The 54,160-nt window shown below is 72.2% G+C and carries 48 protein-coding genes; 20 read left to right on the forward strand and 28 right to left on the reverse strand.

The window, feature by feature from the left end:
• The first annotated feature begins 88 nt into the window (after window positions 1-88).
• Window positions 89-760 carry an acetate uptake transporter gene (locus AB0O21_RS34215; protein WP_365177796.1) on the forward strand — a complete coding sequence of 224 codons (672 nt, stop codon included), beginning with the start codon at window positions 89-91 and terminating at the stop codon, window positions 758-760.
• A gap of 122 nt (window positions 761-882) precedes the next feature.
• Here AB0O21_RS34215 and AB0O21_RS34220 read toward each other — a convergent pair whose 3' ends face one another.
• From AB0O21_RS34220 to AB0O21_RS34230, 3 genes are all read right to left on the reverse strand, one after another.
• The gene (locus AB0O21_RS34220; RefSeq protein ID WP_365177799.1) at window positions 883-1,314 is read right to left on the reverse strand and encodes a hypothetical protein; all 432 of its coding nucleotides are present in this window, start codon (window positions 1,312-1,314) and stop codon (window positions 883-885) included.
• Window positions 1,315-1,347: 33 nt separating this feature from the next.
• The gene (locus AB0O21_RS34225) at window positions 1,348-3,000 is read right to left on the reverse strand and encodes an amidohydrolase (RefSeq protein WP_365177802.1); all 1,653 of its coding nucleotides are present in this window, start codon (window positions 2,998-3,000) and stop codon (window positions 1,348-1,350) included.
• A 67-nt stretch (window positions 3,001-3,067) separates the two neighbouring features.
• Window positions 3,068-4,438, reverse strand: coding sequence for a cytosine permease (locus tag AB0O21_RS34230; RefSeq protein WP_365177805.1), 1,371 nt, complete (start codon window positions 4,436-4,438; stop codon window positions 3,068-3,070).
• Window positions 4,439-4,571: 133 nt separating this feature from the next.
• On the opposite strand from AB0O21_RS34230, the gene AB0O21_RS34235 reads away from it, so the two are divergent.
• Window positions 4,572-5,174, forward strand: a complete 603-nt coding sequence (locus AB0O21_RS34235) for a TetR/AcrR family transcriptional regulator (RefSeq protein ID WP_365177807.1) — start codon at window positions 4,572-4,574, stop codon at window positions 5,172-5,174.
• A gap of 70 nt (window positions 5,175-5,244) precedes the next feature.
• Here the strand turns inward: AB0O21_RS34235 and adhE are convergent, their stop codons facing one another.
• Complete coding sequence (adhE, locus tag AB0O21_RS34240; protein WP_365177810.1) at window positions 5,245-7,881, reverse strand: bifunctional acetaldehyde-CoA/alcohol dehydrogenase; 2,637 nt, start codon at window positions 7,879-7,881, stop codon at window positions 5,245-5,247.
• Between the two features lie 318 nt (window positions 7,882-8,199).
• Here adhE and AB0O21_RS34245 point away from each other — a divergent pair, with 318 nt between their 5' ends.
• The 7 genes from AB0O21_RS34245 to AB0O21_RS34275 all read left to right on the forward strand — a co-directional run bounded on the left by AB0O21_RS34245 (window position 8,200) and on the right by AB0O21_RS34275 (window position 19,237).
• A complete protein-coding gene (locus AB0O21_RS34245; protein WP_365177813.1) occupies window positions 8,200-9,102 on the forward strand; it encodes an alpha/beta hydrolase in 903 nt (300 codons plus the stop codon).
• A gap of 358 nt (window positions 9,103-9,460) precedes the next feature.
• Complete coding sequence (fxsA, locus tag AB0O21_RS34250) at window positions 9,461-9,625, forward strand: FxSxx-COOH cyclophane-containing RiPP peptide (protein ID WP_329387335.1); 165 nt, start codon at window positions 9,461-9,463, stop codon at window positions 9,623-9,625.
• A 29-nt stretch (window positions 9,626-9,654) separates the two neighbouring features.
• On the forward strand, window positions 9,655-11,946 hold the full coding sequence (fxsB, locus tag AB0O21_RS34255; protein WP_365177816.1) for a radical SAM/SPASM protein FxsB, inactivated metallohydrolase extension form: 2,292 nt from the start codon (window positions 9,655-9,657) through the stop codon (window positions 11,944-11,946).
• Window positions 11,947-12,080: 134 nt separating this feature from the next.
• On the forward strand, window positions 12,081-12,818 hold the full coding sequence (locus AB0O21_RS34260; RefSeq protein WP_365177926.1) for an AAC(3) family N-acetyltransferase: 738 nt from the start codon (window positions 12,081-12,083) through the stop codon (window positions 12,816-12,818).
• Window positions 12,819-12,898: 80 nt separating this feature from the next.
• Complete coding sequence (locus AB0O21_RS34265; RefSeq protein WP_365177819.1) at window positions 12,899-14,287, forward strand: TIR-like protein FxsC; 1,389 nt, start codon at window positions 12,899-12,901, stop codon at window positions 14,285-14,287.
• Window positions 14,271-18,260: an FxSxx-COOH system tetratricopeptide repeat protein gene (fxsT, locus tag AB0O21_RS34270; RefSeq protein WP_365177822.1), complete on the forward strand. Its 3,990-nt coding sequence runs from the start codon at window positions 14,271-14,273 to the stop codon at window positions 18,258-18,260. The genes AB0O21_RS34265 and fxsT overlap by 17 nt, the downstream gene beginning before the upstream one ends.
• Before the next feature lie 80 nt (window positions 18,261-18,340).
• Entirely contained in the window at window positions 18,341-19,237 is an 897-nt protein-coding gene (locus tag AB0O21_RS34275; RefSeq protein ID WP_365177825.1) for a DUF4231 domain-containing protein, read from the forward strand.
• 23 nt (window positions 19,238-19,260) lie between these two features.
• Here AB0O21_RS34275 and AB0O21_RS34280 read toward each other — a convergent pair whose 3' ends face one another.
• The 4 genes from AB0O21_RS34280 to AB0O21_RS34295 all read right to left on the reverse strand — a co-directional run bounded on the left by AB0O21_RS34280 (window position 19,261) and on the right by AB0O21_RS34295 (window position 23,069).
• The gene (locus AB0O21_RS34280; RefSeq protein ID WP_365177828.1) at window positions 19,261-19,740 is read right to left on the reverse strand and encodes a hypothetical protein; all 480 of its coding nucleotides are present in this window, start codon (window positions 19,738-19,740) and stop codon (window positions 19,261-19,263) included.
• Between the two features lie 97 nt (window positions 19,741-19,837).
• Window positions 19,838-20,722 (reverse strand): S1 family peptidase, encoded by an 885-nt coding sequence (locus AB0O21_RS34285; RefSeq protein WP_365177831.1) that lies wholly within the window; start codon window positions 20,720-20,722, stop codon window positions 19,838-19,840.
• Window positions 20,723-20,858: 136 nt separating this feature from the next.
• Complete coding sequence (locus tag AB0O21_RS34290; RefSeq protein WP_365177833.1) at window positions 20,859-21,674, reverse strand: DUF1684 domain-containing protein; 816 nt, start codon at window positions 21,672-21,674, stop codon at window positions 20,859-20,861.
• A gap of 87 nt (window positions 21,675-21,761) precedes the next feature.
• A complete protein-coding gene (locus AB0O21_RS34295) occupies window positions 21,762-23,069 on the reverse strand; it encodes a DUF5685 family protein (protein ID WP_365177836.1) in 1,308 nt (435 codons plus the stop codon).
• Window positions 23,070-23,354: 285 nt separating this feature from the next.
• Between AB0O21_RS34295 and sepF the strand changes: the two genes are divergently transcribed.
• Window positions 23,355-23,813, forward strand: coding sequence for a cell division protein SepF (gene sepF / locus AB0O21_RS34300; protein ID WP_365177839.1), 459 nt, complete (start codon window positions 23,355-23,357; stop codon window positions 23,811-23,813).
• A 20-nt stretch (window positions 23,814-23,833) separates the two neighbouring features.
• On the opposite strand, the gene AB0O21_RS34305 is transcribed toward sepF, so the two are convergent.
• Window positions 23,834-25,003 (reverse strand): acyl-CoA dehydrogenase family protein, encoded by a 1,170-nt coding sequence (locus AB0O21_RS34305; RefSeq protein ID WP_365177842.1) that lies wholly within the window; start codon window positions 25,001-25,003, stop codon window positions 23,834-23,836.
• A 235-nt stretch (window positions 25,004-25,238) separates the two neighbouring features.
• Window positions 25,239-26,879 (reverse strand): MFS transporter, encoded by a 1,641-nt coding sequence (locus tag AB0O21_RS34310; protein WP_365177844.1) that lies wholly within the window; start codon window positions 26,877-26,879, stop codon window positions 25,239-25,241.
• Window positions 26,880-27,175: 296 nt separating this feature from the next.
• Between AB0O21_RS34310 and AB0O21_RS34315 the strand changes: the two genes are divergently transcribed.
• Both AB0O21_RS34315 and AB0O21_RS34320 read left to right on the forward strand, forming a co-directional pair.
• Window positions 27,176-28,300: a hypothetical protein gene (locus tag AB0O21_RS34315; protein ID WP_365177847.1), complete on the forward strand. Its 1,125-nt coding sequence runs from the start codon at window positions 27,176-27,178 to the stop codon at window positions 28,298-28,300.
• Between the two features lie 213 nt (window positions 28,301-28,513).
• Entirely contained in the window at window positions 28,514-29,602 is a 1,089-nt protein-coding gene (locus AB0O21_RS34320) for a phosphatase PAP2 family protein (protein WP_365177850.1), read from the forward strand.
• Window positions 29,603-29,900: 298 nt separating this feature from the next.
• Here AB0O21_RS34320 and AB0O21_RS34325 read toward each other — a convergent pair whose 3' ends face one another.
• The 3 genes from AB0O21_RS34325 to AB0O21_RS34335 are packed head-to-tail and all read right to left on the reverse strand — an operon-like array spanning window position 29,901 to window position 32,686.
• On the reverse strand, window positions 29,901-30,869 hold the full coding sequence (locus AB0O21_RS34325; protein WP_365177852.1) for a YafY family protein: 969 nt from the start codon (window positions 30,867-30,869) through the stop codon (window positions 29,901-29,903).
• Between the two features lie 34 nt (window positions 30,870-30,903).
• Window positions 30,904-32,175 carry an ABC transporter substrate-binding protein gene (locus AB0O21_RS34330; protein WP_365177855.1) on the reverse strand — a complete coding sequence of 424 codons (1,272 nt, stop codon included), beginning with the start codon at window positions 32,173-32,175 and terminating at the stop codon, window positions 30,904-30,906.
• Window positions 32,153-32,686 (reverse strand): hypothetical protein, encoded by a 534-nt coding sequence (locus AB0O21_RS34335; RefSeq protein WP_365177857.1) that lies wholly within the window; start codon window positions 32,684-32,686, stop codon window positions 32,153-32,155. The genes AB0O21_RS34330 and AB0O21_RS34335 overlap by 23 nt, the downstream gene beginning before the upstream one ends.
• A 105-nt stretch (window positions 32,687-32,791) precedes the next feature.
• Between AB0O21_RS34335 and AB0O21_RS34340 the strand changes: the two genes are divergently transcribed.
• From AB0O21_RS34340 to AB0O21_RS34350, 3 genes are read left to right on the forward strand one after another with little or no spacing between them, the layout of a single operon-like run.
• Entirely contained in the window at window positions 32,792-33,190 is a 399-nt protein-coding gene (locus tag AB0O21_RS34340; protein WP_365177861.1) for a hypothetical protein, read from the forward strand.
• Window positions 33,178-35,697 (forward strand): ATP-binding cassette domain-containing protein, encoded by a 2,520-nt coding sequence (locus AB0O21_RS34345; RefSeq protein ID WP_365177869.1) that lies wholly within the window; start codon window positions 33,178-33,180, stop codon window positions 35,695-35,697. The genes AB0O21_RS34340 and AB0O21_RS34345 overlap by 13 nt, the downstream gene beginning before the upstream one ends.
• On the forward strand, window positions 35,687-36,400 hold the full coding sequence (locus AB0O21_RS34350) for an ATP-binding cassette domain-containing protein (RefSeq protein ID WP_365177872.1): 714 nt from the start codon (window positions 35,687-35,689) through the stop codon (window positions 36,398-36,400). The genes AB0O21_RS34345 and AB0O21_RS34350 overlap by 11 nt, the downstream gene beginning before the upstream one ends.
• On the opposite strand, the gene AB0O21_RS34355 is transcribed toward AB0O21_RS34350, so the two are convergent.
• Complete coding sequence (locus AB0O21_RS34355) at window positions 36,312-36,989, reverse strand: transglycosylase family protein (RefSeq protein ID WP_365177875.1); 678 nt, start codon at window positions 36,987-36,989, stop codon at window positions 36,312-36,314. The genes AB0O21_RS34350 and AB0O21_RS34355 overlap by 89 nt on opposite strands.
• A 295-nt stretch (window positions 36,990-37,284) precedes the next feature.
• On the opposite strand from AB0O21_RS34355, the gene AB0O21_RS34360 reads away from it, so the two are divergent.
• Both AB0O21_RS34360 and AB0O21_RS34365 read left to right on the forward strand, forming a co-directional pair.
• A complete protein-coding gene (locus AB0O21_RS34360) occupies window positions 37,285-38,103 on the forward strand; it encodes a hypothetical protein (RefSeq protein WP_365177878.1) in 819 nt (272 codons plus the stop codon).
• A gap of 66 nt (window positions 38,104-38,169) precedes the next feature.
• Window positions 38,170-38,667, forward strand: a complete 498-nt coding sequence (locus tag AB0O21_RS34365; protein ID WP_365177881.1) for a hypothetical protein — start codon at window positions 38,170-38,172, stop codon at window positions 38,665-38,667.
• A gap of 27 nt (window positions 38,668-38,694) precedes the next feature.
• Here AB0O21_RS34365 and der read toward each other — a convergent pair whose 3' ends face one another.
• The 10 genes from der to clpS all read right to left on the reverse strand — a co-directional run bounded on the left by der (window position 38,695) and on the right by clpS (window position 46,480).
• On the reverse strand, window positions 38,695-40,158 hold the full coding sequence (gene der / locus AB0O21_RS34370) for a ribosome biogenesis GTPase Der (protein ID WP_365177884.1): 1,464 nt from the start codon (window positions 40,156-40,158) through the stop codon (window positions 38,695-38,697).
• A 75-nt stretch (window positions 40,159-40,233) separates the two neighbouring features.
• Window positions 40,234-40,881 carry a lysophospholipid acyltransferase family protein gene (locus tag AB0O21_RS34375; protein WP_365177887.1) on the reverse strand — a complete coding sequence of 216 codons (648 nt, stop codon included), beginning with the start codon at window positions 40,879-40,881 and terminating at the stop codon, window positions 40,234-40,236.
• Window positions 40,878-41,585 (reverse strand): (d)CMP kinase, encoded by a 708-nt coding sequence (gene cmk / locus AB0O21_RS34380; protein ID WP_365177889.1) that lies wholly within the window; start codon window positions 41,583-41,585, stop codon window positions 40,878-40,880. Before cmk ends, AB0O21_RS34375 begins: the two co-directional genes overlap by 4 nt.
• A gap of 178 nt (window positions 41,586-41,763) precedes the next feature.
• Window positions 41,764-42,714, reverse strand: a complete 951-nt coding sequence (locus tag AB0O21_RS34385) for a cysteine synthase (RefSeq protein WP_365177892.1) — start codon at window positions 42,712-42,714, stop codon at window positions 41,764-41,766.
• Window positions 42,714-42,992 carry a MoaD/ThiS family protein gene (locus AB0O21_RS34390; protein ID WP_365177895.1) on the reverse strand — a complete coding sequence of 93 codons (279 nt, stop codon included), beginning with the start codon at window positions 42,990-42,992 and terminating at the stop codon, window positions 42,714-42,716. Before AB0O21_RS34390 ends, AB0O21_RS34385 begins: the two co-directional genes overlap by 1 nt.
• Before the next feature lie 105 nt (window positions 42,993-43,097).
• Window positions 43,098-43,205, reverse strand: coding sequence for a putative leader peptide (locus AB0O21_RS34395; protein WP_311736929.1), 108 nt, complete (start codon window positions 43,203-43,205; stop codon window positions 43,098-43,100).
• A 77-nt stretch (window positions 43,206-43,282) separates the two neighbouring features.
• The gene (locus AB0O21_RS34400; RefSeq protein ID WP_365177898.1) at window positions 43,283-43,705 is read right to left on the reverse strand and encodes a M67 family metallopeptidase; all 423 of its coding nucleotides are present in this window, start codon (window positions 43,703-43,705) and stop codon (window positions 43,283-43,285) included.
• Between the two features lie 88 nt (window positions 43,706-43,793).
• A complete protein-coding gene (locus AB0O21_RS34405) occupies window positions 43,794-45,233 on the reverse strand; it encodes an amino acid permease (RefSeq protein ID WP_365177901.1) in 1,440 nt (479 codons plus the stop codon).
• A 327-nt stretch (window positions 45,234-45,560) separates the two neighbouring features.
• The gene (locus tag AB0O21_RS34410) at window positions 45,561-46,166 is read right to left on the reverse strand and encodes a DUF2017 domain-containing protein (RefSeq protein ID WP_365177904.1); all 606 of its coding nucleotides are present in this window, start codon (window positions 46,164-46,166) and stop codon (window positions 45,561-45,563) included.
• Window positions 46,166-46,480 carry an ATP-dependent Clp protease adapter ClpS gene (gene clpS / locus AB0O21_RS34415; RefSeq protein WP_365177907.1) on the reverse strand — a complete coding sequence of 105 codons (315 nt, stop codon included), beginning with the start codon at window positions 46,478-46,480 and terminating at the stop codon, window positions 46,166-46,168. Before clpS ends, AB0O21_RS34410 begins: the two co-directional genes overlap by 1 nt.
• An 80-nt stretch (window positions 46,481-46,560) precedes the next feature.
• Between clpS and AB0O21_RS34420 the strand changes: the two genes are divergently transcribed.
• Complete coding sequence (locus tag AB0O21_RS34420; protein ID WP_365177910.1) at window positions 46,561-47,889, forward strand: nicotinate phosphoribosyltransferase; 1,329 nt, start codon at window positions 46,561-46,563, stop codon at window positions 47,887-47,889.
• 115 nt (window positions 47,890-48,004) lie between these two features.
• Entirely contained in the window at window positions 48,005-48,598 is a 594-nt protein-coding gene (locus AB0O21_RS34425; RefSeq protein WP_365177912.1) for an isochorismatase family protein, read from the forward strand.
• A gap of 236 nt (window positions 48,599-48,834) precedes the next feature.
• Here the strand turns inward: AB0O21_RS34425 and AB0O21_RS34430 are convergent, their stop codons facing one another.
• Together AB0O21_RS34430 and AB0O21_RS34435 are read right to left on the reverse strand one after the other, a co-directional pair.
• Window positions 48,835-49,149: a hypothetical protein gene (locus AB0O21_RS34430; protein WP_365177915.1), complete on the reverse strand. Its 315-nt coding sequence runs from the start codon at window positions 49,147-49,149 to the stop codon at window positions 48,835-48,837.
• A gap of 112 nt (window positions 49,150-49,261) precedes the next feature.
• Window positions 49,262-51,616, reverse strand: a complete 2,355-nt coding sequence (locus tag AB0O21_RS34435) for an immune inhibitor A domain-containing protein (RefSeq protein WP_365177929.1) — start codon at window positions 51,614-51,616, stop codon at window positions 49,262-49,264.
• Between the two features lie 483 nt (window positions 51,617-52,099).
• On the opposite strand from AB0O21_RS34435, the gene AB0O21_RS34440 reads away from it, so the two are divergent.
• Window positions 52,100-52,396 (forward strand): hypothetical protein, encoded by a 297-nt coding sequence (locus AB0O21_RS34440; RefSeq protein ID WP_365177918.1) that lies wholly within the window; start codon window positions 52,100-52,102, stop codon window positions 52,394-52,396.
• A gap of 73 nt (window positions 52,397-52,469) precedes the next feature.
• On the opposite strand, the gene AB0O21_RS34445 is transcribed toward AB0O21_RS34440, so the two are convergent.
• The gene (locus AB0O21_RS34445; protein ID WP_365177920.1) at window positions 52,470-53,225 is read right to left on the reverse strand and encodes an RDD family protein; all 756 of its coding nucleotides are present in this window, start codon (window positions 53,223-53,225) and stop codon (window positions 52,470-52,472) included.
• 66 nt (window positions 53,226-53,291) lie between these two features.
• Window positions 53,292-54,160: RDD family protein (locus AB0O21_RS34450; protein WP_365177923.1), on the reverse strand; the 869-nt coding region annotated here is incomplete at its 5' end.

Here is a 54,160-nt window from a genome sequence, read left to right on the forward strand (position 1 = left end):
CGCGAAGAGAACTCCGCCGCTCCGCGGCTCCGCGCCGAGGACCCATTCCTCCCCGCCCTAAAGGACGGGGCCTCCTGGGAGAAACCAGGTGAACACCCCGAACCTGCCCGGGTTCCGCAACCGGCAGGGCCCCGCCGAGCAGGCGGTCTCCGTCAAACGGATGGAGCCGAGCGCCCAGGCCCAGCTGGGCCCGCTCGGCCTCACCGGCTTCATCGTGGTCACCGTCATCGCCACCGGCATCGACGCGGGCGTCTTCCCGGAGAAGCTCGGCCACTCGGTGCTGCCGCTGGTCGGCTTCTTCATCGGCGGGCTCGCCCAGCTGCTGGCCGGGCTCTTCCAGGCCCAGCGCGGCGACACCTGGCACGCCACGGTCTTCGGCGGCTTCGGGCTGTTCTGGATGGCCAAGGCCTGCCTGCTCCAGTGGGTGCTGCCGGCCACCGATCCCGCCCTGCGCGGGGACGTCAGCGGGCTGTTCACCCTTCCCTGGGTCTTCGTCGTGTTCGTCCTGTGGATCGGCAGCTTCCGCATCCACCTGGTGCTGCTGTCCACCTTCACGTGCGTGCTCATGGCCTTCGTCGGCATGACCGTCAGCGGCTTCACCGGCTCGGAGATCTGGAACCGGATCACCGGCTGGAGCGGCCTGCTGGCCGCCCTCGGGGCCACGTACCTCCTGGCCGGCCAGATCATGGCGAGCACCTGGGGCCGCCAGGTCCTCCCGATGGGCCGCTTCCTCGCCCCCGAGGAACACCCGGAGACCTGACCGGCACCGCTGCGCGGAGCCGCTCCCCCACCCCACCCCTTCCCGGAACCGTGAGCGCCGCCCCCGGCCCCCCGCGCCTCAATCGCCGGCGCGGCTCAAGATTTCGGGGCTCCGCCGGGGGCTCAGGCGAAGTCCGCCGGGTCCGGGATCCGGAGCAGACTCGCGGCGAGGTCGGCCTCGGCGTCGTGGACCTTGAGCCGCAGTTCCTCGCCGCCCGGCCCGCGGTACTCGAACAGCTGCATCCCCGGGCGCCAGCCGTCGGGCCGCCGGGACGCCCTGCCGCCCACCGGCAGCGCCACCGGCCGGCGGCCCGGCCGGTCGAAAACGGCGCCGTCCTCGGCCCGCCGGAGCTGCCCGTACACGAAGCTCCCGCCGCCCAGCCCCTGTTTCCATGCCATTCGGCAAGGGATCGCCACGTCCTCCCCCACCGCGCCGGCCCGCCGGGCGGCCCGGCGGGCGACGCCCGACTTCGCCAGCTTGACCCCCAACAGTGCGCCGAGCGCGACGACGCCCAACATGACCAGCTCGAACATCACCTCGATGAGCGTCTCCATCCGGCCCACCCTACGAGGAACTCCGGGCGCGCGTCAGGCGGTCCGATGGACCACCTCGCCCGCCACCACCACCGTTTCCGCGACCGTGCCCAGGATCCGCTCCGTCGGTACGGTGAGGATGTCCCTCGACAGCACCACGAAGTCCGCCGCCTTGCCCACCGTCAGGGAACCCCGCTCCGCCTCCAGGAAGTTGGCGTAGGCCGAGCCCATCGTGTAGCCGTGCACGGCCGTGGCCACGTCCACCGTCTCCCCCGGCTGCCACGCCGGGCCCCCGTCGAGGGAGCGGCGCGTCACGGCCGTGTAGATGCCGACCATCGGGTCCATCTCCGCCACGTTCCAGTCACTGGAGAACGCCAGCACCGCCCCCGCCCCGTGCAGGCTCCGCATCGGCCAGGCCTTGTGCCAGCGGTCCTCGCCCACGTTCTCGGCCCAGTCCTGGCCCGGCCCCGCGATCTCCGGCGCGCAGTGCCTCGGCTGCATGCAGGCCACCACGCCCAGTTCCCGGAAGCGCGGTACGTCCGCCGGGTCCAGGCACTCCACGTGCACCACCTGGTGGCGGGCGTCGCGCGGGCCGTTGACCGCACGCGCGTGTTCCACCGCGTCCAGGACGGTCCGGATGCCCCGGTCCCCCGTCGCGTGCACGAAGCACTGGAAGCCCCGCGCGTCCAGCTTCGCCAGCAGCTCCGCGAACTCCTCGGCCGGGTAGAAGGTCTCGCCCCGGTGGGAGCCGCAGCCCGCGTACGGCTCCAGCAGCGCGGCCGTGCGCGGCTCCACGACGTCGTCGATGTACAGCTTCAGCGGGCCGACCCGCAGCCGGTCGCCGGAGAACCGGCGGGCCGCGTCCTCGAAGTCGGCCAGGTCCGCGTCGCCCGTCCCCCGGGGGTGGAAGAGTGCGGCCACGATCCGCGAGCGCAACCGCCCCTCCGCCCGGGCCCGTTCGTAGAGTTCCAGGTCGTCCAGGGAGTTCTGCGGCTCGACCACCGTGGTGATGCCGAAGCCGATCGCGTCGTCGAGGCTCTTGGCGAGCCGCCCGTACTGCCGGTCCGGCGAGGCCCACGGCACGCCCAGCTCGCGCAGCGCCCGGTGGCCATCGCGCGAGAGGCCCTTGACCGCGAAGTCCTTGACGAATCCGGTGGGTTCGCCCGTGGCCGGGTCCACGGCCGCCGTCCCGAAGGGCAGGTCCGTGCGGTCCCGGGTGACGCCGAGGCGCCGCATCGCCGCCGTGTTCAGCCAGGCCGTGTGGACGTCGTACGAGAGCACGAGCGCCGGGGTGTCCGTGGTGACCGGGTCCAGGTCGGCGGCGGTCGGCATCCGGCCGTCCGGGATCGCGGAGTAGTCGAAGGCCTCGGCCTCGATCCACCCGGCGTCCGGGTTGGCCTCCCGCCACGCCAGGATCCGCTCGTGGATGCCCTCCAGCGTGCGCACCCCGGCGAGCTGCACGCAGGCGTCGTCGGAGCCGAGCCGGACGTGGTTGTGCGCGTCGACGAAGCCGGGCAGCACCAGCTTTCCGGCCGCGTCGATCCGCTCGGTGTCCGGGCCGGCCCAGGCGGCGGCGTCGGCGTCGGGGCCGACCCAGACGATCACCCCGTCGCGGACGGCGAGGGCTTCGGCCTCGGGGAGGTCCGGGTCCACGGTGTGGATGCGGGCTCCGGTGAGGAGGAGGTCGGCGGGGAGGGGGTGGGACATCTGGGAGTGCTCCATTGCGTGCGGCGTGTGGCGTGTGGCGGGCGGTGCGGGACGGGCGGCCGGCGGCTCAGGCGGCCGGTGCGTAGGCCGGCACCCGGCGCCGGGCCAGCGCCCAGTAGGTGAGCCCGGAGACCACCGAGCCGAGCACCGTGAGGTCGGCGCCGCCGAGCGGGGCCACGAGCGGCCCGGTCCACAGCGCGGAGTCGCAGGTCAGGGCGGCGAAGGCCATGCCCGCGAGGAGGGCGGCCATGCCGGCCGGGTGGTAGCCGGCGCGGTACCAGTAGGCGCCCGCGCTCCCGGCGTGCAGCGCGTCGGCGTCGTACCGGCAGCGGCGCAGCAGCATGTCGGCGAGGAAGACCCCGCCCCAGGGGGCGAAGACGATGATCAGGAGGGAGAGGAAGGAGAGCAGGGAGGTGGTGAAGTCGGTGAGGAAGAGCGCGGCGAGCGATCCGGCGGCGGTGACGGCGGCGCTGATGCCGAGGGCGCGGGCGCGGCTCCACGGGATGCCGAGGACCTGGAGGTTCAGGCTGGAGGAGTAGAGGGTGATGATCGAGTTGGTGACGGAGCCGCCGAGGACGAGGGCCAGGAACAGCGGCTGGAACCAGCCCGGGAGCAGTCCCTGCGCGCCCGCGACCGCGTCGGTCATGTCGGTCTGGGTGGCGGCGGCCACGCCCGCGATGCCGAGGGCGACGGAGGAGACGAAGCCGCCGAGGGCGCCGGTCCAGGTGATGGACTTCAGCGAGGTGGTGCGGGGCAGGTAGCGGGTGTAGTCGGCGGGCATCGGCAGGTACGAGAACGGCCCGGCGAGCATGATCACGAAGGCCAGGCTCCAGCCGGAGAGCCCGGGCGCCGCGGCCGGGGCGGAGGTGTCGGCCCCGGGCAGGACGAGGACGAGGAGCACGCCGAAGCCGGCGGCCAGTACGTACGCGGCCCAGCGCTCGGCGAACTGCACGGTGGCGTGGCCCCACATGGTGACGGCGAAGGTCAGCGCGAGGGTGATCGCGAGGGCGAGGGCGCGGGCCGGCGTGCCGTCCGCCAGGCCGGTCTGGGCGAGGACCAGCTCCAGCGCCAGGGTGCCCACGACGGTGTTGACGATGGTGTAGCCGATGCTCACCACCCAGTTGAGGACGCCGGCGGGGAAGTTGCCCCGGACGCCGAAGGCGGCGCGGGAGATGACCAGGGTGGCGGTGCCGGTGCGGATGCCGCTGAGTCCGGCGGCGCTGACGGCGAAGAAGGACAGTCCGCTGAGCACGACCACGGCGGTGGCCTGCCAGAAGCTGAGCCCGAAGGCCACGGCGAGGGCCCCGTTGATCACGTAGGTGAAGGTCAGGTTGGAGCCGAACCAGAGCCAGAAGAGGTCCTTGGCGCTGCCGTGCCGTTCCTCGTCCGGGATCGTGTCGATGCCGTGCGTTTCGACTCTGAAGACCTCGTCGCTCATCGCGTACACCCCTGACTGATCTTGAACGGCGTTCTAAGTTCTTGAATGGCATTCAAGATGAGGGGTGTACCGCCCGGCCGTCAAGACCCTGTCCGGGATAAGGTCGGGCCAGGGAAGACGGAGGGCGGGAGCGGTGGCAGGAGCGGCACGGCGGCGGGACGGGCAGATCGCCCAGGAGCGGATGCTCGAAGAGGCCATGGCGGCGATCGCCGAGGACGGGCTCGCCGCGCTGACCATGTCCAAGCTGGCCGAGCGGCTCGGCACCAGCGGCGGGCACATCCTGTACTACTTCGGCAGCAAGGACCGGCTGCTGCTGGAGGCGCTGCGCTGGAGCGAGGAACTGCTCACCGGGGAGCGCCGGGCCCTGCTCGGCCGCCGCGTGACGGCCTCCCGCAAGCTCGACCAGTACCTGGAGCTCTACCTCCCCGAAGGGCCGCGGGACCCGCGCTGGACCCTGTGGATCGAGCTGTGGGCCCGTACGGCCTCCAACGAACCCCTGAAGGCGGCCCAGGAGGAGATCGACGACAGCTGGCAGCGGGACCTGGAGGCGCTGCTGGCCAAGGGCGTGGACCAGGGCCGCTTCGCCCCCATGGACGTGCCCGCCCGGGCCTCGGAGCTCCTCGCCCTGCTCGACGGCCTGAGCACCCGGGTCGTACTGGGCCAGCGCGGCGCGGACCGCGCCCGGGCCCTGGAGCAGGCCCGCTCGGCGGCCGCCCTGCTGATCCCCCGCACGTAGCGGAAAGCCCGCCCGGGCCTTGGCGCCCGGGTGGGCCGTTTCCTGTCCTCAGCGGACGCTCACGGGTGGACTACTTCTTCTTGGCGCCCGCCTTCTTCGCCGGGGCACCCTCGACGTTTCCGTAGTACGCCTGGCGCATCAGCTGCTTCATGTCGTCGATCATCGGCATCCGCGGGTTGGCGGGGGCGCACTGGTCGGCGTAGGCGTTCATGGCCTGGGTCGGCAGGGCCTCGATGAAGGCCTGCTCCTCGACGCCCTCCTCGGCGAAGGAGGCGGGGATCCCGCACTTGGTGCGGAGTTCCTCGACGGCCCTGGCGTAGGACTCGACGCCCTCGGCCGCGGTCGCGGCCGGCAGGCCCAGCATCTTCGCGATCTCCTGGAACCGCTCCGGGGCCCGGTAGACCTCGGCCTTCGGCCACGGGGTGGCCTTGTGCGAGACGGTGCCGTTGTGGCGGATCACGTGCGGCAGCAGGATCGCGTTGGTGCGGCCGTGGGCGACGTGGAAGGTGTTGCCCAGGGTGTGGGCCATGGCGTGCACCAGGCCGAGGAAGGCGTTGGCGAAGGCCATGCCCGCGACGGTCGAGGCGTTGTGCATCTTCTCGCGGGCCTCGGGGTCGTTCGGCCCGTCGACCACGCAGCGCTGCAGGTTCTCGAAGATCAGCTTGATCGCCTGGAGGCAGAGGCCGTCCGTGTAGTCGTTGGAGTACGCGGAGACGTAGGCCTCGGTGGCGTGCGTCAGGGCGTCGAAGCCGGAGTCCGCGGTCACGGTGGCCGGCAGGCCCATGGGCAGGACCGGGTCGACGATGGCGACGTTCGGGGTCAGCGCGTAGTCCGCGAGGGGGTACTTCTGGGCCGCGGCCGGGTCGGAGATGACGGCGAACGGGGTGACTTCGGAGCCGGTGCCCGAGGTGGTCGGGATGGCGACCATCTTTGCCTTCTCGCCGAGCGAGGGGAACGTGTAGGCGCGCTTGCGGACGTCGAAGAACTTCTCCTTGGTGTCCGCGAACTCCACCTCCGGGCGCTCGTACATCAGCCACATGATCTTCGCGGCGTCCATCGGGGAGCCGCCGCCGAGGCCGATGATCGTGTCGGGCTTGAAGTCGCGCATCATCGCGGCGCCGGCCTGCACGGTCGACAGCTCCGGGTTGGGCTCGACGCTGTCGATGACCTGGATGGCGACGGAGCCCTCGCGGGCCTGGAGGATGTCGGTGACCTTCTGCACGAAGCCGAGGGCGACCATCGTCTTGTCGGTGACGATCGAGACGCGGCTGATGCCGTCCATCTCGCCGAGGTAGCGGATGGAGTTGCGCTCGAAGTAGATCTTCGGCGGGACCTTGAACCACTGCATGTTGTTGCCCCGCCGTCCGATCCGCTTGACGTTGATCAGGTTCACCGCGGTGACGTTGTCGGACACCGAGTTGTGGCCGTAGGAGCCGCAGCCGAGGGTCAGGGAGGGCAGGAAGGCGTTGTAGACGTCGCCGATGCCGCCGAAGGTGGAGGGCGAGTTGGCGATGACGCGGATCGCCTTGACCTTCCTGCCGAACTCCTCGACGAGCCGCTCGTCCTCGGCGTGGATGGCGGCGCTGTGGCCCAGTCCGTGGAACTCGACCATCGCAGCGGCCAGTTCGAGGCCGTGCTCGGTGTCGGAGGCCTTCAGGGCGGCCAGCACCGGGGAGAGCTTCTCGCGGGTCAGCGGCTCGTTGTCGCCGACCTCGTTGCACTCGGCGAGGAGGATGGAGGTGCCCTCGGGGACGGTGAAGCCGGCCTGTTCGGCTATCCACTGCGGGGACTTGCCGACGACCGCCGGGTTCAGCTTGGCGCCGGAGGCGTCGGCGGCGTAGGCGGTGGTGCCGAAGATGAACTGCTCCAGCTTGGTCTTCTCGGCCGCGGAGACCACGTGGGCGCCGAGCCGCTTGAACTCGGCCAGGCCCTGCTCGTAGACCTCCTGGTCCAGGATGACCGCCTGCTCGGAGGCGCAGATCATGCCGTTGTCGAAGGCCTTGGAGAGCACGATGTCGTGGATCGCGCGGCCGAGCTTGGCGCTCTTGTGGACGTACGCCGGGACGTTGCCGGCGCCGACGCCGAGGGCCGGCTTCCCGCAGGAGTAGGCGGCCTTGACCATGGCGTTGCCGCCGGTCGCGAGGATGGTGGAGACGCCCGGGTGGTTCATCAGGGCGCCGGTGGCCTCCATGGAGGGGGTGGTCACCCACTGCACGCAGTCCTCCGGGGCGCCGGCGGCGACGGCGGCGTCGCGCACGATGCGGGCGGCCTCGGCGGAGCAGTTCTGCGCGGAGGGGTGGAAGGCGAAGATGATCGGGTTGCGGGTCTTCAGGGCGATCAGCGCCTTGAAGATCGTGGTCGAGGTCGGGTTGGTGACGGGGGTCATCGCGCAGACGACGCCGACGGGTTCGGCGATCTCGGTGATGCCGTTCAGTTCGTCGCGGCGGATCACGCCGGCGGTCTTCAGACCGCGCATCGAGTTGACCACGTGCTCGCAGGCGAACAGGTTCTTGACGGCCTTGTCCTCGAAGAGGCCGCGGCCGGTCTCCTCGACGGCGAGCTTCGCGAGTTCGCCGTGTGCGCTCAGGGCGGCCAGGGAAGCCTTCTTGACGATGTGGTCGACCTGCTCCTGGTTGAACGACTCGAACCGGTCGAGCGCGCCCAGCGCACCCTGGACCAGTCCGTCCACCATCTCGTTGGCCTGCATGGCAGGAACTCCTTCATTTCGAACCGACCCGACCCGAAGGTCTGCACGGACCTGTTTTCCTGATGCCTCAATTCGACACCCGAAAGCGGAAGCAGTGGCGCCGAAAAAGCCCTTTCCGGGCAGGTCGAAGGGCTGTTCACGCCTGTTCACGCCCCCCTCACCACCGCCTTGACCTGGGCATATGCAGGAGGACTAAAGACCCCTGCGCGCTTGTGAAAACTTTCACAAGAATTTCGCGCGAAGTGCGCCCTACCGCGCTCCTCCCCCAGCGAGCACAATCACCGTGACCAGTCGCGTCGACCGTGAAGGAGGAAGTGCGTGCGCAATCAGGTGCGCGCCACGGACGGACGGGCGCTCACGGTGGAGCGCTGGGGCGATCCGGACGGCAAACCGGTGTTCCTGCTCCACGGCATGCCCGGCAGCAGACTCGGCCCGGCCCCCCGGGGCATGGTCCTCTACCAGCGCCGCATGCAGCTCATCGCCTACGACCGGCCCGGCTACGGCGGCTCCGACCGCCACCCGGGCCGCACCGTCGCCGACGTCGCCCGGGACGTGGCCGACATCGCCGACTCCCTCGGCATCGACACCTTCGCCGTCGCCGGCCGCTCCGGCGGCGCCCCCGGCGCCCTGGCCTGCGCGGCCCTGCTCCCGGACCGGGTCACCCGTACGGCGGCCCTGGTCCCCCTCGCCCCCCGGGACGCGGAGGACCTGGACTGGTTCGCCGGAATGGGCCCCTCGAACGTGCAGGAGTACACGACCGCCTCCGCCGACCCCGAGGAGCTGGCGGCCCGGCTGATCCCGCGCGCCGCCGGCATCCGCAAGGACCCCCGACAGCTGCTGGAAGAGCTGCGCCGGGAGCTGACCGCCAGCGACCGCATGGTCGTCGCGGACGTCGGGCTGCGGGAGATGCTGCTGCGCAACTACCGCGAGGGCCTGCGCCACTCGGCGTACGGCTGGATCGACGACATGCTGGCCAACAGCCGCCCCTGGGGCTTCGACCCGGCGGACATCCGCTGCCCGGTGCTGATCTGGCACGGGGAGCTCGACGTGTTCTCCCCCGTGGGGCACTCCCGCTGGCTGGCACGCCGCATCCCGGGCGCCACCGCCACCATCGACCCGGCCGCCGCGCACTTCGCGGCCTTCCGCGCGCTGCCGGACGTCCTGACCTGGCTCCTTCGCGACCTGCCCACGCCCCCGCTCAGCGAACAGCAGCCGGCCTAGGGGGTGCGCCCCCGGGCGTGTTCACCGGCTCAGGGGGTGCGCCCCGGGCGCGTTCACCGGCCCAGGGGTGTGCCCCGGGCATGCTCATCCGGCCAACCTGCCGACCGGGTCCGCCGCAGGTCAGACCCGTCCCGCGCAGCGGGCGGGGCCGCACGAAAGAAAAATGGATCTTGCCTTCCGGCGAACGGCCGAATACCCGACCTCGGGAAATACGCCACGCTTTCTATAGAACGGTTGATCAGGCGTCATGTCTCGGTCGCTCAATGGGGTGTGGCCGAGTAAAGTCCACGCTTGACAGCAGCGCGTCGCTGCTGCCATTCACATGCCCATTCAACATGGCTTCCCCAAGGACGGTGTCGTGAACACTTCCGCAACCCCCCCGACCAGCACGGTCAAGGCCGACCGGGTCCCCCTCGACCGGATCGACGTCCGCAGCGCGTCCGCGGCCGCCGCACTCGGCCGCGTGCTGAAGACGGAATCCGGCCGCTCCGTCCAGGCCCCCATCTTCAACTCCGCACTCTGACAGCGGAGTAAGCGCTCTAGACTGGTGGAATGACCGGCCTGATCGCATTTCGCGAGATCGTCCTGAAAGTTCACAGCAGATGCGATCTTGCTTGTGATCATTGCTATGTCTACGAACACGCAGATCAGAGCTGGCGAGCCCGGCCGAAAGTGATCTCCCCCGAGGTCATTTCGCACACCGCGTCGCGGCTCGCCGAACATGCCCGTGACCATGCACTCCCCTCCGTCACGGTGATCCTCCATGGAGGGGAACCCCTGTTGGCGGGCACGGCCCGACTCCGGCTCGTGTGCGAGGAGTTCACCCGGGCACTCGCCGGGATCGCCGACCTCGACCTGCGGATCCACACCAACGGGCTCCAACTCAGCACCCGTTACCTCGACCTCTTCGACGAGTTCGACCTGCGGGTCGGCATCTCCCTCGACGGGGACCGCGCCGCCAACGACCGGCACCGCCGCTTCGCGGACGGCCGTACGAGCCACCCGCTGGTCCTGGCCGCCGTCGCACTGCTCCGCTCCGCGCCGTACCGCCACCTCTACCAGGGTCTGCTCTGCACCGTGGACGTGGCCAACGACCCCGTCGCCGTGCTCGACGCGCTCGTCGAACTGGAGCCGCCGCGCGTCGACTTCCTCCTCCCCCACGCCACCTGGGAGGCCCCTCCGGTCCGCCCCGACGGCGCGTCCGACGCCTACGCCCGCTGGCTCCTGCGGATCTTCGACCACTGGGAGAGCCGCGAACGCCCGGTCCCCGTACGACTCTTCGAGTCCCTGCTGTCCACCCTGCGCGGCGGGCCCAGCCTGACGGAGTCCCTCGGGCTCGCGCCCACCGACCTCGTCGTCGTCGAGACCGACGGGACCCTGGAGCAGGTGGACTCCCTCAAGAGCGCCTTCGAGGGGGCCGCCGCCACCGGTTTCAACGTCTTCGACCACGCATTTGACCAGGTCGCGGCCCATCCCGGGGTCCGAGCCCGACAGCTGGGCCTCGCGGGCGTCAGCGACGCGTGCCGCCGGTGCCCCGTCGTACGTTCGTGCGGCGGCGGGCTCTACACGCACCGCTACCGGGACGCGAACGGCTTCGACAACCCCTCCGTGTACTGCACCGATCTGCGCGAGCTCGTGGACGGCGTCGAGGGCCGCACCGCCGCCCGGGAAACCGCGCCGCAGCTGACCGATCCCGCCCGGCTGGCCCGCTCCCACGAGGAGCTCACCCGGGTCCTGCTGGCGCGGCTGCACGCCGACCTCGCCGCCGAGCCCGGCTGGGCGCGGGCCTGGGAGCTGCTCGGCGCGGTGGAGCGGGCCGGGGAGGCGGGCGCGCGGGCGCTGGACGCCGTACTGGACCACCCGTTCACCCGGACCTGGGTGCTGGCGGCCGTGGACGGCGGCGGCTCCCCGCACGGCCCGGACCACCCCGGCGGCCCCGACGGCCCCGACGGCCCCGACGGCCCGGAGGCCGCACGCAGGCTGACCGCGCTCGCGGCGGCGGCCGTGCTGCGGGGCGGGCTGGACCTGCCGGCCGAGGTCGCCTTCCGGGACGGCGAGGTGTACCTGCCGACGCTGGGGCTGCTGCGGCTCGGGGAGCCCGGCACGGAGGGCCGGGCCGTACTGCGCGTCACGGACGAGGGGTACGCCGTGCGCGACGGCCGCACCGAGCACCGCTTCGGCCCGGCGGCGGGGGACGCGCGCTGGCAGCCCGTACGCACCTGGCGGCCCGGGCCGGACGCGGCCCCGGTGGCGCTGGAGGACCTCGACCCGTACCGCAACTGCTTCGCCCGGCCGCCCCGGCTGCGGCTCGGCGCCGGGGAGGCCGAGGAGTGGCGGGGCCGCCTGGACGCGGCGTGGGCGCTGCTGCGCTCCGCCGTACCGGAGTTCGCGTCGGCCGCCGCCGGGGGGCTGACCACGCTGACCCCGCTCGCGGGCGGCCCCCGGGCCGGCGACTGGGGCGAGGCGGGCCGGCACGGGCCGGGAGCGCTCGGGGTGCCGTATGCGGCGGGGGTCGCGGAGACGGCGCTGGCGCTGCTCACCGGGCGGCGCCGGGCCCGGCTGCGGGCGCTGACCGAGGTCACCGACCTGTACGCGCTGGACGGCCAGTGGCAGCACCCCTCACCGTGGCGATCCCGCCCGGTCCCGGTGTCCCGGCTGCTGGCGGACGTGCACGAGCGGGTGGCGGTGGAGGCCTACCGGCGGGCCACGGCCTCCCCCGATCCCGGTGGCGCGGACCGCATCCACCAGGCCCTGGACCGCCTCTCGGAGGCGGCTGAGCTGACCGTCACCGGCAAGCGCCTGGTCGAGGAACTCCGCTGGGAGCTGAAGGCGGTCGACGCGTGACGCCCCCCGGCCGGGGCGCCCCCACCCCGCCTCCCCGCGCCGCCGCACCCGGCCCGCGGCGCCGACCGGACGGCCCGCCGCGAGGCGCCCTCGCCCTCGCGGTGCACCTGCGGCTGCTCGGAGTGCGGCCGGGGATGCGGCTGCTGGTGCACGCCTCGCTCGGGGGGACCGGGCTGGCCCCGGAGCCGCTGCGGGACGCCCTCCTCGGCGTGCTCGGGCCGCACGGGACCCTGGTGGTGCCCGCCTTCACCCCGCAGAACTCCACCACCTCCAGCGCGCACCTGGCGCTGATCTCGGGCCTGGCCGAGGACGAGGTGCGGGCCTTCCGGGACCGGATGCCCCCGTTCGACCCCGCGAGCACCCCCAGCCAGGGCATGGGCGCCCTCGCCGAGGCCGTCCGTACCGCGCCCGGCGCCGCGCGCAGCGCCCACCCGCAGACCTCCTTCGCCGCCGTCGGCGGGGACGCGCGGCGGCTGTGCTCCGGGCACCGGCTGGAAAGCCACATGGGCGAGGACTCCCCCCTGGGGAAGATGTGCTGGGAGGGGGCCCAGGTACTCATGATCAATGTGGGATTTTCGGTCTGCTCCGCTTTCCACCTCGCGGAGTATCGAATTCCGAAGCCCCCCTTGCGCATGTACGAGTGTGTGGTGAAGGTGAACCTTCCAGGGGGCCGGCAGGGGTACCTGCAAGAGGGGGAGTGGACCGCGTACGAGGACGTCGCGCTGGACGACAGCGATTTCGCCGAGATCGGCGGCGCGTTCCCGGATTCCCGGGTGCGCAGGGGACGGGTGGGAGGGGCGTCGGCCATGCTCTTCTCCCTCCCGGATGCCGTTGATCACGCGCTCGACTGGATGACCGAAAACAGACGCTGATTGACTGAACGATGAGGGGAAGCGGCGAAGCAGCTCCGGAATGATGTTTCTTCGCTCGCAATCTTCGGGACGGGGGTCGTGTGCCCGCAAAAAAAGGGGAGCCGTACTTTTTTCTCAGCTACGCGCATACACCCAGGTTCGGGGCGGGGGGACCCGACCCCGACATGTGGGTGGAGCGCCTCTTCCGCGATCTCTGCGGTCACGTCATGGCGATGACGGACCTGCCCGCCGGTTTCCCGGTCGGCTTCATGGACCGGGACATACGCAGCGGTGAGGGCTGGTCGGAACGGCTCGCCGAGGCGCTCGCCAACTGCCGGGTCTTCGTTCCCCTGTTCTCGCCGCGGTACTTCAAGAGCCAGATGTGCGGGAAGGAGTGGTTCGCGTTCGCGCAGCGCGCCGTCCAGCACAGCGCGGCGAACAACCAGCCGGCCGAGGCCATCGTGCCGGCGTTATGGGTGCCGGTGCCCGCGAACCAACTGCCGGGCCCCGCAGAGCGGTTGCAGTTCAACCACAACACCTTCGGCGAGCGGTACGTCACCGACGGGCTGTACGGGCTGATCAAGCTGCGCGGTTACGCCGAGCAGTACGAGAAGGCCGTGTACGAGCTCGCCCGGCGCATCGTCCACGTCGGCAAGAACATCGAGCTCGCCCCGGTCCGGCCGGTGGACTACCGGGTGGTCCCGAGCGCCTTCGGCGCCACCGGGAGCCCGGCCGGAAGCCCTTCCCGCACCCTCCACGTCACGGTGGCGGCCGCTTCCCGGCACGATCTGCCGGAGGGCCGCAGCCCCGAGTACTACGGGGACAGCGCGCTGGAGTGGAATCCGTACCATCCGGTCGCCCAGCGGCCCATCGCGCTCGTCGCCGAGGACCTGGTCAAGAACCTCAACTACCAGACGACCGTGGGCTCCTTCGACGACGAGGCCGGGCACTTCGACAGCAAGCAGCCGCCGACCCGGCCGGAGATCCTCATCGTCGACCGGTGGGCGGTGGAGGACGAGCACCGGCGCCAGCGGCTGGCCGCCTTCGACCAGGAGCACCGCCCCTGGATCAACGTGGTGGTGCCGTGGAACCGGTACGACAGCCAGAGCCGCGCGAAGGAGGCCGAGTTGACGCGGCTGCTGGAGGAGACCCTGCCCGTCAAGATGAGACAGGGCCGGGCCGCCTGCCGGGCCGCCGCCAACGGCGTGGCCAGCATGGAGACCCTCGGCCAGATCCTCCCGCAGGTGGTCGAGGCGGCCGCCCAGCAGTTCCTCAGACACGCCCAGGTGTACCTGCCGGCCGGCAACACCCAGATCGAACGGCCGCGGCTGCTGGGGCCCATGGGCATGGGCGGGCCGCCCGCCCCGCCGCGGGTCCCCTTCCCGACGGACGCGCACGGCACCGAAGACAGTGAAGACAGCGACACCAGATACGCCGAGGGCAGCACCAACGACACGGACCGGGGGGACGCGGATGACAGCGAGTCGTGACAGCGAAGACAGCCGTGACGGACGCATCGTCACCTTCTACTCGTACAAGGGCGGCACGGGCCGCACCATGGCGCTGGCCAACACCGCCTGGATCCTCGCGGCCAACGGCAAGCGGGTCCTCGCCGTGGACTGGGACCTGGAGGCCCCTGGCCTGCACCGTTTCTTCCACCCCTTCCTGGACCCCTCCACGCTGGGGGCCACCACCGGGGTCATCGACCTGATCAGCGAGTACGCGTGGGCCGCCACCAGCCCGGTGCCGCGCGCCGACGACTGGCACAGGGACTACGCGCGGATCCAGCCGCACGCCGTCTCCCTCACCCCCGAGACCCTCGGCTGGGAGTTCCCGGACGGCGGCACCCTCGACTTCGTGTCGGCGGGCCGGCAGAACCGCGAGTACTCCGCGACCGTCTCCACCTTCGACTGGGACAACTTCTACGACCGGCTCGGCGGCGGGCTCTTCTTCGACGCCTTACGGGAGGACATGAAGAGCAACTACGACTACGTCCTGATCGACAGCCGCACCGGCCTCTCCGACATCGCAGACATCTGCACGGTCCACCTCCCCGACATCCTGGTGGACTGCTTCACCCTCTCCGACCAGTCCATCGACGGCGCCGCCTCGGTGGCCCGGCAGATCGACGAGCGGTTCAACGACCGGGGCATCAAGATCTACCCGGTTCCGATGCGCATCGACGAGGGCGAGAAGGAGAAGGCGGACGCGGGCCGGGCGCTGGCCCGGATCAAGTTCGACCGCTTCCCCAACGGGCTCGTCGGCGACGAGCTCACCTCCTACTGGGGCGCGGTGGAGATCCCCTACCGCCCCTACTACGCCTACGAGGAGACCCTGGCCACCTTCGGCGACGAGGCCGGCCTCACCAACTCCCTGCTCTCCGCCTTCGAACGGCTCACCACGGTGGTCACCGAGGGCGCCATCACCTCCATGCCGGTCATCGGCGAGGAGGTGCGCCTGCGCATCCGGGACGCCTTCACCCGGCGCCGCCCGGCGCTCCCGGCCGACCTGTTCCTGTCCTACGTCGCCGAGAACCGGATGTGGGCCGACTGGATCGAGTCGGTGCTCACCCGGGCCGGTTTCCGCGTGGTCCCCCGGGACGTGTCCGCCGAGCGGACGACGGCCGGATCCGACTCCGGGGACACCATCGGCGGGGCGGGCATCAGCGTCGACAACGCCGCCCGGACCGTGGTGCTGCTCTCCAGCGCGTACCTCAAGTCCGCCCGGGCCGTGGACGTGTGGGAGCGGGCCGCCGCCGAGGACCCGACCGGGGGCCGGCGCCACCTGGTGGCTCTGCGCGTGGGCGACGTACGCCTCGCGACCCCCTACATCGACCGCAATCCGGTGGACCTGTTCCGCCTCGACGAGGTGCACGCGACCACCGCGCTGCTGCGCGCGGTGGAGCGGCCGATGGCCCTGACCGACAGCGTGGCCAGTGCCTCCCAGCCCGGCCCGCGCTTCCCGGGGACCGTCCCGAAGATCTGGAACGCGCCGCCCCGCAACCCCGGTTTCACGGGGCGTTCCATGGTGCTGGAGCGGATGCGCGACCAGCTCGGCGGCGGCATCTCCGTCGTGCTGCCGCAGCCGCAGACCCTGTTCGGTCTCGGCGGTGTCGGCAAGACGCAGGTGGCGCTGGAGTACGTGCACCGGTTCATGGCCGACTACGACCTGGTGTGGTGGATCTCCTCGGAGCAGACCGACGACGTGGTCGCGGCCCTCGCGGAGCTGGCCGTACGCCTCGGCGCGCAGACCGGCGAGGACATGGCGGCCGCCTCGCAGGAGGCGATCGACCTGCTGCGGCGCGGGGTGCCGTCCTCGCGCTGGCTGCTGGTCTTCGACAACGCGGACGATCCCGAGACGCTCAAGCGGTTCTTCCCGCCGGGCGGGCCGGGGCACGTGCTGGTGACCTCCCGCAACCAGTCCTGGTCGCAGTACGGCGACGCGCTGCCGGTGGACGTGTTCCTGCGCGAGGAGTCCATCGAGCACCTCCAGCGCCGGGCCCCCGGGCTCAGCAAGGAGGACGCCGAGCAGGTGGCGATAGCGGTGGGCGACCTGCCGCTCGCGGTCGAGCAGGCGGGCGCGTGGATCGCGGAGACCGCGACCCCGGTGTCCGCGTACATCGAGCAGCTGGCCCAGCAGGCTGCCCGGGTGCTGGGTCTGAACCAGCCGCCGGGATATCCGGAGCCGGTCGCCGCCACCTGGAACATCTCCATCGAGCGGCTGCAGTCCCGCTCCCCGGCGGCCGTGCGGCTGCTCCAGCTCTGCGCCTTCCTGGCTCCGGAGCCGATCTCCGCGAACCTGCTCTACAGCAAGGAGATGATCGACGCGCTCAAGCCGTACGACTCCTCGCTCCAGGAGAAGCTGGTGCTGGGCCGGGTGATCCGGGAGATCGGCCGGTTCGCGCTGGCCAAGGTCGACCAGGTCAGCAACAGCATCCAGGTGCACCGGCTGGTCCAGGCGGTGATCCGGTCCCAGATGACGGAGGAGGAGCAGCGGGAGGCCCGGCACGCCGTCCACCGGATCCTGGCCGGCGCCCGTCCGGACGACGACGAGCCGATCGACAACCCCGAGACCTGGCCGCGGTTCAACACGATCTGGTCGCACCTGACCCCGTCCGAGGCCCGCTACTGCAAGGAGCCGGAGACCCGCCGGCTGCTGATCGACCGGGTCCGCTACCTGTGGAAGCGCGGTGACTTCAAGGCGGCGTACGCGCTCGGCGAGGAGCTGCGCGAAGCCTGGAAGGAGATGCTGGGCAACGACGACCTGCAGTACCTGTACCTGCGCTTCCACCTGTCGAACATCCTGCGTTCGCAGGGCCGGTTCGTGGAGGCGAAGGAGCTGGACGAGGTCACGCTGGAGCGGCAGAAGGCCGTGCTCGGCCCCTCGCACCCGCACACGTACATGACCATGAGCGGTCTCGCCAACACCCTGGGCGCGCTGGGCCAGTACGGCGAGGCGATGGAGCTGGCGACCGACGCGCACGAGGGCTTCAGCCAGATCTTCCACGAGGCGCACCCGCGCACCCTGGCCGCTGCGAACAACCTGGCGCTGAACCTGCGGCTGGTCGGGCAGTACACCAGAGCCCGAGAGATCGACCAGGAGGTGCACGACCTGCGCACCGAGGTGCTGGGGCCGGAGCACCCGTACACCCTGTCCTCCGCGCAGAACCTCGCCCGCGACCTGCGCGAGGTGGGCCGGTACGAGGATTCGGTGCAGCTGCTCAGCCGGACGTACGACAGCTACAAGCGCACCCTGGGCCGGGCCTTCCCGGGCACCCTGGCGGCCGCGAAGAACCTGGCGGTGTCGCTGCGCCGGGCGGGCCAGCTGGAGGACGCGCTGCGGCTGACCACGGCCACCCGGGCGCGCTACCGGGCCAAGTACACCTCGGTCAACCCGGACCTGCTGTCCTGCGAGCTGAACCTGGCCTCGGACCTCTTCGCGACCGGGGACCCGGGCTCGGCCCGGGACCTGGCGCAGGAGGTGGTGGACGAGTACATGAAGGTGCCGGGCGAGCGGCACCCGTACACCCTGGCGGCCGTGAACAACCTGGCGGTCTTCCACTGGGGCACGGGCGCGGCGGAGACGGCGGAGACCCTGCTGCGGCAGACGATCCGGCTGATGCGGGACGTGCTCGGCGACAACCACCCGCACACGGTGTTCGCCAACCTCAACCTGGCCAACACCCGGGCCGACCTGGGCGATCCGGAGGGCGCCCTGGAGCTGGAGCGGATCGCGGTGATGCGGCTGCGCGAGGCGCTCGGGGCGCACCATCCGGAGACCCTGGCGGGCGCCTCCAACATGGCGATCAGCCTGGACACGCTGGGCCGCAAGGAGGACGCGGCGCGGCTGCGGGCGGACGCGGTGGCCGAGCTGACGCGGCTGCTCGGGGAGGACCACGCCCTGGCCCGGTACGCCCGTGACGAGCGGCGGCTGCACCGCGATCTGGAGCCGCTCGCCGTGTGATCCGAAGGAGGGCGGCGGGGGCTCCACCGGCCCCCGCCGTCCGCCACCCGAAACAGCAGGGGGGCGCTGTGCCCGACAGCATGACCTTTCGAAACGAGGACCTGCCGGCCCTCTTCCACCACACCGACCAGGCGGCGATCTCCCGGCAGCGGGAGTCCACCCAGGCGACGCGCGCACAGCTGCTGCTGCTCGTCGCGGCCGCGGCGGCCGCTGCCCTGCCCTCGGGGCCCCGGCTGGGCTCGCTGTACCTGCTCGGGCTGCTGAGCGTGCTCGCGTACGCCGGGGTGCTGGGCGTGGGCATGCGGGCGAGCAGGCGCCGGGCCCGGCCGCAGTGGCAGCTCAACCGGAGCGCCGCCGAGTTCATCAAGTCCCTGGCCTGGCGGTACGCCGTGCACGGGGCGCCGTTCGGCAGTGAGGTCCCGGGGGCGGAGGCCACGTACCGGACGCGGCTGGAGGCGGGGCTGGACGAGCTGAAGAAGATGGGCTGGGAGGATCCGCGGACTTCCGGGGCGGTACCGGAGGGCGGGGAGATCACCGGCGCGATGTTCAGGCTGCGCGGGCTGGACTACCAGGTGCGGCGCGAGACGTACGTCCGGGACCGGCTGATCGAGCAGCGCAACTGGTACCAGCGCAAGACGGAGGTCTCCCGGCGGGCGACCGCCCTGTGGTCGTGGACGATCGTGCTGCTGACCTGCCTGGCCCTGCTGTTCGCCCTGCTCGGGACGTTCGGCTCGGGCCCGGGGCCGAAGCTGACCGGGCTGCTGAGCACGGCGGCCGCGGCCGGCATCGCCTGGAACGAGGTGCGCCGCCACCATCCGCTGATCGAGGCGCACACGCTGATCGAGCAGGACCTGGCGGCGATGATGGTCGTGATGCAGACGACCATCACCGAGTCGCAGTGGCCTTCGGCGGTGTACGAGACCGAGCGGTACGTCTCCCCGCAGCACACGGACTGGCTGGCCCGGCACAGCAGTTGAGGCCCTGGTGCCGGGGGCGTGGCTCAGTCGCGGGTCACGCCCTCCCGCCAGATCACCGTGACGGGCTTGCCCAGGGAGCGGGCGTAGGCGACGATCTCGGCGGTTCCGCCGTGCCCGCGCGCGGGCAGTCCGTCCCAGACGGCGACGAGCCGGTCGCAGGAGTCGACAATGTAGGTGCCGGCGGCGTAGTAGGCCTCGTCGGTGGAGCTCGGGAAGTCCATCCGGACCTCCTGCGTGGCCCGCAGCTTCAGGCCGCGGTAGCGGGCGAGGGACTCGGCGTCCTCGAAGGCCTCCTCGTAGTCCCCGCTGGGGATCACCACGGTCAGGCCCGCGCCGTATTCCAGCGCGATGGCGGCGAACAGCTGGTCCGCCCCCTCCGCGAGGCTGGAGAGCGCCTCCAACGGGCCTTCGTGGCCGCCCAGTACGGCCCGCAGGCCGCTGTCCACGTGGGCGAGTACCTCGCCCGGAATGGACCGGTGCCCGGTCACGCCGATTCGCTTCATTCGGAACCCTGCCTCCCCCGTGGACACGGACACCCTGGACATCTTCCCAGATGGCGGGAGGACGTCCAGGGTGCGTGACGGGGCGCGTGGGTCACCGTCAGTAGACGCTGACCCCGTAGGCGTTGAGGGCCTCGACCACGGGCTGGAAGTACGTGGTGCCGCCGGAGGAGCAGTTGCCGCTGCCTCCGGAGGTGAGGCCGACGGCGCGGGTGCCCGAGTAGAGCGGGCCTCCGCTGTCGCCGGGCTCGGCGCAGACGTTGGTCTTGATCATGCCGTAGACGATGTCGCCGCCGCCGTAGTTGACCGTGGCGTTGAGGCCGGTCACCGAGCCGCTGTGGGTGCCGGTGGTGGAGCCGCGCCGGGTCACGGACATGCCGACGGTGGCGTTCACCGCGCTGGTGATGTCCTGGCTGCCGACCGTGCCGGGGTGGGCGAGCGAGGTGTTGCTGTAGCGGATCAGGCCGTAGTCGTTGGTGGGGAAGCTGGAGCCGACGGTCGGGCCGATCGTGGTGGTGTGCGAGGAGTTCGTCCACCAGGTGCCGGCGCCGTCGGTGCAGTGCCCGGCGGTCAGGACGTAGTACGTGGTGCCGCTGCGCACGTTGAAGCCGAGGGAGCAGCGCCAGCTGGACGCGTAGATCGCGTCGCCGCCGGAGATCAGCTTGGACAGCCTGCCGGGCGTGCGCTCGATGCGCAGCGCCCCGGCCTCGGCTCCGGCCTCGCGCTTGATTCTGGCGATGTCGGCGGCGGAGACCGTGGAGTCCGCGGTGACCACGAGGGTGCCGGTGGCGGGGTCGGTGTGCCAGGCGGTGCCCGCGACGTCGGCGCGCAGGACGGATGCGCTCGCGGAGGCGAGCCTCGCCTCGCTGACGCTGTTGTCCCGGGGCTCGGCGCTCGCCACGGTGGGGGCCGCGAGCGCCGCTACGGCGGCCAGGCCGGTGGCCACCGCGAGAAGCCTGGTACGGGTGGTGCGCTTGATCCTCACTTGTCGTCCTCCTGGAGAGGGTTCGGGGGCCCGGCGGCTGTGGGGGTGCCGGCGCCCGTGAGGCGCAGTCGGGGGCACGGCCGGCGCGTGAATTTTGGCCGTGCCCCTGACAAGCGCTGTCGGGAGTGTCCTGTCGTCAGATACCGGTCGCAAGGGCGCCTTTCAGCCGCCGCTCGCCGGCCGCCACCTCGAAGGGCAGCGTGTTCCCCGGGGGTGGGAAGGGGCAGATGAAGTGGTCCGCGAAGGCGCAAGGAGGCAGCAGGGCCCGGTTGAGGTCGACGGTGACCGAGCCGTCCTCTGCCGGGACGCCGGGCTTCAGGAAGCGGAACCTGTAGCTGGAGCGCCCGCCGGTGGCATCGCCGAAGACGGCCCAGAGGCTGCCGTCGCCCTCGTCGACGGCGACCTGGAGGGTGTGCTCGACGCCGGCGAAGGGGAAGCTCAGCTCGCCGCCGAGGCCGAGCCCGCGCGCCTGCCCGTCGGCGTTGTCCACTTGGACGGTCCGCTGCTCGCCGTACGGCTTGAAGCGTCCGGGCAGCGCGAACGCGGGGTCGTACGGGGTCGCCTCGATGCCCGCGAAGGCCCGGCGGGCCTCGGAGCCGGGGTCGAAGACGCGTACCGCCCACTCCCCCTCGCGCCGGATCACGACGAGCCGCAGCTCCCCCGCGATGAGCCGGGAGCGCGAGGGCGGGCCCTCGTCGGCGGCAAGTACCGCGTCCCCACTGAAGGGCTCGCCGTCGAGGAGAAGGGAATCCTCGGGGGCGGCCGTCAGCGCCACTCCGCCGCCGGCCGCGCGCCAGTGCCCCGGAACGGCCGGAATTCGACCTTCCGGGTAGTCGGCGAGCCAGTGGGTGCCGATCAGCGCGAGGGGACCGTACGGGGCGGACACGGTGGCCACCCGATGCTCGTGCCAGGCGTGCCAGGCGGTTTGCGGATCATTTGCGTCATCGCTCATGCCGCTCAACCCTTCCACACCGGTCCGGACGGGAATCCCCGGTGGAGCCGGGGTACGCCGTCCGGACCTGTGGAATCCGAAAGGGGGTCAGCAGCCGCAGTCGCAGCCGCAGTCACAGCCGTCGCAGCAGCCGCCGTCGCCGCAGCAGTCGCAGTTGCAGTTGCCGCAGTCGCAGTTGTTGCACCAGGGTTCCTTCTTCTCCCGGGACCACGGGCTGTCGTGCTCGGAGCAGCACAGCTGGCAGGTGCAGAACAGCCCGATGGCCACCGCGCAGCCCGCGAGCAGCCCGCGCCGCGGCTTCTGCGGGGGCAGACCGCCGCCGCCGCCGTGACCGCCACCGCCCCAGCCGGGGCCGCCCGGGCCGCCGGGGCCCATCGGCGGGGCCGTGCCGGGACCGCCGGGGGCGTAGGGGTTGGAGGCGTACGGGTCCGAGGCATACGGGTTCCCGCCCGACTGGGGGCTGCCCGCGTAGGGGTTCGCCACGTACGGGCCGCCGCCCTGCCCCGCGGAGTTCGACGCCGCGTGCCCGTGCCCGCAGCTGCTCGTGCCGAAGGCCCGGTCCACCGAGGTGCGCAGCTCGTGCACCAGCAGCCGGTGGGCGAGCCCCGCGTCCGCGAACTCGACCTCGCGCAGCGCGAGCCGGATGCCGTGCAGGGCGTCGTCACAGAGCCGGCGGGCCTCGGTGAGCGGGGTGCCGGTGGCCGTGAGCGGGTTCCAGGCGCCCGCCGCGGCGTCGGCAGCCTGGTCCTCCACGGCGTCCAGCAGGTGCGCGAGCCGCCCGAAGTAGCGGCCCGCCTCGGCGAGCGCGGGGGCGTTGCCTGGCCGTCCGGCGAGCTGCGCGGTATGGGCGAAGGCGGCGGCCGTCGCGGTCTCGGTCGGCTCGGTCACCACGAGCACGGGCGTGCCGATCCCGGCTAGCGTCTCGATGCCCGCCTGCCGGTCCACGGCGTCGACGAGCACGGCCGTGTCGAAGCCGAGCGAGGCCCCGGTGCGGGCGCCGGCCCGGTCCCAGCCGCGGGCCACCTTGCGGGCGGCCATGGCGATGGGGGCGCGGGCCAACAGCCCGTCCCGGTCGGCCACGTGGTCCCGTACCTTCGCCGAGGCCAGGACGAGCGAGACGGCGGCGGCGAGCCGCGCGCCCTCGCCGTTGGCCACGGAGGCGGTCCGCATCCCGCGGAGCGGGCAGGGGCCCGCGGTGCGCCGGGCGCCGGCGGCGGGACCGGCCTGAGCGTCCGTCAGAACGGAGACGAGCAGCCCGTCGTAGTTGGTGACGATCCTCGCGAACTGGCCGTGGTCGCCCCGAAGTGCCAGGCACAGCCCGCACAGATGAGCCATCCACTCCGCCTTGAACCGCTCGCCCAGCCGGTGCGTGCATGGTCTGACTATGCCGAACAAACCGCTTCCCCCGTGTGTCGTACGCGTGCCTGCCGGGCATCGTACCGAGCCCGACGCTTCACCCGTACGCCCTAATCGCTCACCCGTACGGCGGCAGCAGTCGTATTTTCACTCAGACAGCAGTGGTAGCTGCCAGGATCCTTGACCGTGCAACGGATGTTCTGCACCAGTACCGTCACGAAACCCCTGCGCGGCGACTATCCACTTGGCGCGTTGTCAGCATCATGGACGAGCATAGGGGCAGCGGAGAGAAGACAGACCAACCGCGATGAAAGGAGGCAGTCCATGGGTTCGGTGCGCAAGGCGAGTGCCTGGCTGGGTCTCGTGGAGGACAGCGACGACGAGCGTTACTACGACGACGACTACGAGTCGGCCGTGGAGCGCCAGCACGGATCGGTGTCCGGCCCCGGCGACCAGTGGGTCACCGACCCCCGGGTCAAGGTGGCGTCCGAGTCGGCGGTGGAGCACGGCCGTCGGATCGCGACGGTCACCCCGGACGGCTTCCGTGACGCGCGCGGCATCGGCGAGCTGTTCCGCGACGGGGTCCCGGTCATCGTGAACCTGTCCTCGATGGACCCGGGCGACGCGAAGCGCGTCGTCGACTTCGCGGCCGGACTGACCTTCGGGCTGCGCGGTTCGATCGAGCGGGTGGCGACCAGGGTCTTCCTGCTGACCCCGGCCGACACCCAGATCGTGAGCGGCGAGCCCGCCGGCCGCTCGCGCGACTTCTTCAACCAGAGCTAGGCAGGGCCCTCACCGGCACGTCAGCGGAACGCGTCGAGCCCGGTGAGCGCCTTGCCCAGCACCAGTTGGTGCATCTCGACGGTGCCCTCGTAGGTGAGGACCGATTCGAGGTTGGTGGCGTGCCGCATGACGGGGTATTCGAGGGAGATCCCGTTGGCACCGAGGATGGTCCGCGCGGTGCGACAGATATCGATGGCCTCGCGGACGTTGTTGAGCTTGCCGAAGCTGATCTGCTCCGGCCGCAGGGTGCCCGCGTCCATCCGCCGGCCCAGGTGGTGGGCGAGCAGGATGCCCTTGTGGAGTTCGAGGGCCATGTCCGCGAGCTTGGCCTGGGTGAGCTGGAAGCCGCCGATGGGCTTGCCGAACTGCTCCCGCGTCCTGGCGTAGTCGAGCGCGGCCTCGAAGCTGGCGCGCGCCGCGCCCATGGATCCCCAGATGATCCCGTACCGCGCGTGGCTGAGGCAGCCGAGCGGGCCCTTGAGCCCGGTCACTCCCGGCAGCACCGCATCGGCCGGCAGCCGGACGTCGTCCATGACCAGCTCGCTCGTCACGGACGCCCGCAGCGACCACTTGTGCTTGATCTCCGGCGCGGAGAACCCAGGAGAGTCCGTCGGGACGGCGAACCCGCGGATCCCCTCGTCGGTCTGCGCCCACACCACGGCGACCGCGGCCACGGACCCGTTGGTGATCCACATCTTGCGCCCGTTGAGCACCCAGTCGGTGCCGTCGCGCTTGGCGTACGTCCGCATCGCGGCGGGATCCGACCCGACATCGGGCTCGGTCAGCCCGAAGCAGCCGATCAGCTCGCCGGCCGCCATGCCGGGCAGCCAGCGCTGCTTCTGCTCCTCGGAGCCGTACTTCCAGATCGCGTACATGGCCAGCGAGCCCTGTACGGAGACCAGCGAACGGATCCCGGAGTCGGCGGCCTCCAGCTCCAGGCAGGCGAGCCCGTACTGCACGGCACTGGCCCCGGCACAGCCGTATCCCGTGAGGGACATCCCGAGCGCCCCGATGGACCCGAGCTCCCGGGCCAGCTCCCGGATCCCGGGCAGCTCGCCGCTCTCGTACCACTGGGCGACGTACGGCAGCACCCGGTCGGCGGCCCAGCCGCGCACGGTGTCCCGGATGGCGAGGTCCTCGGGCCCGAGGAGCTCGTCGAGCCCGAGCGGATCGGTGGGTACGAAGGACACGGGGGCCTCCCCTTCGAGGCCCCGCCGCACATGCCCTGGCCTCCGCGCGGGCCCCTGTCGACCGGCACGACCGGCCGGACCGGCGGAACCTAGCGGCGCAAGTTTTGCACCGCGCCGCTGACGCTAGTCACCCTGCCCGCACAAAATCCAGCCCCACCGGGCGGAATCCAGCCCCGCCGGCGTTTGAGGCGCGGGGTCCGGGGCGGAGCCCCGGCAACGGCGCTGCAGCCGACCGTCAGCCCGCGTGCTCCACCGGAGCCGGGCACGGCGTGCCCTTCGCCTGCGCCGGCAGCCGCACCGGCTCGGCCGGCACCTCGACCCCGCATTCCATGGCCTTCGGCAGCTTCAGCGCCATCACGGCCCCCGCGAACAGCAACCCCGCGCTCACCACGAGAGTGACGTGCAGCCCGTGCACGAACGACTGCCGCGCCGCCGCGTAGAGGGAGGCCCCCGCCGGCCCCCCGAGGTGCGCGGCGATCGCGTAGGCCTCGCCCAGAGAGTTGGCGGCCCCCGCCGAGTCCGCCGCCGACACCCCCGGCACCCCCGCCAGCCCCGGCCGGTACGCCGCGTTCATCACGCTGCCCAGCAGCGCGATGCCCATGCCCGCGCCCAGCTGGTAGGAGGTCTCGCCGATCGAGGCCGCGCCGCCGGCCGTCGCCGCCGGGGCCTCGCTCAGCATCGACTCGTACGCCGCGAACAGCGTGGTCTGCAGCCCGAAGCCGAGCAGGACGAAGCCGACCGTCAGCAGCACCGGCCGGTCGTGCTGCCCCATCAGCGTCAGCAGCAGCACCGCGAAGGCGGTGAGCACGAAGCCCAGCGACACCATCGTGCGCGGCCCGATCCGGGCCAGTGTGTACGAGCCCGTCGCACCCGCGGCCATCGCGGCGAAGGTCAGCGGCAGCAGCCGCAGGCCGGTCTCCAGCGGGCTGAGGTGCAGCACCAGCTGGAGGTACTGCACGGCGATCAGCTCGAGGCCGACCAGCGCCAGCATGGCCAGCACGATGCAGCCGACCGAGGTCGAGAAGGCGGCCCGGGAGAACATCCGCATGTCGATCAGCGGGTGCGTCCGCCGCTTCTGCCGCCGTACGAAGAGGGCGAGCAGGACCGCCCCGAGCACCAGCGGGACCAGCGCCTGCGCGTCGAGCAGGTGCCGCTCCGCGCCGAGCCGCTTGATCCCGAGCACCGCCCCGAGCACGCCGGCGGCGGCCATCAGCGCGCCGAGCACGTCCCACGGCCCGTCGGCGGCGCCGCGCGACTCCGGCAGCAGCCGGCGTCCGAGCGGCAGGATCAGCGCCATCAGCGGGATGTTGATGAGGAAGACGGAACCCCACCAGTAGTGCTGGACGAGGAATCCGCCGAGCACCGGCCCGCTCGCGGCGCCGATCGCGGCGACGGCGGTCCAGATGCCGATGGCCAGCGCCCGCTCGCGCCGGTCGGGGAAGACCTGGCGGAGTATCGACAGGGTGGCGGGCATGATCATCGCCCCGCCGACGCCGAGCAGGGCCCGCGCGGCGATGAGGACCTGGGCGTTGTCGGCGAGGGCCGCGATGGCGGAGGCCACGCCGAAGAGCCCGTAGCCGAGGAGGAGGACGCGGCGGCGGCCGACCCGGTCGCCGAGGGTGCCGAAGAGGATCAGCAGCGCGGCGCAGACCAGCGGGTAGGCGTCGACGATCCAGAGCAGCTCCTGCGAGCCGGGGCGCAGGTCCTCGGTCACGGAGGGCACGGCGACGTGCAGGATCGTCGCGTCGAGCGCGACGAGGACCAGGCTGACGCAGAGGACGGCCAGGACGACCCAGCGGTTGGTTCCGCCGGCGGCCGCGCTCAGCCGCTGCCAGGGGGAAGGGGCCTTGACCCCGGCCGCGTTCGTCCCCGACATGCATGTACCTCCCAGGTGATCCCTCGGGCTCGGCGGACCAGCGTCTTGTGGAGCCACGGGGGGGTGGTGCGCTGTGCGGCGTCCAACGGGGTCCGGCATCGACACGCGAGTGAACGATCAGCGTACGCGAGTTCGCCTGCCCGGCACGTGGCCAAGCTCTCATCCCGGCGGCGCCCTCCGTGTGGCATGCGCCACTCCCCCCACCCCCACCCCTCCCCCTCGTACACGCGCGCTCACGCCCCGTGGTTCTGGCCCGGGTCGTCGGCCCGGGTCGCCGGCCGCCGCCACCGATAATCATGCCCGTGAAAGATCTTGGATTTCGCCGGGCCGCGCCCGCGCTCGCCCTCTTCGCGGCCGTCCGGCTGCTCGGGCTGGCGGTGCTCGCGGTGTGGTGCGCGGCGGCCGGCAGCAGCCCGCACACGCTGCTGTCGGCCCGCTGGGACTCGCTCTGGTACGCCCGCATCGCCGCCGAGGGGTACGGGTACGAGGTGGCCCTCCCCAACGGGGACGTCCACTCGAACCTGGCCTTCTTCCCCCTGCTGCCCTGGCTGGAGCGGCTCGTGTCGGCGCCGACCGGGCTCTCGTACGGCTCGGCGGGCCTGGTGGTGTCGGTGGTCGCGGGGCTCGCTGCGGCCTGGGGGATCTTCGCGGTCGCCGACCTCCTCTACGGCCGCCGCGCCGGGGTGTTCGCCGTCGGGGTCTGGGCGGCGCTGCCCGTCGGGATCGTGCAGTCGATGGCGTACAGCGAGTCGCTGTTCACGGCGCTGGCGGCCTGGTCCCTGTACGGGGCCCTGCGCGGCCGGTGGCTCACGGCGGGCCTGCTCGCGGCGGCGGCCGGGCTGACCCGCCCGGTCGGGGCGGCGGTGGTCGCGGCGGTGTGGGTGGCCGCGGTTCTGGCGTGGCGGCGCGGGGAGCGGTCCTGGCGCATGGCGGCGGGTGTGCTGCTCGCCCCGATGGGCGCGGCGGCGTACGTGCTGTGGGTCGGGGCGAGCACCGGGGGCGGGCTGTTCGGGTACCTGGACGTGCAGGGCGGCTGGGGCAACGGCTTCGACGGCGGCTGGGCCTTCGCCCGGTTCATCGGCGGGAAGCTGGCCTCCTCCGCCTTTCCCGGCGTCGCCGCCGGAACGGGGCTGATCGCGGGGGTCGTGCTGGTGCTGTGGCTGTACGGGAAGTGCGTACGGCAGCGACAGCCGGCGCCGCTGCTCGTGTACTGCGGGATCGTCGTGGCGCTGGCGCTGTGCGCGTCGGGGTACTTCGGCTCCAAGCCCCGGCTGCTGCTCCCCTCCTTCCCGCTGCTGCTGCCCGTGGCCCTGGCCCTGGCCCGGTGGCGGACGCCGCGGGCGGCCGTGGTGCTGGGCGCGGGGGCCCTGGCCTCGGCGGTCTACGGGGCGTTCTGGCTGAACGGCTCGGGTCCTCCGTAGGCCCGAATCCCCCATGGAGAATGGAAATGTCCTGCGGCCATAAAGCTCGGGTAAGGATGGAATCAATTACCGACACAGTGGATCAAGCCTTCTCCAACCGCTTCCGAAATACCCGGAATTAAGTCCCGCGTGAGACCTACTCCACATCACATGGTCATCACAAAGCCCGCGATTCGCCCGGGTTGAGCATCTGCGCGCGGTAACGTCGATTGAGTGCGTACCGATCAAATCCTGCCCCGTCTGGAGCGGGTGTTCGCCCGGCTGGACCGGGAACCAGAGCGACCGGCTCATCTGCAAACCCCGCAGATGAGCCGGCACCGCGTCGTGCTCTTCGGATCGACCCTCGCCTTCTACCTCGCGATCGTGGTGGCCGTGCTGACCACGTCCTGGCTCGTCCGCCTGGACTGGCAGATCATGTTCTTCCGGCCCTACGAGCAGTGGCCGCAGGTGCACGCCTTCCTCGACTACCTCGTCGTGCTCGGCCAGCGCGGGCCCACCGCGGTCATGGTGGCCGCCTGGCTCGGCTGGCGCTCCTGGCGGCAGCACACCCTGCGCCCGCTGATCGCCCTCGGCGTGGCGCTGCTGCTGCTCAACGTCACCGTCGGGGCCGTCAAGCTCGGCCTCGGCCGGCTCGGCCCGCACTACGCCACCGAGATCGGCTCCGCGGAGCTCTTCGCGGGCGGCGATATATTTCCTTCCGGCCACACCGCCAATGCCGTGGTGACCTGGGGGATCCTGGCCTATCTGGCCTCCACCACGGTCACCCGGCGGGTGCTGTCCGTGGTCTCCGCGGTCGTCTCGCTGAGCGTGGGAGCCACCACCGTGTACCTCGGCACCCACTGGGTCAGCGACGTGCTGCTCGGCTGGTCCGCCGGTCTGCTGATCCTGCTGGCGCTGCCCTGGTTCGAGCCGCTGATCGCCCGGGTCGAGGCCTACGTCTTCGACGTGCGCGAGCTGCTGCGGCGCCGCGCGGAGACCGGGCGGATGCCCGCGCCGGTCGTCACCGCGCTCACCCCGCTGCTCTCGGCGGGCGGTAAGTGGCAGCTCCAGCGCGTCACCGACCCGGCCCAGGCGCCGGCGCCGGCACCCGCCGCACAGCCGGCGGCCGCCGCGGCGGCCGTGCCCGCCGTGGTCACCGCGCACTCACCGGCGCCCCGGCCGGCCGCGCACGTGTCCGCCCGCCAGCACGTGATCCGCTCCGAGCGGACCCCGGTCACCCCGGTCGGCAGCCGCCGCCCGGCGCACGGCGAGCGGGCCGCCGCCCGGGGGGCCGCCGCGGCCCGCCCGGTGGCCGGCGGCTGAAGCACCCGCCGCGGGGGCGGTACGCACCACCTCCCCCCGCGACGCGAAGGCGGGCCGGGTCACACGAGACCCGGCCCGCCTTCGTCGTCCGTCAGCGCCGCGCCGGGACGTTCGTCCGTCCCGGGTCACGCTTGTGTCACAGAATATCTACAACTGCCAATTGTTTTACGGCCCGCGACACGCCCGTCACGCAGACTCTTTTGAATTTCCGCCGAGAACGCCCATATTTCCCTCGGGGATTGCCGGAGCCCTGTTGGACCAGACCAGCTGAATGCCCCTCAGGACCGCTACATTTCCTTCACTCCTCCGGCCCCACGGCCCGCCCGAGGAGATCCCGCGCGGCCCTGATCCGGTCGGTCAGCTCGGTCGGTTCCACCACTTCGAACTCACAGCCGAGCAGCATGATGTGAATCACCAGAACGTCCAGGTTCACCGCCCCGGTGCGCAACAGACAGCTGTTCGCACCGACCGGTTCCAGGGCTCCGTCGCTCGGCCCGATGATCCGCGCCGCCTCCTCGGCCGACACCTTCAGCCGCACCACCGCACGGGCCGCGTACGCCCGCTGCGCCACGCCCTGGGAGACGTACGCGGCCAGATCCTCGGCGGGCGGCGGGCGCGGGGTGAACCGGGGTCCGTGCGGGGGCCGGGGCGCGATCCGGTCGGCGCGGAAGGTCCGCCAGTCCTCCCGGTCCACGTCCCAGGCGACCAGGTACCAGCGCCGCTCGGTGCACACCAGCCGGTGCGGCTCGACCGTGCGGCGGGTGGCGTTGCCCCCGTGGTCCTCGTACTCGAAGCGCAGCCGCTCGCCGTCCCGGCAGACGGCGGCGAGCTCGGCCAGCACCGAGGGGTCCACGGTGGACCGCTCGGCGCCGCGCAGCATCGGCACGGTGAACTCGTTGAGTGCGGAGACCCGGCGCCGCAGCCGCGAGGGCAGCACCTGCTCCAGTTTGGCCAGGGCCCGTACGGAGGCCTCCCCGATGCCCTCGACCCCGTTGCCGGCGGCGGTGCGCAGCCCGACGGCCACCGCCACGGCCTCGTCGTCGTCCAGCAGCAGCGGCGGCAGTTCGGCCCCGGCGCCCAGCTGGTAGCCGCCGCCCGTGCCGGGGCTGGCGTTCACCGGGTACCCGAGCTCGCGCAGCCGGTCCACGTCCCGCCGGACCGTCCGCGGCGTCACCCCGAGCCGGTCCGCGAGATCGGCCCCGGTCCATTCGCGGTGGGCCTGCAACAGCGACAGCAGGCGCAGCAGTCGTGCGGAGGTTTCGAGCATGCCCCGAGTCTGCCAGCGGGCCCGCCGGGTCCACTCATGGCCGGTAGGGCAGCTGCGGCACCTCGAAGCAGGTGCGGGTCATGTCTCCGCCCTGCGTCACCCAGCCCGTGCCGTCCTGCCAGCGGGCCACGGACAGGCAGGTCCTGCGTTCGGCGGGCGGCACCGGTGAGGGCACGAAGGAAGCGGGCAGGAGCAGCCCGCGCGCGGTGTAGGGCTCCGGGCGCTCCATGAACCGTTCGACACACGGACGAGTGAGGTCGGGCAGGCAGGAGCGGGCCGCGTCGGTGAACCACATGGCGGCGGCCCAGCCCTCGAGCTGCCACTGGGACAGCGTCTTCCCCGCCAGCGCGGCGCGGAACTCGGCGACGGCCGGGTCGGCGGCGTCGGCGTGGTTGCGGCTCGATCCGGTCACCCAGAGGGAGTTGCGGCAGGCGCGCGCGTCCTCGAAGTCGGCGGGCACCCGGTCGTCCCAGTTCTGCACGTTGGTGACCTTGGCGGTGACCCGTACTCCGGCGGCGTCCATCGCCTCGCAGAGGCGGGCGTTGCCGTGCGTGTCGAGTGCGTCGAAGACCAGGTCCGTGCCGCGCGCCTTCAGGTCGGCGGCGACGGCCCGGAAGTCGGGCAGGGCGAAGTCGACCTGCTCGGGCACCACCTCGTACCCCTCGGCGCGCAGCCCCTGGGTGATCTGGCGGGCGTAGCCGGCGGAGGCGGCCTGGTTGTAGGAGACCACGGCGGCGCTGCGGGCGCCCTGTTCGCGCTTGAAGTAGCGGTAGACCTCGGTGCCGCCGTAGAGGGTGCCGCCCCAGCCCGGCGCCTTGCCGTCGCGCGGGGACTGGCTGCCGTAGATCCCGTACAGGTGCGGGTAGGTGTCGTACGCCGTACCGATGGGCTGTCCGCCGATGTCGGGCACGCCCGCCCGGCTGACCCGCGGGGCGCCCGCGTAGGAGAGGGAGGTCGTCGCGACGAGCGCGAACACCTTCTCCTCGTCGAGGAGTCGGCGCACGCACGCGTTGTTGCCGATCCCGCTGCCGCCGTCGTCGCAGCCGACCACCTCGACCGGGCGGCCGCCGAGCCCGCCGCGGGCGTTCAGTACGTCGAACCAGGCGCGGGCGCCCTCACCGGGGCCGGTGAAGGCGTCACCGCCCACGGGGCTGGTGGCACTGGCGATGATGCCGACCTTCACCGGCCCGGCGGCCGGGCGCGTGGCTTCACGGAAGGCGTTTTCGGGGAGCCGGCTCCCGCAGCCGGCGCTCGCCGTCAGGAGCGCCGCGCACAGCAGGGTTTCAGCACGGCGGCGGCGCCGCATCGCCACTGAGCTCGATCAGCCCGCACAGGCTCTTCATCGACACCTTCCAGACCCCGTCGTCGAGTACGGAGATCCCCTTGCTGTCGGGGAGCGCCGGAGAGCCGTCGACCAGCAGGTCGTAGGTGACCGTCGCCTCGGTGGGCGAGGTGAAGGTGATGGACTTGACCTTGACGGAGGTCTTGTCGGCGTTGGGGAGGTGCGCCAGGCCGGCCAGCAGCGGCTCCATCAGCGAGCCGTGCTCCAGCACCTCGGCCTTCTGCTCGGTGGAGGTCTTCGGGTCGAAGAAGAGGACCCAGTTCTTCTCGATCTTCGCCTTGGCCGCCGCGGGGTCGGCCGGTTCGCCCGCGGTCGGTGCGGCCGGCGCCCCGGCGGAGGGCGGGCTCGCCGTGCCCGTCCCCGTCGCGCCCGGATCCGAACCGGATTCCGAGGAACATCCCGCGAGGGCCGGCACGACCAGCAGGACTGCGGCCGCCGCCCAGGCTGCGGCACGTGGGTGTCTGCTCTGGACCATCTGGCTCACCACCGGTGTCCGAGCGAGCCGTTCGGCTCGATGCTTCCAGGGTCAGTGTCTTCACGGCATCCCGCAACGCGCGGCCGAACTCACGGGGGCGCCGGTATGCGAACGCTGTGGCCGGGTCTGGGTGCGGTGGCGTGCGGGGCTCTGCTGTGCCTGGCGGGCTGGTACGGGGTGTCCGGCGAGCGGTTCGCGGAGCGGCAGATCCCCTGGCTGGCCTCCTGCACGGTGCCGGGCGCGGCGCTGATCGTGGCGGGTGCGGCGCTGCTGGCCGCGTGGCGGCCGGCGCCCCCGGCCGGGCAGACGGCCGGGGCCGGGCAGGCGGCCGAGGCCGCTGCGGCGGGCCCCTCCTCCACCGGCCCCCCGGTCAGGGTGCCCGGGGGTACCCTCGCCCACCGGCCGGACTGCCCGCTGGTGGACGGCCGCCCCGAGGTGTTCGCGGCGGCCCCGGCGGACGGGCTCACCCCGTGCCCGGTGTGTGAGCCGCCGTGGCCTCTCTGACGTACGAACTGACCCTGGCGGGCCTCGCGGTCGGCAGTGCCGCCGCGCTGACCGGGATCGGGCTGATCGTCACGTACCGGGCGACGGGGGTGCTGAACCTGGCGCACGGCGCGGTGGCCATGGTCTGCGCGTACGTCATGCGGGAGCTGGTCGTGCGCTGGTCGGTGCCGGCGTGGGTGGCGGCGGCGCTCACCGTGCTGCTCCTCGCCCCCGCCCTCGGGCTGCTCCTGGACCGGCTGCTCTCCGCCCGCGGCCGGTACCCGGGCCGGAACCAGGTGCGGGACCTGACGGCCACGACCGGCGTGTTCGTCCTCCTCGTCGGGCTGGCCGTGGCCGTCTGGGGGCCGGGGGCGCGGGCGGACGCGCCGGTGCTGTTCGGCTCCGAGCCCTGGCCGCAGCTCGGGACGGTGCTGGTGCTGGCCCTGCTGGTCACCTGGACGACCCGCCGCACGGCCTTCGGCCGGGATCTGCGCGCGGTGGTCGACAACCGCGCCCTCGCGGAGCTGGGCGGCATCGACACGGCCCGCGTCGCCGCGGCCGGCTGGGCCTTCGGCGCCGCCACGGCGGGCCTGACGGGCATCCTCCTGGCCCCGTACCTGCGCCTGGACCCGTACGGGCTGCCGCTGCTGGTCCTGGAGGTCCTCGCGGTGGCCGTCGCCGCCCGGCTGCGCAGCCTCCCCGTGGCCGTCGCCGTCGCCCTCGGGATCGGGGTGGCCCAGGCGCAGCTCACCCGCTTCCACCCGGAGGGCCCGGCCGCGCCCTTCGTCCAGTCCCTGTCCGCCAACCTGTTCGCGGTCGCCCTGCTGGTGGCGGCCCTGCTCCCGGCGTCCCGCTCGGCGGCGCCCCTGGTGGCGGCGGACCCGGGCCCCGGCCGCCGCTTCGGAGCGCTTCCCGCTCCGCTCCGCGCCCTGGCCTGGGCGACGCTGGCCGGGCTGCTGCTCCTCCCGCTCCGCTTCGGCGGGGCCGGGCTGGACACCGCGCTGCGGATCCCCGCGCTCTCCGTGATCCTGCTGTCCCTGGTCCTCGTCACCGGCCGCGGCGGGCAGCTCTCCCTGGGCCAGGCCGCGTACGCCGGGCTCGGCGCGCTCCTCACCGCCCGCCTGGCCGCCGCGGGCGTGCCGGAGCCGGCGGCCCTGGGGCTCGCCGTCCTCCTCGTGGCCCCGCTCGGGCTGCTGACCGGCGCCCCCGCGATCCGCAGGCGCGGCCTGGCCCTCGCCCTGGTCACCCTGGCCGTCGGGGTCATGGTCAGCCGGTTCGTCTTCGCGCAGCCGTACGCGACGGCCGGGCTCGCTCCGGACCGCCCGGCCGGCTTCGCCGACGACCGGGCGTACTACGCGCTGGAGCTGGCCCTCCTGGCCGCCGCGCTCCTCGCGGTGCGGGCCCTGCGCCGGGGCCGCCCGGGCCGGGCCTTCGCGGCGCTACGGGACCACGAGGCGGGCGCCTCGGCCGCGGGGGTCCCGGTCCCGCGGCTGAAGCTCCTCGCCTTCACCATCGGAGCGGCGCTGGCCGCGCTGGGCGGCGGAATGCTGGTCACAGCGGTCCAGGCCTTCGACCCCGAGTCCTTCGATCCGATCCGCAGCCTCCTCTGGTTCGCGGCGGTAGCGGCCCTGGGCGCGGACAGCACCCTCACGGCGGTGACCGCGGCCGTCCTCCTGACCCTCCTCGACACCACTCCGACCGCCCTGACCGCCCTCACAATCGGCCTCCTCACCCTCGCCGCCACCAAAGCAGCCCCGCCGGGCGCCACTTCAGCTCCGCCTGCAACTCCAGCCTCGCCGGCAACTCCAGCCTCGCCGGCGTTTGAGGCGCGGGGTCCGGGGCAGCGCCCCGGCAACGGCGCCGCACCGACACCGGGCACGCCGCTGCTGCAAGCGAGAGGGCTCCGCGTCCGCTACCCCGGCGGCGAGCCACTCCGCGGGCTCGACCTCGACGCCCCCGCCGCCCACATCACCGGCATCGTCGGCGAGAACGGCGCCGGCAAGACCACCCTCCTGCACTGCCTGGCCGGCACGCTCCGGCCGACCGGCGGCCGGGTCCTCCTCGACGGGCGGGACATCACCCGCCTCCCCCCGCACGCCCGGGCCCGGCTCGGGCTCGGCCGGACCTTCCAGCAGCCCGCCGTCTTCCCGAGCCTCACCGTCGAGGAGAACGTCCGCGTCGGCGAAGACCAAGGCCGCCCCGCCAACGCCCCCGGCACCGGACACCGCACCGCCCTCCGCCTCCTCGGCCTCCTCCCCCACCGCCACACCCCCGCCGCCCTCCTCCCCACCGGGGTCCTCCGCCGGACCGAGCTCGCCCGGGCCCTGGCCGCCAACCCCCGGCTGCTGCTCCTCGACGAGCCCACCGCCGGGCTGGACACCGCCGAGGTCGCCGCCCTCGCGCGCGTGCTGCGCGCCCTGGCCGCCGACGGGATGGGCCTCGTGGTCATCGAGCACGACCTGGACCTGCTCGCCGCCCTCGCCGACACCGTCCACACCCTCAGGGACGGGCGCCTCCATGCCCCTTGAGATGGCCCTGCACGCCGCCCGGGTCCGCTACGGCCCCCTCGAAGCCCTGCACGGCGTCGACCTGCCGGTGCCCGCCGCCACCGTCACCCTCCTGCTCGGCCGCAACGGCTCCGGCCGCACCACCGCCCTGTGCGCCCTCGCCGGAGCCGTACCGCTCAGTTCCGGCACGGTGTCCTTCCGTACGGCCGACGTCACCCGCCTCCCCGCCCACGAACGGGCCCGACGCGGGCTGTGCTTCGTACCGGACCGGCAGGCGGTGTACCCCTCCCTCACCGTCGGGGAGCACCTCCGCCTGGCCTCCCCGCACCACGGGCCCGCGCTCGCCGCCTACCCCGCCCTGGCCGCCCTCCTCGCCCGGCCCGCCGGCACCCTCTCCGGCGGGGAGCAGCGGATGCTCGCCCTGTGCCGGGCCCTGCTCAGCGCCCCCGGAACCGTGCTGCTGCTGGACGAGCCCACCCAGGGCATGTCCGCGGCCGTCGCGGCCCGTACGTACGAACTGCTCGCCGCCCGGGCCGCCGAGGGCGCCGCCGTGGTCCTCGCCGAGCAGCGCGTGCCCCCGCCGCTCGCCCGCCCCGGGGTCCTGGTCCACGAACTGCGCCGCGGCGCGGTGGTGTTCAGCGGCGAGGCGACGGAGGAACCACGGCCCCCGGAGCCGGAGCCGGAACCGGAACCGGCGCCCCCGCCCCCACCGGCTCCGGGATGACCAGCAGCATCCCGATCGCGATCAGCCCCGGCTTCGGCCCGATCACCGCCCGGTTCGCCGCGTACAGCGCCTGCCAGCCGCCCGCCACCCGGTGCCGGCGGGCGATCGCGTACAGGGTGTCCCCGGCCCGCACCGTGTGCATCCGCCCCGCCAGTCCGTACCGCTTCGAGCACACCGGCCAGGCGTCCCACCCCTGCCGGGCGAGGAGGTCCTGCGCGACCCGGATCTGCTGCACGCGGCTCGCGAGGTCGGCCCGCTTCGCGAACGCCAGCCCCCCGTACTCCTCCCACGTCGGCTGCCAGAACTGCAGCCCGCCGTAGAAGCCGTTGCCGGTGTTGACCGCCCAGCGGCCGCTGCTCTCGCAGTCGGCCACGCAGTCCCAGGGCCACTCCCCGCCCGGCCCGCAGTCACCGGGCCCGTTCCCGATCAGCCCGGGCGAACCGGGGTGCGCCACCCCGGCGGGGCCCGGAGCGGGCGGTGGCGGAGCCGCTGCCGCCGCACCGGAGGGGAGTACGAGCACCAGTACGGCGGCAGCGGAGACGGCGACGGCAGCGCCTGCGGCGCCTCGCCGGATCCCGAGGTTGGGCATCGCGTCACGCTACGCGGGCCCCTGCGCCCCTCCCGGCCCGCCACGCGGCGCGCCCGCGCGCCCCACCCGGTCGGCGGACCCTCGCCCCCTCCCCCAAACAGCCATCTCCGGGCACCAACTGCGCACAACCAGAAAACAGTTGGCACGAAAACGAAGCCACGGTCGGACGGTTCACCCTTCCGGGGGCCCGGTTCGATTCCGTTCCCTCCAATGGCGTGACCCCGGCCGCCGCTCCCCCGTTGAGCCCGGCGAGCCGGGAACCGCCCGGCCCGCACCTATGCCGAGGAGCCACCCCGTGCCGCGCATGCTCGACGTCAGTGATGAGGTACGTGCCGAGATCGGTGACGAAGAAGCCGAAAGGCTGCTCGTCGGCGACGACGCGCCGCGCAGTTACGACTGCACCTCCTGCCGCACCCCGGGCGACCCCGAGAACGACCGCACCAGCACGGTGCTGTTCGTCGGCGAGGAGACCGCCGTCCTCGCCTTCGCCCACGCCACCTGCATCCCCTCGCAGGTCGTCACCGTTTCCGAGGAGCAGCTGCAGGGCGCCGTCCGCAGCATCACCGGCGACAGCCCGGCCCCCGCCGTGCCCGTCATCCCGCTCCCCGGCGACGGCCCGCAGAACGTGCCCGGCGGCCAGGCGGTCCTCGGCATCACCAGCGGCCTGGTCCTGATCGGCGGCGAACTGCACCCCGCCCTGGTCGTCGAGCCGACCGCGCCGATCGCCCGCCCCGGCACCACCGGCCCCGGGGACGACTTCCTGCCGCTCCTCATCGAGCAGGGCTTCATCCCGGTCACCGACACCGCCGAGCTCCCCACCGCCCTCGGCGGATGGTCGGTGCTGCTCGCCGGCGGCCAGCTGCACGCCGTGCTGCAGCCGGGCACCGACGGCGGTCAGGTCGCCTGGTGGCAGGCGCACCAGGCGCTGTCCGTCACCGACGGCTGGCGTGCGGCCGTCAACAAGACCCAGCGCGTGCTCATCTACGCCGCCCCGGTCGGCTCCATCGGCCAGCAGCCCCGCGAGGACCTGCTGCGCGACGCCCTGGACAAGGCCGCCGCCGCGGGCAAGCTGGTGGCCGCCTCGATGCCCCTCGCCGGTACCTCGGGAGCCTGACGCCCACCGGCCCCGGAACGGCCGCCGGCCCCTCTCACCCCGGGGGCCCGGTGGCGTGCGCCGGGGGTGCGCGGTCCGTCCCGCGCACCCCCGGCGATCTGCTATTTCGGCCCGTTCACCCCGCATCCGCAGGGCGCCGCGTTCGTTGGCTGGTACGTGCACTCATACGACTCCTCCCGCGCCCCCTCCCGTACGAGCACCGTCTCGCACACCCCGATCTACGACACGCTGTACTCGGAGTACCTGCGCGCCTTCCGGGCGCTCCCGGGCGACCGCACGGGCGAGGAAGACCTCGGGTTCACGGCGTTCTCGTACGGGGGCGGGTACGGCAGCGGCGCCGTCGGCGCCGGCAGCGTCAGCTCGTACGCCAGCGGCTGGAACGGTTCCTCATGGCAGCGCGCCGACCCCTGGCAGCCCGTGTACGCCCCGCAGCAGCAGCCCGCCCACTCCTACGCGGGGACCGCCGCCGAGCCGGCCCCCGCATACGGCGGCGGGCGGCAGCACCAGACCGGGATGACGCACATCCCGGCGGCCCTGCCGCCCGCTCCGCGCCGGGGCTACTGACCCCGGGACCCCGCAGGGCCCGTACTGCTACTTCTTCTTCTTGTACTGGGCGCCGCGCTTCTCGCGCACCCGCACCGAGATGTGGATCGGGGTGCCCTCGAAGCCGAACTCCTCGCGCAGCCGGCGCTCGATGAAGCGCCGGTAGCCGTGCTCCAGGAAGCCGGAGGCGAAGAGGACGAACCGCGGCGGCTTGCTGCCGGCCTGGGTACCGAACAGGATGCGGGGCTGCTTGCCGCCGCGGATCGGGTGCGGGTGGGCGGCGACGACCTCACCGAGGAAGGCGTTCAGCCGGCCGGTGGGGACGCGCGTCTCCCAGCCCGCGAGGGCGGTCTCGATCGCCGGGACCAGCTTCTCCATGTGGCGGCCGGTGAGCGCGGAGACGTTCACCCGGGGCGCCCAGGAGACCTGCTGCATCTCGGTCTCGATCTCGCGCTCGAGGTAGTAGCGGCGCTCCTCGTCGAGCTCGTCCCACTTGTTGTAGGCGATCACGATGGCGCGGCCGGACTCGACGGCCATGGTGATGATGCGCTGGTCCTGGACGCTGATCTGCTCGGTGGTGTCGATCAGGATGACCGCGACCTCCGCCTTCTCCACGGCGGCGGCCGTGCGCAGGGAGGCGTAGTAGTCGGCGCCCTGCTGGAGGTGGACCTTCTTGCGGATGCCGGCGGTGTCGACGAACTTCCAGGTGACTCCGCCGAGCTCGATCAGCTCGTCGACCGGGTCGCGGGTGGTGCCGGCCAGCTCGTTGACGACGACCCGCTCCTCCTTCGCGACCTTGTTGAGCAGCGAGGACTTGCCCACGTTCGGGCGGCCGATCAGCGCGATGCGGCGGGGGCCGCCGATGGCGGTGCCGCCGAAGGTCTGCTCGGGGGCCTCGGGGAGGGCTTCGAGGACGGCGTCCAGCATGTCGCCGGTGCCGCGGCCGTGCAGCGAGGAGACCGGGTGCGGCATGCCGAGGCCCAGGGACCACAGGGAGGCCGCGTCAGACTCGCCGCTCTGGCCGTCGACCTTGTTGGCGCACAGCACGACGGGCTTCTTCGACTTGCGCAGCAGACGGACGACGGCCTCGTCGGTGTCGGTGGCGCCGACCTTGGCGTCGACGACGAAGACCACGGCGTCGGCGGACTCGATGGCGTACTCGGCCTGGGCGGCGACGGAGGCGTCGATGCCGAGGACGTCCTGCTCCCAGCCGCCGGTGTCGACGACCGTGAAGCGGCGGCCCGCCCACTCGGCCTCGTACATGACGCGGTCGCGTGTGACGCCGGGCTTGTCCTCGACGACCGCCTCGCGGCGACCGATGATGCGGTTCACCAGGGTCGACTTGCCGACGTTCGGCCGGCCCACGATGGCGAGGACGGGGAGGGGACCGGCAGCGGCCTCCTCGAGGGCACCTTCGACGTCCTCGATGTCGAAGCCCTCTTCCGCGGCGAGCTCCATGAACTCCGCGTACTCGGCATCGCCAAGTGCTCCGTGGTCGTGCTGGTCGTTCATGAAGTCCGTTCCTCGTCGTTCGTGGTGATCGGTGGCACCCGCGCAGCGCGGTTCCACTACTAGGTCAAGTCTCGCTCAGCGCCCGGTGAGGCGCTTGGCATCGGCCAGGTGGGCGGTCAGCCGGTCCTGGATGCGTACGGTGGCCTCGTCCAGCGCGGTACGGGTACGGCGGCCACTGCCGTCCCCGGCGTCGAAGGCCGAGCCGAAGACGACGTCGACCCGGCTCTTGAAGGCGGGCAGCCCCTTGACGAGCCGCCCCGGGGTGTCGCCGCTGCCCAGCACGGCCACCGGCACGATGGGCGCGCCGCTGCGCACCGCGAAGTAGGCGAGCCCGGCGCGCAGCGAGGCGAAGTCCCCTTCGCCCCGGGTGCCCTCGGGGAAGATCCCCAGGGCCCCTCCATTGTCGAGCACGCCGAGGGCGCGGCTTATCGCCGTCCGGTCGGGGCCGCCGCGGTCGACCTTGACCTGCCCGATCCCTTCGAGGAAGGGGCCGAGCGGGCCGACGTACGCTTCCTTCTTGATCAGGAAGTGCAGGGGCCGGGGCGCGGTGCCCATCACCATGGGGCCGTCGATGTTGTGCGAGTGGTTCACGGCGAGGATGACGGGGCCGGAGGCCGGCACCTTCCACGCGCCGAGCACGCGCGGCTTCCACAGCCCGTACATGAGCCCGATGCCGATGCGCCTGCCGACCGCCGCACCCTTGAGGGAGGGCGTATCGCTCACTTGCGCCCCGCCCGCTTCTCTTCCACCAGGGTCACGACGCACTCGATGACCTGGTCGAGCGTGAGCTCGGTGGTGTCCACCTCGACGGCGTCGCCGGCCTTGGCCAGCGGGGAGGTCTTGCGGCCGGAGTCCGCGGCGTCGCGCTTGATCAGCGCCGCCTGGGTGGCCGCGAGGTCGGCGGCCTCCTTGCCGCGCAGCTCGCCGCTGCGGCGGGCCGCGCGGGCCTCCGGGGACGCGGTGAGGAAGATCTTCAGGTCGGCGTCGGGCAGCACGGTGGTGCCGATGTCCCGGCCCTCGACGACGATGCCGTCGGCCTCAGCGGCCGCCTCGGCGGCGATGGACCTCTGCAGCTCGGTGATCAGGGTGCGCACCTCGGGGACGGCGCTGACGGCGCTGACCTTGGAGGTGACCTCCTGGGTGCGGATGGGGCCGGAGGCGTCGAGGCCGTCCACGGTGATGGTGGGCGCGGACGGGTCCGTACCGGACACGATGGCGGGCTTGCCGGCGGCGAGGGCGATGGCCTCCGCGTCGTCGGTGTCCACGCCGTTGGTGATCATCCACCAGGTGATGGCCCGGTACTGGGCGCCGGTGTCCAGGTAGCGCAGCCCGAGCTTGGCGGCCACGGCCTTGGAGGTGCTGGACTTGCCCGTGCCGGAGGGACCGTCGATGGCGACGATCACGGCTGCCGGAGCTGCGGTTTCCACGGTGCGGGCACCTTCCTGGTTGCGCGTACGTGTGCGGGCGCGCGAAAACGCCCCTGCTCCAGGTTACCGGCCCCCGACACCCCCCGATCCCGGCCGGGCGAATACGGCCCCGCCGGCGTTTGAGGCGCGGGGGTCCGGGGGCGGAGCCCCCGGCAACGGCGCCGCAGACGCACACGGGCTACGCCCAGAGCTGGCCCTGGAGGACCTCGATGGCTTCCTCCGTGGTGGCCGCCGTGTACACGCCAGTGGAGAGGTACTTCCAGCCGCCGTCGGCCACGACGAACACGATGTCCGCCGATTCGCCCGCGGCCACCGCCTTGCGGCCCACGCCGATCGCCGCGTGCAGCGCGGCCCCGGTGGAGACGCCCGCGAAGATGCCCTCCTGCTGGAGCAGCTCCCGCGTGCGGGTCACCGCGTCCGCCGAGCCCACCGAGAACCGCGAGGTGAGCACCGAGGCGTCGTAGAGCTCGGGGACGAAGCCCTCGTCGAGGTTGCGCAGGCCGTAGACGAGGTCGTCGTAGCGCGGTTCGGCGGCCACGATCTTGACTCCGGGAACGTGCTCGCGCAGGTAGCGGCCGACGCCCATGAGGGTGCCCGTCGTGCCCAGGCCCGCCACGAAGTGGGTGATCGAGGGCAGGTCGGCGAGGATCTCCGGGCCGGTGGTGGCGTAGTGCGCGCCCGCGTTGTCGGGGTTGCCGTACTGGTAGAGCATCACCCAGTCGGGGTGCTCGGCGGCGATTTCCTTCGCCATCCGCACCGCGGTGTTCGAGCCGCCCGCGGCGGGCGATGAGATGATCTCGGCTCCCCACATGGCCAGTAGGTCCCGGCGCTCCTGCGAGGTGTTCTCCGGCATCACGCACACGATGCGGTAGCCCTTGAGCTTGGCCGCCATCGCCAGGGAGATGCCGGTGTTGCCCGAGGTCGGCTCCAGGATGGTGCAGCCGGGGTACAGGCGGCCGGACTTCTCGGCCTGCTCGACCATGTGGAGCGCGGGGCGGTCCTTGATCGAGCCGGTCGGGTTGCGGTCCTCCAGCTTGGCCCAGATGCGGACGTCCTCGGAGGGCGACAGCCGGGGCAGCCGGACCAGCGGCGTGTTGCCGACCGAGGCCAGCGGGGAGTCGTAACGCATCAGACAGCGCCGCCGGCCACGGCCGGGAGGATGGTGACGTTGTCGCCGTCCTTGAGGGCGGTGGAGATGCCGTCGAGGAAGCGGACGTCCTCGTCGTTGAGGTAGACGTTCACGAAGCGGCGCAGCTGGCCGCCGTCGACGATGCGCTCCTCAATGCCCTTGTGGCGGCTCTCCAGGTCGGCGAAGAGGTCGGCGAGGGTGGCGCCTTCACCGGACACGGCCTTCTCGCCGTCGGTGTAGGTGCGGAGGATGGTGGGGATGCGGACCTCGATGGCCATGGCAGGCTCCATTGTCGTGAAAGGGCGTAAGGGGCGTTAAGAACGTGCGGGCGCGCGGTTCTTGCTGCCCCGCGCGAGAGGGCTCTGGTGCTCGGTGCTCAGTGCTCAGGCGGCAGGACAGATGGCGCTGGCGAGGCGGCACAGGTCGACGTGCAGCCGCGCCACGAGCAGCAGCCTGCCGGGCGTCTCGATGCTCACGTCGTGGGAAACCATGCGGTCATGTTAACGATTCCCGGTCCCCCGTTTGGAGTGTGATTCCGCATCGTGGACGCGAACTGCTCACATGGTGGTCAGTAGGCCGGAACGACCTGCACTTCTTCCTCCGTGATCACGCCGTCGACGATCCGGTACGAGCGGAACTGGAACTCCCCGAGGCCGTCCTTGTCCGCCGTCGAGACGAGGACGTAGTGCGCGCCGGGCTCGTTCGCGTAGGTGACGTCCGTGCGCGAGGGGTAGGCCTCGGTCGCGGTGTGCGAGTGGTAGACGATCACCGGCTCCTCGTCGCGGTCGTCCAGCTCGCGGTAGAGCTTGAGCAGGTCCTTCGAGTCGAACTCGTAGAACGTGGGCGACCGGGCGGCGTTGAGCATCGGGATGAACCGCTCGGGACGGTCGGTGCCAGCCGGTCCGGCCACGACGCCGCACGCCTCGTCGGGGTGGTCCTGGCGGGCGTGCTCGACGATCTGGTCGTAGAGCGCCTGGGTGAGGGTCAGCATGAGCGACAGGATAAGCAGACGGGCCCTCCCGTACCGAGATGTGGTACGGGAGGGCCCGGATGCTGGACAGGAGGCTGCTACGGGGCCGCTACGAGGCCTTGGTGAAGGCGGCGCCGCGCGGGTTGCGGGACTTCAGGGCCAGGTAGGACAGGCCCAGGATGAGGCCCCACAGCGGGGCGCAGTAGAGCGAGACCCGGGAGTCCTTGTCGACGCCCATCATCACGATGACCATGGCGATGAAGGCGAGGGCGACGTAGCTCGTGTACGGGGAGCCGGGCGTCTTGAAGCGCGAGGCGGGCAGCTCGCCGCGGTCGGCCTTGGCGCGGTAGCGGATCTGGCAGACCAGGATCACGATCCAGGCCCACATGCCGGAGATGGTGGCGAAGGAGACGACGTAGTCGAAGGCCTTGCCCGGGGCGACGTAGTTGATCCAGACGCCGACGAGCATCAGCGAGGCCGAGAAGGTGGTGCCGATCAGCGGGGTGCCGTTCTTCGTCAGCTTGGTGAAGACCTTCGGGCCCTGGCCGTTGAGGGCGAGGTCGCGCAGCATGCGGCCGGTGGAGTACATGCCCGAGTTGCAGGAGGACAGGGCGGCGGTCAGGACGACGAAGTTGACGATGGCGGCGCCGACGCCGAGGCCCATCTTCTCGAAGGCCGCGACGAAGGGCGAGACGCCCGGCTGGAAGTGCGTCCACGGCACGACCGACAGGATCATGATCAGGGCGCCGACGTAGAAGACGGCGATGCGCCACGGCACGGTGTTGATGGCCTTGGGGAGGGTCTTCTCGGGATCCTTGGACTCGCCGGCGGTGACGCCGACCAGCTCGACCGCGAGGAAGGCGAAGACCACGATCTGCAGGGTCATCAGGGTGCCGCCGATGCCCTTGGGGAAGAACCCGCCGTCGTTCCACAGGTTGGAGACGGAGGCGGTGGCGGCAGCATCGGAGAAGCCGATGGTCAGGATGCCCGCGCAGATGAGGATCATGCCGACGATGGCGGTGACCTTGACCATCGAGAACCAGAACTCCAGCTCGCCGAAGAGCTTCACGGAGATGAGGTTCGCGCCGTAGAGGATGACCGTGAAGATCAGCGCGTACGCCCACTGCGGGAAGCTGTCGCCGGTCCAGTAGGCCATGTACTTGGCCGCCGCGGTCACCTCGGTGATGCCGGTGACCACCCAGAACAGCCAGTACGTCCAGCCGGTGGCGTAGCCCCAGAAGGGGCCGAGGAACTCGCGCGCGTAGTCGGAGAAGGACCCCGCGACCGGGCGGTACATGAGCAGCTCGCCCAGGGCCCGCATGATGAAGAAGATGATCACGCCCACGATGGAGTAGGCGAGGATCAGGCTGGGTCCGGCCATGGAGATGGCCTTGCCGGCGCCCAGGAAGAGGCCGGTGCCGATGGCTCCGCCGATCGCGATCATCTGGATCTGGCGGGCGCCGAGTGCGCGGTGGTAACCCTCGCCGCCCTCGGCCGGTGCGCCCTCGCCGGGCGTCGTGTCGTGCTGCTCGACCTGCACAGAGGTCATGTCTTGGTGCGCCTTTCTCCACGCCGACCCGCGCCTTCATTGGCTGCGGATCGGGTCCTCGATCCCCCCGGATACGGATGGAGTTGCACCCGGCGGTCAGCCGGTTCAAGCGGGCCGCGGAACAGGGGTGGCGTCCCGGCGGTCGTGAAGATTTATCACGCCATTACGGGCGTTCGAGGGTGTGGAATGTGACGCAGGACACGGTAAATTCGGAACACGGAGCCCCAAAACGCATCAGATCACTGCGCCGCAGTGATCTGATCGTTATCCGGATTTGAGCGTCCGCTGAGCGAACGCCGTCGTGTTTTGAGGCTCCCCTGAGACTCCTCAGAGGGTTTCGATGAGGGTCTCCTGGAGGCCGCCCAGCCAGAGGTACGCCATCACCATCGGCTTGCGCGGATCGTCGTCCGGCAGCCGGAAGAGCATGGCGCTCTCGTCGTCCTCCGTGATGTCGAGGCGGGCCGCGATGGTCAGGCGCAGGTCGTTGAGCGCGCCGAGCCAGCGCAGCGGCAGCTCGCCGGTCAGTTCCAGCACGGCCGCCCCGTCGCCGGCCGGGGTGAGCCCGTCCAGGCTGCGTACGACGGCCAGCGCGTCCTCGCGCTTGCGGGTGCGCAGGTCGTTCTCGGTGAACCGGCGGAACTCCGCCGACCGGGCCCTGATCTCGTCCTGGTCCACGTCCTCGTCGCCCGTGCCGTCCGGGGACCCGTAGGCGTCGGGGAAGAGCCGGGCCAGCGCCGGGTCGGACGGGGGCTCGGAGGGCCCCTCGGCGAAGAGCGCGGCCAGCGGGTCGGCGTCCTCGGCGGGCTCGGGCTCGCCGGGGCCGAGCAGCTCCAGCAGCTGGACGGCCAGGGAGCGCAGGATGGAGATCTCGATCTCGTCGAGCGCGATGGCGGCGCCGCCGCCCTTCAGCTCCTCGAAGGTCCCGCCGCCCATCAGCCGCGGTCCTGCGAAAGGGTCGCCCACAGGCCGTAGCCGTGCATGGCCTGCACGTCGCGCTCCATTTCCTCGCGGGTGCCGCTGGACACGACCGCCCGCCCCTTGTGATGGACGTCGAGCATCAGCTTGTGCGCCACGTCCTTCGAATAGCCGAAGTACGCCTGGAACACGTACGCCACGTAGCTCATGAGGTTGACCGGGTCGTTGTGCACCAGGGTCACCCAGGGGACGTCGGGTTCCGGGACCGCGAAGGTCTCTTCGGCCGACTCGGTGCGTTCGATCTCAATGGGAGCAACACTCACTCGTCCCATGCTGCCACCGCAACCGGGCCGTCGCACAAACGGGTCCTACATCTCGTCACTCTGACGAAATGTGCGCTAGCATCCGTGTCATGAACCCTGCGGACCTGGGCCTGCCGGTGGACGTGCCGTCGACAGCGCTCTTCACGGACCATTACGAGCTCACGATGCTGCAGGCCGCCCTGGCGAGCGGCACGGCCGACCGCCGCTCGGTCTTCGAGGTCTTCACCCGGCGGCTGCCCGAGGGGCGGCGCTACGGCGTCGTCGCGGGCACCGGGCGGGTGCTCGACGCGGTGGAGAACTTCCGCTTCGACGGCGCCGTGCTGGAATTCCTGCGCGAGCGGGCCGTCGTCGACATGCGGACCCTGGACTGGCTGGCCTCGTACCGCTTCTCGGGCGACATCTGGGGCTACCCGGAGGGGGAGGTGTACTTCCCCGGGTCGCCGATCCTGCGCGTCGAGGGCAGCTTCGCCGAGTGCGTGCTGCTGGAGACGGTGATCCTGTCGATCCTCAACCACGACTCGGCGATCGCCGCGGCCGCCTCCCGGATGGCCTCGGCGGCGGGCGGCCGGCCGCTGATCGAGATGGGCGCGCGGCGCACGCACGAGCTGGCGGCGGTCGCCGCTTCGCGGGCCGCGTACGTGGGCGGTTTCACCTCCACCTCGGACCTGGCGGCCGGCTTCCGGTACGGGATCCCGACGGTGGGCACGAGCGCGCACGCCTTCACGCTGGTGCACGACAGCGAGCGGGACGCCTTCCAGGCCCAGGTGGCCTCGCTGGGCCGGGGCACCACGCTCCTGGTGGACACGTACGACGTGGCCGAGGCGGTCCGTACGGCCGTCGAGGTGGCGGGCACCGACCTGGGCGCGGTCCGGATCGACTCCGGCGACCTGCTGCTGGTGGCGCACCGGGTGCGGCAGCAGCTGGACGACCTGGGGGCGACCTCGACGAAGATCGTGGTCACCTCGGACCTGGACGAGTACGCCATCGCCTCGCTGGCGGCGGCGCCGGTGGACGCGTACGGGGTGGGCACCCAGCTGGTGACGGGCAGCGGTCACCCGACGTGCTCGATGGTCTACAAGCTGGTGGCCCGGGCGACCTCGGCGGACCCGAAGGCGGCGCTGGCGCCGGTGGCGAAGAAGTCCACGGGCGGGAAGACGTCCATCGGGGGCCGCAAGTGGGCCGCGCGGCGGCTGGACGCGGAGGGCGTGGCCGAGGCGGAGGTCGTGGGCGTGGGCCCCGTGCCCGCCGCCCTGGCGGACCGGCAGCTGCTCGTTCAGCTGGTCAAGGCCGGCGAGGTCGTGGCCCGCGAGCCGCTGGAGTCCGCCCGTGACCGTCACCGGGCCGCGCGGGCGGGGCTGCCGCTCTCCGCGACCCAGCTCTCCCGCGGCGAGGCCGTGCTCCCCACGGAGTACGCGTAGCCCTCCGGGCGGGCATACCCCCAGCCTCGCCGGCGTTTGAGGCGCGGGGGTCTGGGGGCAGAGCCCCCAGCAGCCGGCCCGCACCATTCACCCCGCCTAAGCGAAGGGCAGCGTCATGCACCGCGCACTGATCGTCGTCGACGTACAGAACGACTTCTGCGAAGGCGGCAGCCTCGCGGTGGCCGGCGGAGCCGACGTGGCCGCCGCCGTCACCGAGTACATCGGGCAGGCCACCGCCGCGTACCGGCACGTCGTCGCCACCCGGGACCACCACGTCGACCCCGGGTCGCACTTCGCCCGCCCCCCGGCGGAGCCGGACTACGAGACGAGCTGGCCCGTGCACTGCGTCGCCGGGACCGAGGGCGTGGGATTCCACCCGAACTTCGCGCCCGCCGTCGCGTCGGGGGCCGTCGCCGCCGTGTTCGACAAGGGCGCGTACGAAGCCGCCTACAGCGGCTTCGAGGGGGCCGACGAGAACGGTGCCACGCTCGGCGAGTGGCTGCGCGCGCGCCACGTCACCGAGGTGGACGTGGTCGGCATCGCCACCGACCACTGCGTGAAGGCCACCGCCCTCGACGCCGCCCGCGCCGGCTTCGCCACCCGCGTCCTGCTGGACCTGACGGCCGCCGTGGCCCCCCACACCACCGAGAAGGCGCTGGAGGAGCTCCGGGCGGCCGGCGTGGCCCTGGTGGGCGGCAAGGCCTCCTGAGGCCGGCCTGGGGCCTGTCCGACCCTGATCCGCCGGACAGGCCCTGGTGCTGTGGCCGGAAAGGTTTGCCGGGTCGCGGTGTCCGGTGCATGGGGCCTCCCCAGGCCCGCAGGGCCTAGGGGAAGCATCGCAAGGCGGAGGGCCGCGGCTCGTACTGGACGTACTTGCGCGGTCCGACAACGCAGCGAGGTGCCGTGCCGGGCGCCGTGACCCGGTGAACCTTGCCGGTCACAGCACTAGGTGCCCAGGAGGGCCCGGATGGGGTGCCAGAGCTCCTGGGCGCGGTCGGGGGCCCCGCGCCACAGGAGGCCGTCCGGGTGGTGCAGGACGGCCGTGATCTCGTCCGGTGTCGGCGGGTGCGCGTTGCCCCGCAGGTACACGGCCCGCATACCGAGGTTCCGCAGCCTGGTCAGGGCGCGGGCACGGTTCGCGGCGTGCACGAGGACGCGGACGTCGCCGTCGTCGCCGCCCTCGCCGGGCGACGGTCTGGGCAGCGTGAGCGCGACCACGACGCTGCCGCCTGGCAATCTGACGAAACCTCCACCGGGCACGGCTGTCATCTCCCCCGTCAATAAGAAACTCGTACCGCGCATCTAAACGCGATCGGCCGCCGCCCGCTAGAGGGCGACGGCCGATCATGCTTTGACCTGCGGTTTTACCGAATTACTTGGCGGAGGGTCCGACCTCGACCGTCATGACGAGACCGTCGTAGGTCTCCTTGAGGATCTTGATCTTGGTGTTGGTGTCAGTGACCTTCACCGAGCCGGTCGGGTTCTCGGCGTACCAGTAGGTGCCCTTCTTGTCGTCGAAGACCAGCTGGGCGGCCTTCGGCTTGAGGAAGAGCTCCTCGCCGTTCTTGTGCAGGGTGATCGCGTCCGTCTTGTAGGCGCTGAAGGCGGCGTCGTACGGCTGGATCTTGTTGCGCAGCAGGGTGCCGTCCGCCCACTTCATGGGCTTCGCGTTGGCGTCGATCGGAAGGATCAGGCCCTGGCCCGGGTGCTGGCTGGTGTTGTTGTCCTTCTGGGAGGTGTCCCACTGCCAGATCAGCAGGCCGTCCTGGTAGGCGTAGTGCTCGACCCAGTTCGGACGGGTGTTGGCGAAGCCGAAGTTGTACGGGCCGACCTGGAGGGTCTTGTCGTACGAGACGTAGCGGCGGTTCTCGGCCAGGTAGTACTGGGCGTACTCCTTGGTGAAGCCGGAGCCGATGCGCGAGAAGCCCTTGCCGGTCCAGCCGTTGTCGCCGTTCTCGGCGCCGTCGGTGAACAGCGCGGCGCCGTCCGCGGTGATGGTCATGGCGTCGGCCGTGAAGCCCTTGCCGCCCGCGCCGCCGTCCGTCTGGTAGCGGAAGCGGAGGTCGAACTTCTTGCCCGCGTAGGCGTCGAGCGGGAAGTTCAGGTTCTTCCAGGACTCCGAGGCACCGGTCAGCGACGGGCTGCCGGAGGCGTCGGCCGGGAGGGCCGTGCCGTCGGCGGTACCGGCGAGGGCGGTCCAGGTGGCGCCGCCGTCCGTGGACACCTCGGTGTAGAGGTAGTCGTAGTCGGCCTCGATGTCCCACCAGCCCTTGAGGGACAGCGCGGCGGACGTCTTGCCCGTCAGGTCCACGGAGCGGGTGAGGGTGTTCTTGAGGTCGTCGCCCATGTTGCTCCACCACTGGGTGGCGCCTTCGGCGGGGGCGACGACGTCGGTCTTGACCTGCTTCTTCGGCAGCTCGACGACCAGCGCCTGCTTGTCCTTGGTGTTGTACTCCGAAACGCCCAGCTTGTGGGTGGACTTCGTCGCGGCCTTGGCCTTGTCGTAGTTCAGCCAGCCCAGCTGGAGCTTGTCCCAGGCGGTCATGTCGCCCGGGAGGTCGCCTATGGAGTCCTGGCCCTTGCCGAGCCAGGAGCCGGCCGACATCAGGGACCAGAAGCCGACCGAGTTCTCGCCGCCGCCGGAGGTGTCGTAGAGGTCGGGCAGGCCCAGGTCGTGGCCGTACTCGTGCGCGAAGACACCGAGGCCGCCGTTCTCGGGCTGCATCGTGTAGTCGCCGACCCAGATGCCGGAGTCGCCGATCTGGGTGCCGCCGGCCTTGTTGTTCTCCGGACCGGTCTTGCCCGCCGCGGTGCCGTACGCGTACCAGCGGTGCGCCCACAGCGCCGTCGGGCCCTGCACGCCGCCGCCGGCCGACTCGTCCTCGCCCGCGTGGACGATCTGGAAGTGGTCGATGTAGCCGTCGGGCTCGTTGAAGTTGCCGTCGCCGTCGAAGTCGTAGCGGTCCCACAGGTCGTACTGGGCCAGCTTCGCCTTGATCTCGGCGTCGGTCTTGCCCGCCTTCTTCTGGGCCTCCACCCACGCGGTGACGCCGTCCTTGACGGTGTCCCACACGTTGGAGCAGTTGCTCTGGCCGCAGTAGTTGGAGCCGTAACGGGCCTCGTTGTACGGGACCTTGACCCAGTCGGCGACCTCGCCCTCGACCGAGTAGCGGCCCGAGGAGGTCTTCTCGTAGTAGGTCTTCAGCGAGTCCTTGCCCTGACCCGTGGCGAAGTACAGGTCCTGGAAGTACTCGCGGCTGAAGTCCTTGCGCCAGGCGGTGCTGTTGTTGTTGGCGCGGTCCGGCTGGGCGATCGTGTTGTGCAGCGGACCGGGGGTGCCGCCGTACTTCGGGACGGCCGGCTTGGGGCCGGGGCCGTCCGGGTCGAACATGGTGGTGTTGTCGACCTGGTCGCCGAACTCGACGAGGATCGTGAAGATCTTGTCGGTCTTCTCGCGGCCGAGCTCGACGTACTTCTTGTCGTCGAGCTTGACGACCTTGGAGGCGCCGCGCTGCTCGACGTCCTTCTTGCCGGAGAGCACCTGGTCCAGGGCGGCCTTGCGCTGCTGCGCCTGCTGCTCGCTGAACGGGCCCTTGAGGTTGTGCTCGACCACCTTCGAGGGGGCGGTCGGGTCCTGGCGGTCGGCCACCGGGGCGTTCGGGCCCTTGTCCTCGGCCTGGGCCGCGGTGACAGTGAAGAAGGTGGCGCTCGTCGCACAAGCTGCCATGGTCACGGCGACGGCCGCGGCGCGCACGGTGCGCCGCTTGGCGGAGTTGCTGGTCACTTGATGTGTTCCCCTCCCGCGGCCGCATGGACGGTCGGAACGTCTCCATCGGAGCAGGGGGGTTCCGCGCGGCGCGCGTCTCAAGTGACGACATTTGACCGGAGAGTTCAAAGAAAAGACAGACCTTGACTTGCTCCTTACAACTGCACTATGCGGTCAGCGAGTTCCGCTATCCGGACGTTCCGCTGCCATACGGGGCGAACGGCGCTTCCCGGCCTCGCATTTGGGGCGTTCCGGACCCGATCGGTCCGGTCGGCCGCGGCGCATGGTGAGGAAAATGACCCTCGTGCGCCCCCCGTGCTCCGGCACCGTGGGTTAGGTCACGCTTACTGGCGGTTCCGCTCGGGCATCTGCAGTCGTAGAGTCACTTGACGCGCGACCTAGTTGAGCCGACTCCCCCTCCCCTCCCTGAGGACGGATATCGCCATGCCGCGTCCGACTGCCGCACAGCTCGCCTACGGGTCCGCCACCGTCATCGTGTCGACGATCGCCATGCTGCTGCTCTCGCAGACGAGTACGGGGCTCGGAGTCGCGGTCATCGCCGCGGCCGCCCTCGCGCTCGGTCTGCTCGTCGCCCTCACGGTGCCCGCGCCCCGGCGGCGGGGGCGGCATGCGGCCACCGCCCGTACGGGCGGCGCGGCGGGTGCCGTTGCCGCCCCGCACGCCGGCGCCGTCGCCGGGGCCGGGGCCGGGGCCGTCTCCGAAGAGCCCGTGCACCACTGACTCCGGGCAACGCGGAGCGGGCGGCCTCCCCCGAGGGGTGACCGCCCGCTGTGTGCGCGTGTCGCGTGTGGGGTCAGGTCGTTGCCTGGACCACCACGGTCTTGCCCACCTTGTCGTGCAGGCCCTGCTTGTACGGCTTGTCCGCGACGATCGAGATGATCAGCGCGAGCGGCCACAGGCAGAAGCAGCAGATCAGCGTCGGCAGCCAGAGCACCGCGGCGCGGGACAGTGCCGGGCCTGACACCGGGACGCTGCCGTCGTTGAGCATCGCCACGCGCAGGCCCATCGCCTTCTTGCCGACGGTCTGGCCGTTCTTCTTGGTGAACCACCAGTCGTAGCCGATGTAGGCGACGATCGCGATCAGGGTCATCAGCAGGCCGCTGCCGCTGTAGGACTTCGTGATGATCTCGGTGACGTCCTCGCCCTTGTTCGTCTCGACCGTGTAGCGGTTCCGGTCGCCGATGGCCAGCTGGATGAGGAACAGCGGGACGGCGACGATCAGCAGGTCGATGATGCGCGCGGCGAGCCGCTTGCCGAAGTCGGCGAGCGGGGGCATCCCGGCGAGCGGGTCCGGCATGCCGTAGCCGCCGCTCCCTCCGTACGGGTCACCGCCGTAGGGGGGCGGCGGGGGCGGGTATCCGCCTCCTCCGCCGCCGCCCCCGCCCCCGCCCGCGCCCGGGCCTCCGGGGGGCGGGGGTGGCTGGCCGCCGCCCCCGGGAGGCGGCGAGCCGTACGGCGAACCGCCCGACGGAGGCGTCGGTTCCTGGGGCTTCTTGAGGAACGGGTCGTCCTCGGGCGGCTCGCCCGGCGGCGGCTGGTCGGTACTCATGGCCCGAGTCGAACCCGGGTCCGCCGCCCCCGCAACGGGACCGCGTCCATTCGGGGGACGTGCTCGTCAGCGGGAGACGTAGGTTCCTGCCGCCTTGTCGTGCCAGGCCTGGCGGCGCGGGCGGTCCACCAGGCACCAGAGGCTGCCGGGGAGGCCGAGGAAGGCGTACACCAGCCAGCGGCGCAGGGCCGCGCCGAAGCGGGGCGGGCGCAGGGTGGCGGCGGCCAGCACCCGGATGCCGAGGACCTTCTTGCCCGGGGTACGGCCCCAGCGGGCGGTGGGCAGGACCTCGTAGAGGATCCCGAAGAGGAGGACGGCCCCCAGGACCAGGCCCAGTTGGCCGGCGACGGTGGCGTCGAGGAGCCAGACGGTGGTGGCGCGGCCGCTCGCCCGGGCGGCGTCGACCTTCGACTGGAGGTGGGCGGTGGCCGCGGGGACGAGGGGGGTGGCGGCCGCCGCCGCGACGGCCGCGAACACGAGGGAGTCCAGCGCGCGGGCCGCCACGCGCCGCGCCAGCCCTGCGGGGCGCACGGCGCGGTCGGCCATCCGCTCGAAGACGGCGCGTGCGGTGTCCCCCGGAGGGCTGGGGGCGGGGATGCGGGGGGCCGCCGGGGCCGCCGGGGCGGCGGGGGCCGCGGGGTGCGGGAGCGCCGGGCGAGCGCCGGCCGCGCGGGGCGGCCACACCTCGGCGTCCCGCTGTGCGGCGGGCCGCAGCGCCTCCGCCCGGGGCTCCGGGGCGGGTGCCGGGAGGGGCTCCGCCTCGGGCCAGGAGGCCGTCAGGCCGGACACGGCGGCTCCGGCAGCCTCGGGCCAGGCGGTGGCCGGGGGCGGGGCCGGAAAGGTTCCGCCGGGGCCGGGCGGTCGCCGGGGCGTCTCCTCGGACGCCGAACGTTTCCAGGGGTCGGAGGGCCGAGGGTGGCCCAGTTCGGCGTCCT

This window comes from Streptomyces sp. NPDC091371, from assembly GCF_040684275.1.
Taxonomy (GTDB): Bacteria; Actinomycetota; Actinomycetes; order Streptomycetales; family Streptomycetaceae; genus Streptomyces.

Excerpts from the sequence above, each read along its gene's own strand:
- AB0O21_RS34220 (WP_365177799.1), bottom strand. The coding sequence starts at position 1,314 with ATGGAGACGCTCATCGAGGTGATGTTCGAGCTGGTCATGTTGGGCGTC.
- AB0O21_RS34225 (WP_365177802.1), bottom strand. The coding sequence starts at position 3,000 with ATGTCCCACCCCCTCCCCGCCGACCTCCTCCTCACCGGAGCCCGCATC.
- AB0O21_RS34230 (WP_365177805.1), bottom strand. The coding sequence starts at position 4,438 with ATGAGCGACGAGGTCTTCAGAGTCGAAACGCACGGCATCGACACGATC.
- adhE (WP_365177810.1), bottom strand. The coding sequence starts at position 7,881 with ATGCAGGCCAACGAGATGGTGGACGGACTGGTCCAGGGTGCGCTGGGC.
- fxsB (WP_365177816.1), top strand. The coding sequence starts at position 9,655 with ATGACCGGCCTGATCGCATTTCGCGAGATCGTCCTGAAAGTTCACAGC.
- AB0O21_RS34260 (WP_365177926.1), top strand. The coding sequence starts at position 12,081 with ATGCGGCTGCTGGTGCACGCCTCGCTCGGGGGGACCGGGCTGGCCCCG.
- fxsT (WP_365177822.1), top strand. The coding sequence starts at position 14,271 with ATGACAGCGAGTCGTGACAGCGAAGACAGCCGTGACGGACGCATCGTC.
- AB0O21_RS34275 (WP_365177825.1), top strand. The coding sequence starts at position 18,341 with ATGACCTTTCGAAACGAGGACCTGCCGGCCCTCTTCCACCACACCGAC.
- AB0O21_RS34280 (WP_365177828.1), bottom strand. The coding sequence starts at position 19,740 with ATGAAGCGAATCGGCGTGACCGGGCACCGGTCCATTCCGGGCGAGGTA.
- AB0O21_RS34290 (WP_365177833.1), bottom strand. The coding sequence starts at position 21,674 with ATGAGCGATGACGCAAATGATCCGCAAACCGCCTGGCACGCCTGGCAC.
- sepF (WP_365177839.1), top strand. The coding sequence starts at position 23,355 with ATGGGTTCGGTGCGCAAGGCGAGTGCCTGGCTGGGTCTCGTGGAGGAC.
- AB0O21_RS34310 (WP_365177844.1), bottom strand. The coding sequence starts at position 26,879 with ATGTCGGGGACGAACGCGGCCGGGGTCAAGGCCCCTTCCCCCTGGCAG.
- AB0O21_RS34315 (WP_365177847.1), top strand. The coding sequence starts at position 27,176 with ATGCCCGTGAAAGATCTTGGATTTCGCCGGGCCGCGCCCGCGCTCGCC.
- AB0O21_RS34325 (WP_365177852.1), bottom strand. The coding sequence starts at position 30,869 with ATGCTCGAAACCTCCGCACGACTGCTGCGCCTGCTGTCGCTGTTGCAG.
- AB0O21_RS34330 (WP_365177855.1), bottom strand. The coding sequence starts at position 32,175 with ATGCGGCGCCGCCGCCGTGCTGAAACCCTGCTGTGCGCGGCGCTCCTG.
- AB0O21_RS34335 (WP_365177857.1), bottom strand. The coding sequence starts at position 32,686 with ATGGTCCAGAGCAGACACCCACGTGCCGCAGCCTGGGCGGCGGCCGCA.
- AB0O21_RS34340 (WP_365177861.1), top strand. The coding sequence starts at position 32,792 with ATGCGAACGCTGTGGCCGGGTCTGGGTGCGGTGGCGTGCGGGGCTCTG.
- AB0O21_RS34350 (WP_365177872.1), top strand. The coding sequence starts at position 35,687 with ATGCCCCTTGAGATGGCCCTGCACGCCGCCCGGGTCCGCTACGGCCCC.
- AB0O21_RS34355 (WP_365177875.1), bottom strand. The coding sequence starts at position 36,989 with ATGCCCAACCTCGGGATCCGGCGAGGCGCCGCAGGCGCTGCCGTCGCC.
- der (WP_365177884.1), bottom strand. The coding sequence starts at position 40,158 with ATGAACGACCAGCACGACCACGGAGCACTTGGCGATGCCGAGTACGCG.
- AB0O21_RS34385 (WP_365177892.1), bottom strand. The coding sequence starts at position 42,714 with ATGCGTTACGACTCCCCGCTGGCCTCGGTCGGCAACACGCCGCTGGTC.
- AB0O21_RS34390 (WP_365177895.1), bottom strand. The coding sequence starts at position 42,992 with ATGGCCATCGAGGTCCGCATCCCCACCATCCTCCGCACCTACACCGAC.
- AB0O21_RS34395 (WP_311736929.1), bottom strand. The coding sequence starts at position 43,205 with ATGGTTTCCCACGACGTGAGCATCGAGACGCCCGGCAGGCTGCTGCTC.
- AB0O21_RS34400 (WP_365177898.1), bottom strand. The coding sequence starts at position 43,705 with ATGCTGACCCTCACCCAGGCGCTCTACGACCAGATCGTCGAGCACGCC.
- AB0O21_RS34405 (WP_365177901.1), bottom strand. The coding sequence starts at position 45,233 with ATGACCTCTGTGCAGGTCGAGCAGCACGACACGACGCCCGGCGAGGGC.
- AB0O21_RS34410 (WP_365177904.1), bottom strand. The coding sequence starts at position 46,166 with ATGGGCGGCGGGACCTTCGAGGAGCTGAAGGGCGGCGGCGCCGCCATC.
- clpS (WP_365177907.1), bottom strand. The coding sequence starts at position 46,480 with ATGGGACGAGTGAGTGTTGCTCCCATTGAGATCGAACGCACCGAGTCG.
- AB0O21_RS34420 (WP_365177910.1), top strand. The coding sequence starts at position 46,561 with ATGAACCCTGCGGACCTGGGCCTGCCGGTGGACGTGCCGTCGACAGCG.
- AB0O21_RS34425 (WP_365177912.1), top strand. The coding sequence starts at position 48,005 with ATGCACCGCGCACTGATCGTCGTCGACGTACAGAACGACTTCTGCGAA.
- AB0O21_RS34435 (WP_365177929.1), bottom strand. The coding sequence starts at position 51,616 with ATGGCAGCTTGTGCGACGAGCGCCACCTTCTTCACTGTCACCGCGGCC.
- AB0O21_RS34440 (WP_365177918.1), top strand. The coding sequence starts at position 52,100 with ATGCCGCGTCCGACTGCCGCACAGCTCGCCTACGGGTCCGCCACCGTC.
- AB0O21_RS34445 (WP_365177920.1), bottom strand. The coding sequence starts at position 53,225 with ATGAGTACCGACCAGCCGCCGCCGGGCGAGCCGCCCGAGGACGACCCG.